At 56.5% G+C, this 56,916-nt stretch carries 56 protein-coding genes (1 of these 56 only partly in view); 33 read left to right on the top strand and 23 right to left on the bottom strand.

The features are described 5' to 3' along the window. From HGT1_RS12495 to HGT1_RS12485, 3 genes are all read left to right on the top strand, one after another. Positions 1-821, top strand: the 3' portion of a protein-coding gene (locus tag HGT1_RS12495) for a class I SAM-dependent RNA methyltransferase (protein WP_176250287.1). The gene continues 418 nt to the left of window position 1, outside the view; 821 of the gene's 1,239 nt are visible here — the last part of the coding sequence; the start codon falls outside the window, past its left edge; the stop codon is at positions 819-821. A gap of 11 nt (positions 822-832) precedes the next feature. After that, positions 833-1,606, top strand: a complete 774-nt coding sequence (locus tag HGT1_RS12490) for an ion transporter (protein ID WP_176250286.1) — start codon at positions 833-835, stop codon at positions 1,604-1,606. Between the two features lie 85 nt (positions 1,607-1,691). Further along, on the top strand, positions 1,692-2,192 hold the full coding sequence (locus HGT1_RS12485) for a murein L,D-transpeptidase family protein (RefSeq protein ID WP_176250285.1): 501 nt from the start codon (positions 1,692-1,694) through the stop codon (positions 2,190-2,192). 39 nt (positions 2,193-2,231) lie between these two features. Here the strand turns inward: HGT1_RS12485 and HGT1_RS12480 are convergent, their stop codons facing one another. After that, positions 2,232-2,741 (bottom strand): CAP domain-containing protein, encoded by a 510-nt coding sequence (locus HGT1_RS12480; protein ID WP_176250284.1) that lies wholly within the window; start codon positions 2,739-2,741, stop codon positions 2,232-2,234. 170 nt (positions 2,742-2,911) lie between these two features. Here HGT1_RS12480 and HGT1_RS12475 point away from each other — a divergent pair, with 170 nt between their 5' ends. Further along, on the top strand, positions 2,912-3,517 hold the full coding sequence (locus tag HGT1_RS12475; protein WP_176250283.1) for a L,D-transpeptidase: 606 nt from the start codon (positions 2,912-2,914) through the stop codon (positions 3,515-3,517). 140 nt (positions 3,518-3,657) lie between these two features. Further along, on the top strand, positions 3,658-3,837 hold the full coding sequence (locus tag HGT1_RS12470) for a hypothetical protein (RefSeq protein WP_176250282.1): 180 nt from the start codon (positions 3,658-3,660) through the stop codon (positions 3,835-3,837). Between the two features lie 135 nt (positions 3,838-3,972). Here HGT1_RS12470 and hemH read toward each other — a convergent pair whose 3' ends face one another. Continuing rightward, positions 3,973-5,019: a ferrochelatase gene (gene hemH / locus HGT1_RS12465; protein ID WP_176250281.1), complete on the bottom strand. Its 1,047-nt coding sequence runs from the start codon at positions 5,017-5,019 to the stop codon at positions 3,973-3,975. A gap of 53 nt (positions 5,020-5,072) precedes the next feature. Beyond that, positions 5,073-5,891 (bottom strand): SAM-dependent methyltransferase, encoded by an 819-nt coding sequence (locus tag HGT1_RS12460; protein WP_176250280.1) that lies wholly within the window; start codon positions 5,889-5,891, stop codon positions 5,073-5,075. Between the two features lie 18 nt (positions 5,892-5,909). Here HGT1_RS12460 and HGT1_RS12455 point away from each other — a divergent pair, with 18 nt between their 5' ends. From HGT1_RS12455 to HGT1_RS12440, 4 genes are read left to right on the top strand one after another with little or no spacing between them, the layout of a single operon-like run. Then, positions 5,910-6,638 carry a ComF family protein gene (locus HGT1_RS12455; protein WP_176250279.1) on the top strand — a complete coding sequence of 243 codons (729 nt, stop codon included), beginning with the start codon at positions 5,910-5,912 and terminating at the stop codon, positions 6,636-6,638. Between the two features lie 37 nt (positions 6,639-6,675). After that, complete coding sequence (gene grxC / locus HGT1_RS12450) at positions 6,676-6,933, top strand: glutaredoxin 3 (RefSeq protein WP_176250278.1); 258 nt, start codon at positions 6,676-6,678, stop codon at positions 6,931-6,933. Beyond that, complete coding sequence (locus tag HGT1_RS12445; RefSeq protein WP_176250277.1) at positions 6,933-7,763, top strand: carbon-nitrogen hydrolase family protein; 831 nt, start codon at positions 6,933-6,935, stop codon at positions 7,761-7,763. Before grxC ends, HGT1_RS12445 begins: the two co-directional genes overlap by 1 nt. Positions 7,764-7,770: 7 nt before the next feature. Beyond that, on the top strand, positions 7,771-8,208 hold the full coding sequence (locus HGT1_RS12440; RefSeq protein WP_176250276.1) for a MarR family winged helix-turn-helix transcriptional regulator: 438 nt from the start codon (positions 7,771-7,773) through the stop codon (positions 8,206-8,208). Between the two features lie 9 nt (positions 8,209-8,217). Here the strand turns inward: HGT1_RS12440 and ubiG are convergent, their stop codons facing one another. Beyond that, a complete protein-coding gene (ubiG, locus tag HGT1_RS12435; RefSeq protein WP_176250275.1) occupies positions 8,218-8,964 on the bottom strand; it encodes a bifunctional 2-polyprenyl-6-hydroxyphenol methylase/3-demethylubiquinol 3-O-methyltransferase UbiG in 747 nt (248 codons plus the stop codon). A 48-nt stretch (positions 8,965-9,012) separates the two neighbouring features. Here ubiG and pip point away from each other — a divergent pair, with 48 nt between their 5' ends. The 6 genes from pip to infB all read left to right on the top strand — a co-directional run bounded on the left by pip (position 9,013) and on the right by infB (position 16,319). Continuing rightward, the gene (pip, locus tag HGT1_RS12430; protein WP_176250274.1) at positions 9,013-9,984 is read left to right on the top strand and encodes a prolyl aminopeptidase; all 972 of its coding nucleotides are present in this window, start codon (positions 9,013-9,015) and stop codon (positions 9,982-9,984) included. Then, positions 9,981-10,835, top strand: coding sequence for an ABC transporter substrate-binding protein (locus HGT1_RS12425; protein WP_176250273.1), 855 nt, complete (start codon positions 9,981-9,983; stop codon positions 10,833-10,835). The genes pip and HGT1_RS12425 overlap by 4 nt, the downstream gene beginning before the upstream one ends. Before the next feature lie 149 nt (positions 10,836-10,984). Further along, the gene (gene rimP / locus HGT1_RS12420) at positions 10,985-11,563 is read left to right on the top strand and encodes a ribosome maturation factor RimP (RefSeq protein WP_176250272.1); all 579 of its coding nucleotides are present in this window, start codon (positions 10,985-10,987) and stop codon (positions 11,561-11,563) included. Further along, positions 11,564-13,180 carry a transcription termination factor NusA gene (gene nusA, locus HGT1_RS12415; protein ID WP_176250271.1) on the top strand — a complete coding sequence of 539 codons (1,617 nt, stop codon included), beginning with the start codon at positions 11,564-11,566 and terminating at the stop codon, positions 13,178-13,180. A gap of 22 nt (positions 13,181-13,202) precedes the next feature. Further along, entirely contained in the window at positions 13,203-13,823 is a 621-nt protein-coding gene (locus HGT1_RS12410) for an RNA-binding protein (RefSeq protein ID WP_176250270.1), read from the top strand. Between the two features lie 9 nt (positions 13,824-13,832). After that, a complete protein-coding gene (gene infB, locus HGT1_RS12405) occupies positions 13,833-16,319 on the top strand; it encodes a translation initiation factor IF-2 (protein WP_176250269.1) in 2,487 nt (828 codons plus the stop codon). A gap of 268 nt (positions 16,320-16,587) precedes the next feature. On the opposite strand, the gene HGT1_RS18340 is transcribed toward infB, so the two are convergent. The 4 genes from HGT1_RS18340 to HGT1_RS12390 form a co-directional block, all read right to left on the bottom strand. Continuing rightward, the gene (locus HGT1_RS18340; RefSeq protein WP_255200191.1) at positions 16,588-16,722 is read right to left on the bottom strand and encodes a hypothetical protein; all 135 of its coding nucleotides are present in this window, start codon (positions 16,720-16,722) and stop codon (positions 16,588-16,590) included. Positions 16,723-16,844: 122 nt separating this feature from the next. Further along, positions 16,845-17,243, bottom strand: coding sequence for a (deoxy)nucleoside triphosphate pyrophosphohydrolase (locus HGT1_RS12400; RefSeq protein ID WP_176250268.1), 399 nt, complete (start codon positions 17,241-17,243; stop codon positions 16,845-16,847). Beyond that, entirely contained in the window at positions 17,240-18,466 is a 1,227-nt protein-coding gene (gene argJ, locus HGT1_RS12395) for a bifunctional glutamate N-acetyltransferase/amino-acid acetyltransferase ArgJ (protein WP_176250267.1), read from the bottom strand. Before argJ ends, HGT1_RS12400 begins: the two co-directional genes overlap by 4 nt. Positions 18,467-18,472: 6 nt before the next feature. Next, entirely contained in the window at positions 18,473-19,321 is an 849-nt protein-coding gene (locus tag HGT1_RS12390) for a peptidylprolyl isomerase (protein ID WP_176250266.1), read from the bottom strand. A 175-nt stretch (positions 19,322-19,496) separates the two neighbouring features. Here HGT1_RS12390 and secA point away from each other — a divergent pair, with 175 nt between their 5' ends. Together secA and HGT1_RS12380 are read left to right on the top strand one after the other, a co-directional pair. Then, entirely contained in the window at positions 19,497-22,175 is a 2,679-nt protein-coding gene (gene secA, locus HGT1_RS12385) for a preprotein translocase subunit SecA (RefSeq protein ID WP_176250265.1), read from the top strand. Between the two features lie 115 nt (positions 22,176-22,290). Next, complete coding sequence (locus tag HGT1_RS12380; protein ID WP_176250264.1) at positions 22,291-22,560, top strand: hypothetical protein; 270 nt, start codon at positions 22,291-22,293, stop codon at positions 22,558-22,560. Positions 22,561-22,609: 49 nt separating this feature from the next. Here HGT1_RS12380 and HGT1_RS12375 read toward each other — a convergent pair whose 3' ends face one another. Then, complete coding sequence (locus HGT1_RS12375; protein ID WP_176250263.1) at positions 22,610-23,281, bottom strand: sugar transferase; 672 nt, start codon at positions 23,279-23,281, stop codon at positions 22,610-22,612. Positions 23,282-23,377: 96 nt separating this feature from the next. Next, positions 23,378-24,103 carry a metallophosphoesterase gene (locus HGT1_RS12370; RefSeq protein ID WP_176250262.1) on the bottom strand — a complete coding sequence of 242 codons (726 nt, stop codon included), beginning with the start codon at positions 24,101-24,103 and terminating at the stop codon, positions 23,378-23,380. Between the two features lie 140 nt (positions 24,104-24,243). On the opposite strand from HGT1_RS12370, the gene HGT1_RS12365 reads away from it, so the two are divergent. The 7 genes from HGT1_RS12365 (at position 24,244) to HGT1_RS12335 (ending at position 32,184) form a co-directional block, all read left to right on the top strand. Further along, positions 24,244-26,364, top strand: a complete 2,121-nt coding sequence (locus HGT1_RS12365) for a YjbH domain-containing protein (protein ID WP_176250261.1) — start codon at positions 24,244-24,246, stop codon at positions 26,362-26,364. After that, entirely contained in the window at positions 26,361-27,020 is a 660-nt protein-coding gene (locus tag HGT1_RS12360; RefSeq protein WP_176250260.1) for a YjbF family lipoprotein, read from the top strand. Before HGT1_RS12365 ends, HGT1_RS12360 begins: the two co-directional genes overlap by 4 nt. Positions 27,021-27,082: 62 nt before the next feature. Continuing rightward, entirely contained in the window at positions 27,083-28,438 is a 1,356-nt protein-coding gene (locus HGT1_RS12355) for a polysaccharide biosynthesis/export family protein (protein WP_255200190.1), read from the top strand. Positions 28,439-28,623: 185 nt separating this feature from the next. Beyond that, complete coding sequence (locus tag HGT1_RS12350; protein ID WP_176250259.1) at positions 28,624-29,574, top strand: glycosyltransferase family 2 protein; 951 nt, start codon at positions 28,624-28,626, stop codon at positions 29,572-29,574. Further along, positions 29,574-29,978: a GtrA family protein gene (locus HGT1_RS12345; RefSeq protein WP_176250258.1), complete on the top strand. Its 405-nt coding sequence runs from the start codon at positions 29,574-29,576 to the stop codon at positions 29,976-29,978. Before HGT1_RS12350 ends, HGT1_RS12345 begins: the two co-directional genes overlap by 1 nt. Further along, a complete protein-coding gene (locus HGT1_RS12340) occupies positions 29,975-30,748 on the top strand; it encodes a class I SAM-dependent methyltransferase (protein WP_176250257.1) in 774 nt (257 codons plus the stop codon). Before HGT1_RS12345 ends, HGT1_RS12340 begins: the two co-directional genes overlap by 4 nt. An 8-nt stretch (positions 30,749-30,756) precedes the next feature. Further along, positions 30,757-32,184 carry a hypothetical protein gene (locus HGT1_RS12335; protein WP_255200189.1) on the top strand — a complete coding sequence of 476 codons (1,428 nt, stop codon included), beginning with the start codon at positions 30,757-30,759 and terminating at the stop codon, positions 32,182-32,184. Here the strand turns inward: HGT1_RS12335 and HGT1_RS12330 are convergent. After that, positions 32,170-33,093 (bottom strand): carbohydrate kinase, encoded by a 924-nt coding sequence (locus HGT1_RS12330; protein WP_176250256.1) that lies wholly within the window; start codon positions 33,091-33,093, stop codon positions 32,170-32,172. The genes HGT1_RS12335 and HGT1_RS12330 overlap by 15 nt on opposite strands. 124 nt (positions 33,094-33,217) lie before the next feature. Between HGT1_RS12330 and HGT1_RS12325 the strand changes: the two genes are divergently transcribed. Further along, positions 33,218-34,810: a GMC family oxidoreductase gene (locus HGT1_RS12325; RefSeq protein WP_176250255.1), complete on the top strand. Its 1,593-nt coding sequence runs from the start codon at positions 33,218-33,220 to the stop codon at positions 34,808-34,810. A 59-nt stretch (positions 34,811-34,869) separates the two neighbouring features. Here the strand turns inward: HGT1_RS12325 and idi are convergent, their stop codons facing one another. The 3 genes from idi to HGT1_RS12310 form a co-directional block, all read right to left on the bottom strand. Beyond that, positions 34,870-35,388, bottom strand: coding sequence for an isopentenyl-diphosphate Delta-isomerase (idi, locus tag HGT1_RS12320; protein ID WP_176250254.1), 519 nt, complete (start codon positions 35,386-35,388; stop codon positions 34,870-34,872). A 188-nt stretch (positions 35,389-35,576) separates the two neighbouring features. Then, a complete protein-coding gene (locus HGT1_RS12315) occupies positions 35,577-36,722 on the bottom strand; it encodes a CaiB/BaiF CoA-transferase family protein (protein WP_176250253.1) in 1,146 nt (381 codons plus the stop codon). A 10-nt stretch (positions 36,723-36,732) separates the two neighbouring features. Then, positions 36,733-37,506, bottom strand: coding sequence for an enoyl-CoA hydratase-related protein (locus HGT1_RS12310; RefSeq protein WP_176250252.1), 774 nt, complete (start codon positions 37,504-37,506; stop codon positions 36,733-36,735). A gap of 141 nt (positions 37,507-37,647) precedes the next feature. On the opposite strand from HGT1_RS12310, the gene HGT1_RS12305 reads away from it, so the two are divergent. Both HGT1_RS12305 and HGT1_RS12300 read left to right on the top strand, forming a co-directional pair. After that, a complete protein-coding gene (locus HGT1_RS12305) occupies positions 37,648-39,042 on the top strand; it encodes a DUF2793 domain-containing protein (protein ID WP_176250251.1) in 1,395 nt (464 codons plus the stop codon). A 114-nt stretch (positions 39,043-39,156) separates the two neighbouring features. Continuing rightward, a complete protein-coding gene (locus HGT1_RS12300) occupies positions 39,157-41,649 on the top strand; it encodes a calcium-binding protein (protein ID WP_176250250.1) in 2,493 nt (830 codons plus the stop codon). Positions 41,650-41,680: 31 nt separating this feature from the next. Here the strand turns inward: HGT1_RS12300 and HGT1_RS12295 are convergent, their stop codons facing one another. Genes HGT1_RS12295 through HGT1_RS12280 form a run of 4 tightly spaced genes read right to left on the bottom strand, consistent with a single transcriptional unit; the run spans position 41,681 to position 45,465 of the window. Continuing rightward, positions 41,681-42,499: an ABC transporter permease gene (locus HGT1_RS12295; RefSeq protein WP_176250249.1), complete on the bottom strand. Its 819-nt coding sequence runs from the start codon at positions 42,497-42,499 to the stop codon at positions 41,681-41,683. Next, a complete protein-coding gene (locus tag HGT1_RS12290) occupies positions 42,499-43,413 on the bottom strand; it encodes a sulfotransferase (RefSeq protein ID WP_176250248.1) in 915 nt (304 codons plus the stop codon). The genes HGT1_RS12295 and HGT1_RS12290 overlap by 1 nt, the downstream gene beginning before the upstream one ends. A gap of 28 nt (positions 43,414-43,441) precedes the next feature. Continuing rightward, positions 43,442-44,098, bottom strand: coding sequence for an ABC transporter ATP-binding protein (locus tag HGT1_RS12285; RefSeq protein WP_176250247.1), 657 nt, complete (start codon positions 44,096-44,098; stop codon positions 43,442-43,444). Between the two features lie 8 nt (positions 44,099-44,106). Then, entirely contained in the window at positions 44,107-45,465 is a 1,359-nt protein-coding gene (locus HGT1_RS12280) for a capsule biosynthesis protein (protein WP_176250246.1), read from the bottom strand. Between the two features lie 117 nt (positions 45,466-45,582). Between HGT1_RS12280 and HGT1_RS12275 the strand changes: the two genes are divergently transcribed. Continuing rightward, positions 45,583-46,470 carry a glycosyltransferase gene (locus HGT1_RS12275; RefSeq protein WP_255200202.1) on the top strand — a complete coding sequence of 296 codons (888 nt, stop codon included), beginning with the start codon at positions 45,583-45,585 and terminating at the stop codon, positions 46,468-46,470. Between the two features lie 5 nt (positions 46,471-46,475). On the opposite strand, the gene HGT1_RS12270 is transcribed toward HGT1_RS12275, so the two are convergent. From HGT1_RS12270 to HGT1_RS18335, 4 genes are read right to left on the bottom strand one after another with little or no spacing between them, the layout of a single operon-like run. Then, positions 46,476-47,240 carry a sulfotransferase family 2 domain-containing protein gene (locus HGT1_RS12270; protein WP_176250244.1) on the bottom strand — a complete coding sequence of 255 codons (765 nt, stop codon included), beginning with the start codon at positions 47,238-47,240 and terminating at the stop codon, positions 46,476-46,478. Next, positions 47,237-47,962 (bottom strand): CatB-related O-acetyltransferase, encoded by a 726-nt coding sequence (locus HGT1_RS12265; protein ID WP_303396417.1) that lies wholly within the window; start codon positions 47,960-47,962, stop codon positions 47,237-47,239. The genes HGT1_RS12270 and HGT1_RS12265 overlap by 4 nt, the downstream gene beginning before the upstream one ends. Before the next feature lie 8 nt (positions 47,963-47,970). Next, entirely contained in the window at positions 47,971-50,478 is a 2,508-nt protein-coding gene (locus HGT1_RS12260) for a glycosyltransferase (protein WP_176250242.1), read from the bottom strand. Positions 50,479-50,536: 58 nt separating this feature from the next. Further along, entirely contained in the window at positions 50,537-50,887 is a 351-nt protein-coding gene (locus HGT1_RS18335) for a hypothetical protein (protein WP_255200188.1), read from the bottom strand. 81 nt (positions 50,888-50,968) lie between these two features. Between HGT1_RS18335 and HGT1_RS18330 the strand changes: the two genes are divergently transcribed. Continuing rightward, positions 50,969-51,250 (top strand): hypothetical protein, encoded by a 282-nt coding sequence (locus HGT1_RS18330; protein ID WP_255200187.1) that lies wholly within the window; start codon positions 50,969-50,971, stop codon positions 51,248-51,250. 323 nt (positions 51,251-51,573) lie between these two features. Here HGT1_RS18330 and HGT1_RS12250 read toward each other — a convergent pair whose 3' ends face one another. Further along, positions 51,574-52,029 carry a MarR family winged helix-turn-helix transcriptional regulator gene (locus HGT1_RS12250; protein ID WP_176250240.1) on the bottom strand — a complete coding sequence of 152 codons (456 nt, stop codon included), beginning with the start codon at positions 52,027-52,029 and terminating at the stop codon, positions 51,574-51,576. An 81-nt stretch (positions 52,030-52,110) separates the two neighbouring features. Here HGT1_RS12250 and HGT1_RS12245 point away from each other — a divergent pair, with 81 nt between their 5' ends. The 4 genes from HGT1_RS12245 to HGT1_RS12230 are packed head-to-tail and all read left to right on the top strand — an operon-like array spanning position 52,111 to position 55,949. Then, on the top strand, positions 52,111-52,629 hold the full coding sequence (locus HGT1_RS12245) for a TRAP transporter small permease subunit (protein ID WP_176250239.1): 519 nt from the start codon (positions 52,111-52,113) through the stop codon (positions 52,627-52,629). Continuing rightward, positions 52,629-53,936: a TRAP transporter large permease subunit gene (locus tag HGT1_RS12240; protein WP_255200186.1), complete on the top strand. Its 1,308-nt coding sequence runs from the start codon at positions 52,629-52,631 to the stop codon at positions 53,934-53,936. The genes HGT1_RS12245 and HGT1_RS12240 overlap by 1 nt, the downstream gene beginning before the upstream one ends. 32 nt (positions 53,937-53,968) lie before the next feature. After that, positions 53,969-54,988, top strand: a complete 1,020-nt coding sequence (locus HGT1_RS12235; RefSeq protein WP_255200185.1) for a TRAP transporter substrate-binding protein — start codon at positions 53,969-53,971, stop codon at positions 54,986-54,988. Positions 54,989-55,043: 55 nt separating this feature from the next. Further along, a complete protein-coding gene (locus HGT1_RS12230) occupies positions 55,044-55,949 on the top strand; it encodes an alpha/beta fold hydrolase (RefSeq protein WP_176250238.1) in 906 nt (301 codons plus the stop codon). The last annotated feature ends 967 nt before the right edge of the window (positions 55,950-56,916 follow it).

Here is a 56,916-nt window from a genome sequence, read left to right as displayed (position 1 = left end):
GTTGCCAGTTGCTGGACCCTGCGGTGATGGCCGCGATCCCGATCGCGGAACAACTGGCCGTTGTTGGCACCAGCCGCAAGGCTGCCTTGGCCGTCACCGTGACGACCTCGCGGGCGGGGCTGGATATTTCGGTTCAGAACGGCAAGCCGCTGGATGGGCCGTTGCGTCAGGAGCTAGCGCATCTGTGTGATAAGCTGGGCCTTGCCCGTCTGACGTGGGATGGCGACGTGATCGCCATGCGGACGCCGCCGGTTCAACGCTTTGGCGTGGCCAAGGTAACCCCGCCCCCCGGTTCGTTTTTGCAAGCGACCCCGCAAGGCGAGGCATCTTTGGTGACTGCCGTGCGTGACGCGGTCGGGTCTGCCCGTCATGTGATCGACCTGTTCGCCGGTTGTGGCACGTTCAGCCTGCCGCTGGCCGAAAACGCCGAAGTACACGCCGTTGAAGGGGACGCTGGCATGACAGCGGCGCTGGATCACGGTTGGCGCATGGCGAAGGGGCTAAAGCCCGTTACGTTTGAGACACGCGATCTGTTCCGCCGTCCGTTGTTACCGGATGAACTGGCCAAAACCGATGCGGTCGTCCTGGACCCGCCCCGCGCCGGAGCCGAAGCGCAGGTGGCCGAGATCGTCAAAGCAATGCCGCCTGTCGTGGCCTATGTGTCATGCAACCCTGTGACTTTTTCGCGGGATGCTGCCGTTTTGATCGCTGCGGGATATACGCTTAATTGGGTTCAGGTTGTTGACCAATTCCGCTGGTCTTCCCATGTGGAGCTTGCGGCGCAGTTCACTGCCCCCGAGGTCAAACGCAAACACAGATAGGCAGCACATCCATGGGCGAACGTCTTAATGCCTGGGTCGAATCCCCGGCAGTCGGCAATTTCATTATTGGTGTGATTGTTTTCAATGCGGCATTGCTTGGGATGGAAACCTCGCGAAGCCTGATGGAATCTTTTGGCCCGACGATCCTGTTTCTTGATTCCGTCTGCCTTGCGATTTTCATCATTGAAATCACGCTCAAGATCATCGGGCGGGGCACCGGTTTTTTCAAAAACGGCTGGAATCTGTTCGACTTTGCAGTTGTGGCGATTGCTTTGGTGCCGGCGGTGCAAGGGCTGTCGGTTCTGCGGGCGCTTCGGATTTTGCGTGTCTTGCGGGTGATTTCGGTCGCCCCGCGTTTGCGCCGCGTCGTCGAAGGGTTCATCACCGCATTGCCGGGCATGGGGTCGGTGTTCTTACTGATGACGATCATTTTCTACATCGGGTCTGTGATCGCGACCAAGCTGTTTGGCAGTGCGTTCCCTGAATGGTTCGGGTCGCTGCCTGCCAGCGCATATTCGCTGTTCCAGATCATGACATTGGAAAGCTGGTCCATGGGAATCGTCCGCCCCGTAATGGAGGTTTACCCCTATGCGTGGGTGTTTTTCGTGCCGTTCATTCTGATGACAACCTTTGCCGTGGTGAACCTGTTGGTCGGTTTGATCGTCAATTCGATGCAAGACGCGCATCAGGCAGACGAGGTGCAGCGCACGGATGTTTACCGCGAAGAAGTCATGCGCAAGCTCGATTTGATCGAACGACAGTTGGCTGGAAAACAGCAACAGTAACGGCTTTTTGACCTCGAAAATTTTTGCTACATGCTAGGCGAAGCTGATAAAGGTCGAAAAGGCCGTGGCGAAACGAGGCATGTAAATGAAACGCAGAAATTTGATCTTGGGGGGCACCGCATTGGTGGCCCTTGGTGCGTGTGGCGGTGACAGCAAATTCAAGCGGTATAGTGGCCCCGAGGTCACCTATGTGATCGTCAACAAGGCGGACCGCCGGATGTACTTGATGCACAAGGACAAGGTGCTTGAGTCCTATGACTTCAAGTTGGGCTTTGCGCCTGTCGGGCATAAGCTGCACGAGGGCGATGGTAAAACACCCGAGGGTTTGTATCTGATTGACCGTCGCAATCCGAACAGCAAGTTCCACTTGTCGCTTGGAATATCGTACCCCAACGAAGAAGACCGCGCGCGCGCTGCAGCGTTGAATAAAAAGCCCGGTGGCGATATCTTTATTCACGGGCAGAAAAGGCCCGGTGAAAAGAACCGTCACGATTGGACGTGGGGCTGCATTTCAGTCACTAACAAAGAGATCGAGGATATTTATGCGATGGTGGGAGATGGCACGCCTATCGCGTTGAACCCCTAGCGTATCCTTCGGGGAATTGGCGAAAAGTAACCCGCCGGGTTACTTGCCAATGACCAAGGTCCACCAGATTTTGCCATTGCTTTCCTGGTGCCACGAAAAGCCCATGTTCACGGCATCGGATGCCATGATGATGCGGCGGGTATCGGGCTGTTCCATCCAGGCAGCGAGGGTTTCCATCTCGGTTTCGTAGGTTTCCGAGATAACTTCGCCAACCAACGCGCCTGTGTATCCAACGCGCTGGATGCGATCCACTGGGGATGATCCGTCAGAGCCAAAGTGCCAAGGGCGGTTCTGGTTCGCCATATCGAGGGAATGTGTCGCGGCGGCAGCGTTCAGTTTGGCATCAAGCTGAAGCTGGGACAGGCCGGATGCGTTGCGCAATGCGTTGACCGAATCAAGCATACGGAACTGGAGTTTTCCGGAATCGCTGCGGCCGATGCGGTATACTTTTGGCAGCGCTTTGCCATCGGTGCCCATTGTGGTTGGTGCAGGCGTACAGGCGGCCAACGCCACGGACAGGGCAATCAGGATGGAAAATAGACGGATCATGGCGCAGCTCCACTCAATTTGGTTTTTGATCCCTTACCCTGACCAGCGTTGCAGATCAAACGCACATCAGCGTGAGTGCGCCTGTTAACGTCGGTTTGATTTGATACTGCGACTTTCGGGTCATATATGAGTAACAATATCGGGCTTTTCTCATTTCCAGGAGACATCCAATGTCTGACCACAAATTCAATCTGTCGTCGCGCCGTGCATTTTTGGCCGGCAGTGCTGCAATGTTGGCCAGCCCCGCGCTGGCGCAAAGCAGCGTAAACGGTACCGAAACCACAGAAACCGAGAGAGACGTCACTGAGACCGTGCGTCGCAACATCTCGAGCTTTCGGACTTTGGATTGGCGGCCGTATTTTAGCAATACCAACAAAGGTGCTGTGCTGGTCGATATTGACAGCCGCGCCGTTCACTTCTGGTCCGACGACCAGTCGGTCTATAAGCTCTACCCTTCCAGCGTTCCGCTGACAGCCGAGCTGACCCGCCGTGGCCGTACGAGTGTCATTCAAAAGGTGGTTGGTCCGACATGGCGCCCGACACCATCCATGCTGGAGCGCAACCCTGAGTGGCCGGCCGTGATCGAAGCGGGCCCTGATAACCCCTTGGGTACGCACGCTTTGTACCTCGGCTGGACATATTATCGTATCCACGGCACCCACGATACGCGCAAAATTGGCCGTCGGTCGTCAAACGGCTGCATCGGGCTTTATAACGAGCACATCGCCGAGCTTTTCGAACTGACGAACGTCGGTACCCAAGTGTTGCTTATTTGACGATATTTCGGTGATTGTGGGGCTGAAACGCTGAATCCGGGTTTGCAATTACCCGGATATGCTGTTTAGAAAGTTTCACGAGGTAAGTCTTGGGCGCGTGCTATCACCTTGTGAGGCACGCCTTTTCTGGAGGTTATGATATGAAGAAACTCGTTCTCGCCGCTGCACTGACAGCTGCTGCATCGAATGCATTTGCTGGCTCGCTGGCAGATCCAATCATCGAAGCACCCGTAATCGTTGAAGAGTCCACCTCTTCTTCTTCGGGCATTTTGATTCCTTTGCTGCTGCTCGTTGTTGTTGCTGCTGCTGTTGCTGACTAATTCAGTCACGTGACACGAATAAAAGGCGGTGTTCTGCACCGCCTTTTTTTATGTCTTTTTTCCAAAGAAAAGACCCAAAGCTATGCCCGCCTGAATGCGTAAGCGGGCAAAAGCTTGAGGATCAGGCAAACTGGCCTAGTCGATCCACCCCTGCAGGTTTTCTTCGATCACGTTAGACAGCGCTTTGATGTGCATGTCGTCGTCGTTCAGGCAGGGGATATAGTGAAATTCCTCACCGCCCGCATGTTCAAAGCTTTCCTTGATCTCTTCGTTGATCTCTTCGAGCGTTTCGATGCAATCCGCTGAAAACGCAGGCGCGCAGACGGCGATCTTTTTATTGCCTGCTTCGGCCTGACGCGCGACTTCTTCCACGGTATAGGGCTGCAACCACTCTTCGGGGCCGAATTTCGACTGGAAGGTGGTCATGATCTGGGTGTCGTCCCAGCCCAACCGTTCCTTAAGCAAGCGCGTCGTTTTCTGGCACTGGCAGTGATAGGGGTCGCCCTCCATCAGATAGCGCTGCGGCACACCGTGGTACGAACACAGCAGTTTGTCCGGCTTGGTTTCCATCTTCGCATAGGCGTTTTCGATCGAGGTCGCCAAGGCGTCGATATAATCGGGACGATCGAAATAGGGCTGAACCGTGCGGGCCGCCGGTTGCCATTTTTCCTTGGCCAAGGCCGCAAAAAACGCATCATTTGCGGTGGCCGACGTGGCCCCGGCGTAATGCGGGTACAGCGGGAAAAACAGGATCTTTTGACAGCCTGCCTCGACCAGTGCCTCGACCTTGGATTTGGTCGACGGGTTGCCATAACGCATACAGAAATCGACCATCACTGCGTCACCATACCGCGCCTGCATCGTCTCTTTGATCTTGGCAGTTTGGGCTTTTGTGATCGTCATCAATGGGCTTTCGCCGTCTTTCTCGTTCCAGATCGACTTGTACGCAGCGCCGCTGGTAAAGGGGCGTTTGGTCAAAATGATCAGCTGCAGCAGCGGCTGCCACAGCCACGGGCTGTAGTCGATAACGCGACGATCCGACAGAAATTCACCCAGATAACGGCGCATTGACCAGTAATCATAGTTATCCGGCGTGCCTAGGTTGGCCAGTAGAATGCCCACCTTGGGTGTCGGGATCATGGGGTGATCCGGTTGGGCATGGACTGGGCAAGACTTGGTCATCAGGATATCCTTTTTACGTGAATAGCGGTGAGATAGACGGTTTGTCTGTTACGTCAATCGTTCAGCGGGGTTTCATTGGTGGCAAGCGCATCTGCCAGCCGCTGTTGCGCTGATCCGGGGCGCAAGGGTTTTGGCTGGCTATCCGCAGGGGCCCACCCCGCCAAAAAGACCATTTCAAAGGTCGCTGAAATGCGCCCTGTTTCAGTGCCAAAGTTGTCTTGGTAGAGCTGTGCTGCTGATTGGAACACCGCGCGGCGCGTGGGGCGGCGCAGGCGTGACTGCATTGCGTTGGTTTCACCCATCGCCCGCAAGTCGCGCATCAGGTGCCAGATGTCGGTGTATTCGGTCTTGAGCGTCACAGAATCAGCGACAGGCAGGGCAAGGTCGGCCCGCTGCAACAAGCCGCCGATGTCGCGCAGTTCGGCCATCGGGGCCACGCGGGGCGACAGGCCGCCGGTGATCTGTGCCTCGGCCTGGGCCAGACAGGCGCGCAGTTCGTTCAGGGTTTGCCCGCCGAAACTGACCGACAGAAACAACCCGTCAGGTTCAAGCGCGCGACGGGATTGGATGATCTGGCCCACAGGGTCATTGGCCCAATGCAGGCTCATCGCATGAACCACCAGATCATGCGCCTTTTGATCCAGCGCCAACGTGTCGGTATCCGGCACAACCGGCGCTTGGGGATAAAGATCGCCCCAGACCTGCGGAAATCCGGTGACAATGGCCGGTTTGGTAAACGTCCTGTTAACCAAGCTTAGCCGATCATCGACCTCGTCCAAGGCTGCGCGATGCAAGAACAGCCCGTCATCGCTGGCGCGGCTTCGGCTGCGGGACAGGGCGGTGATGTCCGTGAGGATATTTTGTGCGTTCATGCAAGGAATAATACGGTGATGCTGGCCCAGATACAAACCACTGTTGGTCTAATTTATCCGCCCGCCTGCCTGAGTTGTGGCGGGGCGGTTGACCGGCACGCAGGCCTGTGCGGCCCGTGTTGGCGCGATACGGCGTTTATTGGCGGCGTGGTCTGTGACAGCTGCGGCATTCCACTGCCCGGTGGCAGCGAAGGCGAGGTTTCGCACTGCGACGGGTGCCTTGCCCATCCGCCGCCATGGGTGCAGGGCAGGTCGGCGTTTTTATATGCCGATACGGGTCGCAAGATGGTGCTGGCGCTGAAACATGGCGACCGGCAGGAAATCGCAAAACCCGCTGCTCTTTGGATGGCCCGCGCGTTTCGCGGACAATTGCCAGCCGAAACGCTTGTCGCGCCGGTTCCGTTGCATTGGCAGCGTTTGGTCAAACGGCGGTATAACCAGTCGGCGTTGCTGGGGCGGGCATTGGCGCGGGAAACGGGGCTGGCGTGGTGCCCTGATCTGCTAAGACGCGTCCGTAAAACCGCATCGCTGGATGGCAAAAGCCGGATCGAAAGGTTTGAAATCCTACAGGACGCGATTTGCGCCCATCCAAAGCGGCAGCACCTTATGCTGGGCCGACCGGTCTTGATCGTTGACGATGTGATGACCTCCGGTGCGACTCTATTTGCAGCGGCGCGCGCCTGTATTGATGCTGGTGCAGGTCCGATACGCGTTGTTACACTGGCAAGAGTGGCCAAAGACACCTAAGTCTGTGTTCAACTGATTTGCTGAAAAGGACACAGCCATGAAACCCGTTGAGATTTACACCTCGCCGCTTTGCGGATTTTGCCACGCGGCCAAGCGGTTGCTGAATGAAAAAGGCGTGAGCTTTGCCGAGGTTGATGTTCTGGCGCACCCCGAGCGGAAGGCCGAAATGATCAAACGCGCCAATGGTGGTCGCACGGTGCCGCAGATTTTCATTGGCGATATCCATGTGGGCGGTTGTGATGACCTGTATGCGCTGGAACGCGCGGGCAAGCTGGATGCCTTGTTGGCAGCGTGATGAAAGCAGCCCTGGTTCAACTTAACGTCACGGATGATCCGGCCCGCAATCTGGCGGGTACGTTTGAAATGGTGCGGGATGCCGCGGACCAGGGCGCGCAATTTGTGCTGACGCCCGAAGTTACGAATTGTGTGTCGACCAGCCGTGACCACCAGCGCACGGTGCTGACACACGAGGCGGAAGATATCACCCTTGCTGCCCTGCGCGATGTGGCGCGGGACAAGGGGATCTGGCTGCTGATCGGTTCGCTGGGGCTAAAGACGGACGATGCGGACGGGCGATTTGCCAACAGATCGTTCATGGTCGACCCCAATGGCCAGATCGTCGCCCGCTATGACAAGATCCACATGTTCGACGTCGATATCGATGCCACCGAAAGCTACCGCGAATCAGCCGGCTACCGTCCGGGTGACAAGGCGGTCGTGGCTGATACCGGTTTTGGCAAAGTGGGGATGAGCATTTGTTATGATATGCGGTTTCCGTTGCTTTATCAGGCATTGGCGCATGCGGGTGCTGATATTCTGACGATGCCTGCCGCGTTTTCGCCGGTTACCGGTGCGGCACATTGGCATACGTTGCTGCGGGCGCGGGCAATTGAAACAGGATGTTTTGTTTTGGCCCCCGCGCAAACGGGCGAACATCTTAGCGAAACCAACAAAACGCGGTTCACATACGGCCATTCGCTGGCGGTTGCGCCTTGGGGCGAGGTGATCCTGGATGCGGGAGAGGCCCCCGGCGTATATCCGTTCGAGATGGACATGAACCGCCTTGCAGATGCGCGCCGCCGCGTTCCAAGCCTTGCCAACCGCCGTGAATTTCAGGCACCTTGACCAAGTTATGATGGAAAACCGAAACTCACTCGCGATTACGTTGATCAGCGAATTGCTGTCTGCTGATCAAAAGATGCGCAACCGTTTGACGCGGGTGCTGCCCAAAGGCATGGAAATTTCGCATTTTTCGGTGCTGAATAATCTGGCCTGGCACGAGGGTGAAAAGACACCCGCGCAGCTGGCCGAGACGTTCAATGTTACACGTGGTGCCATGACCAACACCCTGAACAAGCTGCTTTGGGCGGGCTATGTTCACATCCGCCCCGATTGGGATGACGCACGCCGCAAGATGGTGGCAATCAGCCCCGCCGGTCGAAATGCCCGCGATGACGCGATACGTTCGATTACGCCACTGATTAACAATGTTGCCGATGAATTGGGCGAAGATCAGGTGCGTGCGACCCTCGAAACCCTGCGCGCGTTGCGCAGGCATTCCGAGGACTAGCGCAAGACCTTACGCAGGCTTGGTGCTTGCGGTTACATAGTTCACGCTCAGGTCGCGATCAGACAGGCTCCAGGACCACAGGATCGGATTAAACACAAAACCCTTGCGATCAACCGGCGTAAGCCCCGCGTTGCGCAGCAGGTCAAACAATTCATCCGGTGTGATGAATTTTGACCATTCATGGGTGCCCTTTGGCAGCCAGCGCATGATGTGTTCAGCGCCAATAATCGCCATCATAAATGACTTTGGATTGCGGTTTAGGGTCGAACAGATGTGCAAACCACCGGGTTTCAGCAACTGGCGGCAGGCGGTCAGATAATCAATGGGGGAGGCAACATGTTCAACCACTTCCATGTTCACAACGACATCGAATTGCTCGCCTGCTTCGGCCAGTGCTTCGGCTGTGGTGTGGCGATAGTCGATGGTCAGGCCGGATTGTTCGGCATGAAGCTGCGCGACGGGAATGTTACCCGCAGCGGCATCTGCACCGACGACATCGGCCCCCAGACGCGCCATCGGTTCGGACAGCAACCCGCCACCGCAGCCTATATCAAGGATGCGCAGCCCCTTGAACGGCAGGGGGGCTTTCAGGTCACGGTCAAATTCGCCTGCAATCTGGTTAGTGATATACTCCAACCGGCAGGGGTTCAGCATATGGAGCGGCTTGAATTTGCCATTCTCGTCCCACCATTCGGCGGCCATGGCCTGAAACTTTTCAATCTCGGCGGGGTCAACGGTGCTTAGTGGCGCTTGCATTCTGATCTCTCTGTGCTCTTTTAGGTCCAAAGACTATATAGGCCTGTAATGGACAAAATCCCGGACCAAAAGCACGCAGTTCAATATCTTTATCCGCCCGTTGATCCATTTGATCAGCGGATGATGGACGTGGGCGATGGTCATACCGTGTATTTCGAACAATGCGGAAACCCCAACGGGATACCTGTTGTCGTTTTGCATGGCGGGCCCGGAGGCGGGTGCAGCCCGTCGATGCGGCGCTATTTCGACCCTGAAAAATACCATGTGATTCTGTTTGACCAGCGCGGCTGTGGGCGGTCAAAGCCCTTTGCCTCGGTGACCAATAACACCACTTGGGATCTGGTAGCCGATATTGAACGTATCCGGGCAGCGTTGGGCATCGACAAATGGATCGCCTTTGGCGGCAGCTGGGGTGCTACGCTTGCGTTGATTTATGCCCAGACCCATCCCGATCGCGTGCGTAACATCGTTTTGCGCGGTGTGTTTATGATGACCCAAGCCGAACTGGACTGGTTTTACGGTGGCGGTGCGGGAAAATTCTGGCCGGATTTATGGGTGCGTTTTGTGAACCTGATCCCCGAAGACGAACGCGATGATCTGATTGCGGCCTATCACCGGCGGCTTTTCTGCGGCGATATGCAGACCGAGATCAAATACGGCAAGGCATGGGCCGCATGGGAAAATGCGCTGGCGTCGATCCATTCGTCGGGCGGCGGTCACGAGGGGCCGGGGGAATATTCACGCACCTTCTCGCGGCTCGAGAATCACTATTTCACGCATGCGGGCTTTCTGGAATTTGACGGCCAAATCCTTGCGCATGTGCCGCGCATTGCCCATATTCCCGGCGTTATCGTCCAAGGCCGCTATGATATGATTTGCCCCCCCACAAGCGCCTATAATCTGGCCCAAGCCTGGCCGAATGTGGAGCTGAAGATGGTGCGCAATGCGGGTCATGCCTTGTCTGAGCCCGGAATCAGTGCAGAATTGGTGCGCACGATGGACAGGATTGCCGCCCAATGACCAAAACCCGTTCCTTGATGGATCGCCGTGCGTTGTTTGCCACGGGTGCTGCCGCCGCGTTGCTGGCGGCGACTGGTGTGTCTGCTGCTGCGATGCCACAGCAAGGCGGGCGTTTGCGGATGGCGCTTTCGGGCGCATCACGCAGCGACAGTTGGGCCAAGGGCGATGGTCTGTTCATGAAGGTCGCGCGCCAGGGGCTGATTTTCGACACCCTGACCGAAGTTGCCGCCGATGGCACCTTGCGCGGTGAATTGGCGACCGGATGGCAAGGGTCTGATGATGGCCGGGTCTGGATGTTTGATCTGCGTCAGGATGTGGCGTTTCATGACGGTCAGCCAATGACGGCGCGCGATGTTGCCGGGTCTTTGCAACTGAACGGGCGGGTCGAGGTTTTGAACGACCATCAGATTTGTATTGCCCTTGATGCCCCTGCGATGGACCTGCCTTTTACGCTGGCGGGGCCTGATCATTTTATCCGGCCCCTGCATGCCGCTGATCAAGGGATCGGTACAGGGTTGTACCGTCTGAAAAAATTCACCCCCGGTCAGCAGGTTTTGGCCGAACGCGTGGCGGATCACTACAAGGGGAACACTGCCGGATGGTTCGATGCGGTCGAACTGGTCTCGGTTCCATCTGATGCCGTTCGGGCGCAGGCGTTGGCAGAATACCTGGTAGATGCCGCCGATCTTGATGATGCCGGATTGGTGCAAGGGTTTGATGACATTGCCCAACTCCCGTTTTCCCGCGCCATGACACATGCTGTTTCGCGCAGCGTGGCAATGCCTGTTAGAATCGGCCAGCATCGCCCCCTGGACAACCTACGCGCGGCTGAACGCTGGTGGTTCGCCTAACGGGGCTTGCAGTTTCGGGCATCACGGCGTATATCCCCTTTCAACAGCGGCGCATTCGGGTCCACACCAGATGCTCCACCGATCTTGAACACGGGCCGCGCGCCCGTTTTTTTATGCCTGCTGAAAATTGCAGGATGATAAGAGAGACTATGAACAACGATCTGATTGCTAAAGCCGCCATCGACCGCCGCATGGCCGAGATCATCACACCGGTGATCGAGGATCTGGGGTTTGAACTGGTGCGCGTTCGCCTGATGTCGGGAAAACAGACCACGTTGCAGATTATGGCCGACCGCCCCGATGGCGGGATCGAAGTTGATGAACTGGCATTGGTAAGTCAGGCCGTCAGTGCCGTGCTGGACGTCGAAGACCCGATCGTCGAGGAATATACGCTGGAGGTTTCCAGCCCCGGTATCGACCGGCCCCTGACACGTCTCAAGGATTTCGACATGTTCGAAGGCTATGAGGCCAAGATTGAAACCGGTGATCTGATTGATGGCCGCCGCCGCTTTAAGGGTGCGCTGGCCGGGGTGGACGGCGACGAAGTGCTGATCAATGTCGAAGAAGGCACGATCGGCCTGAAGTTCGACTGGCTTACGGATGCCAAACTGGTCCTGACCGACGATCTGATCAAAGAAATGCTGCGCCAGCGCAAAGCGTCGGGTGCAATTGACGAAACCAAATTCGATGACATCGAGACCGAAGGGTCCACCGAGGGAGACGACTAAATGGCCATTACATCAGCCAACCAGCTTGAACTGCTGCAAACCGCCGAGGCTGTTGCCCGCGAAAAGATGATCGACCCCAATCTGGTGGTCGAAGCGATGGAAGAATCGCTCGCCCGTGCGGCGAAGTCCCGCTACGGCGCTGAAATGGACATTCGCGTGGCCATCGACCGCAAGACAGGTCGCGCGACGTTCACCCGTGTGCGTACCGTTGTGGCCGATGACGAGCTGGAAAACTATCAGGCTGAATTTACCGTCGAGCAGGCCAAGCAATATATGGCCAACCCCGAAATCGGTCAGGAATTCAGCGAAGAAGTTCCGCCCGTCGAAATGGGCCGGATCGCAGCACAATCCGCCAAGCAGGTGATCTTGCAAAAGGTCCGCGAAGCAGAACGTGACCGTCAGTACGAAGAATTCAAAGACCGCGCCGGCACGATCATCAACGGTCTGGTCAAGCGCGAGGAATACGGCAACGTCATCGTCGATGTGGGCGCTGGCGAAGCGATCCTGCGCCGCAACGAGAAAATCGGCCGCGAATCCTATCGCCCGAACGACCGTATCCGCGTTTACATCAAGGACGTGCGCCGCGAGCAGCGCGGCCCGCAGATTTTCCTGAGCCGTACGGCGCCGGAATTCATGGCCGAGCTGTTCAAGATGGAAGTGCCCGAAATCTATGATGGCATCATCGAAATCAAGGCCGTTGCTCGTGACCCCGGTTCGCGCGCCAAGATCGCTGTGATCTCTCATGACAGCTCCATCGATCCTGTTGGTGCCTGCGTTGGTATGCGCGGTTCGCGTGTTCAGGCCGTGGTAAACGAGCTTCAGGGTGAAAAGATCGACATCATCCCGTGGAACGAAGACCAGCCCACATTCCTGGTGAACGCGCTTCAGCCTGCTGAAGTATCCAAAGTTGTTCTGGACGAGGAAGCTGGCAAGATCGAAGTCGTCGTTCCAGAAGAGCAGTTGAGCCTTGCGATTGGCCGTCGTGGTCAAAACGTGCGCCTTGCATCGCAGCTGACCGGTTTGACCATCGACATCATGACAGAAGAGCAGGAAAGCGCGCGCCGTCAGGCCGAGTTTGAACTGCGTACCAAACTGTTCATGGACAACCTTGATCTGGACGAATTCTTTGCCCAGTTGCTGGTCTCCGAAGGGTTCACCAGTCTGGAAGAAGTCGCCTATGTCGAAGTTGACGAATTGCTGGTGATCGACGGCGTTGACGAAGCAACTGCTGGCGAATTGCAGGCACGTGCCCGTGATGTGCTGGAAGCGCAGAACAACGCGGCCCTGGACGCAGCGCGTGCATTGGGCGTGGATGACACGCTTATTGAATTCGAAGGTCTGACACCCCAAATGATTGAGGCGTTGGCCAAAGACGACGTAAAAACGCTGGAAGACTTTGCAACATGCGCAGATTGGGAGCTGGCCGGTGGCTGGACGACAGTCGATGGCGTGCGGACCAAAGACGATGGCACGCTGGAACCGTTTGACATGTCGCTGGAAGAAGCGCAGCACCTGATCATGACGGCCCGCGTCTTGCTGGGTTGGGTTGATCCGGCCGAACTGGAAACAACCGAAGTCGAAGAAGACGACGTAGAAGACGAGGAGGCCGAGGCCTGATCGTAGGGCCTTGGGGAACGATATGGTGCGCGGTGGCGTTTCGAAAGACCGGGAAGACGGTCCAGAGCGGAAATGCATCGCCACGGGCGAAGTGCAGCCGAAAAATGGTCTGATCCGCTTCGTTGTTGGCCCTGACTTGCAGGTTTTCCCGGATATTCTGGGAAAACTGCCGGGTCGGGGTATGTATGTGGCGGCCGATCGGGATGCGCTGCTGCTGGCTGTGAAAAAAGGGCTGTTTGCCCGCGCAGCTAAACAACCTGTTAAGGTTGATGAAGGATTGGTAGACGAGGTTGAAAAGCAACTCGTCCGCCGTGTGGTTGATCTGATTTCGCTTCAGCGCAAGGCCGGTAAGGCCGTGGCGGGATACGAAAAGGTCAAAGGTTGGCTGCAAATGGAAGAAGCCGAAGTCCTGATCCAAGCAGTGGATGGATCGGGTCGCGGCAAATCGAAACTAAGTACGCCGCACTTCGGTCACTACATTGGCTGGCTGACGGCAGACGAATTGGGTTTGGCATTCGGACGCCAAACTGTGATACATGGGGCGCTCGCCTCTGGTGGACTCACCTCTCGTGTTGTAGAGGAAGCCCAACGGCTAAGAGGCGTACGCATAAACGAGGGTGGCAACGGTCACCCGAAAGGATAGACGAGCTAGATGAGCGATAGTGACGGCAAAAAGACATTGGGCCTGCGTGGCGCGCCAGCGCGCCCGGGTAACGTAAAGCAAAGCTTTAGCCACGGGCGTACCAAAAACGTCGTGGTCGAGACCAAACGCAAGCGCGTTGTGGTGCCTAAACCTGCGGGTGCCAAAACCGGCACCGGTGCCAATCCGTCACTTGGGGATCCCAAGAAGCGGCCGGCAGGTATCACCGATTCCGAAATGGAACGCCGCCTGAAGGCAGTTCAAGCTGCCCGTGCGCGCGAGTCCGAAGAAGCGGAAGCACGTGCGACTGAAGAAAAAGAACGCGCAGCAGACCGTGAGCGCCGTCGTGCCGAGATCGATGCCAAAGAGGCGGAAGAGCGCGAGCGCGAGGAAAGCCTGAAGGCGAAAGCCGAAGAGGATGCACGTCGCAAGGAAGAAGCCGAAGCAGCAGCTGTTGCAGCGGCCGCACCTGCGTCAGTGGCGCAGCCGGCATCGGCTAAATTGCCGAACACCAAGGGCGGTGCACCAGCACCTGTCGTGCGCAAGAAAGAAGGCGACCGCGAGGAAACCAACAAGCGCAACAAGGGCAACGACGACCGTCGCTCTGGCAAGCTGACAGTGAACCAGGCGTTGACCGGTGGCGAAGGCGGCCGTCAGCGTTCTATGGCGCAGATGAAGCGCAAGCAGGAACGTCAGCGTCAAAAGGCGATGGGCGGCACGGTCGAGCGCGAAAAGGTCGTGCGCAACGTGAACCTGCCTCCGGCGATTGTGGTTTCCGAATTGGCGAACCGTATGGCTGAACGCGTTGGTGCTGTTGTAAAAGCGCTGATGAACAACGGCTTGATGGTTACGCAGAACGAAACGATTGATGCGGATACTGCGGAACTCATCATCGAAGAATTCGGCCACAAAGTGGTTCGTGTTTCTGATGCTGACGTCGAAGATGTCATCAAAGAGGAAATGGACGATCCGAAAGATCTGGTCACACGTCCTCCGGTTATCACGATCATGGGCCACGTTGACCACGGTAAGACATCGTTGCTGGATGCGATCCGCAAAGCCAAGGTTCAGTCCGGCGAAGCAGGCGGTATCACGCAGCACATTGGTGCCTATCAGGTGACAACCGACAAGGGTCAGGTGCTTAGCTTCCTCGATACACCCGGCCACGCTGCGTTTACGTCGATGCGGTCGCGCGGTGCTCAGGTGACTGACATTGTTGTGTTGGTTGTTGCGGCGGATGACGCTGTGATGCCGCAGACGATCGAAGCGATTAACCACGCAAAAGCGGCCAAAGTGCCGATGATCGTGGCAATCAACAAGATCGATAAATACGAGGCGAACCCGGACAAAGTGCGCACCGATCTGCTGCAACATTCGGTCATCGTCGAAAAGATGTCCGGTGACGTTCAGGACGTCGAGGTTTCGGCCACTACCGGTCAGGGCCTTGATGAGCTGCTTGAGGCGATTGCGCTGCAGGCCGAACTGCTGGAACTGAAAGCCAACCCGAACCGCGCCGCAGTTGGTGCCGTGATCGAGGCGCAGCTTGACGTTGGCCGTGGCCCTGTTGCGACTGTTCTGATCCAGAACGGTACGCTGCGCCAAGGTGATATCTTTGTTGTGGGTGAGCAGTACGGTAAGGTTCGTGCACTGATCAACGATCAGGGCGAGCGCGTCAAAGAAGCGGGTCCATCCGTCCCGGTCGAGGTTCTTGGCCTGAATGGTACACCTGCTGCGGGCGACGTTTTGAACGTAACTGAAACCGAAGCCCAGGCACGCGAGATCGCTGAATATCGCGCAAACGCTGCCAAGGACAAACGTGCCGCTGCCGGTGCTGCAACGACGCTGGAACAGTTGATGGCGAACGCCAAAGCTGATGAAACAGTGTCCGAGTTGCCGCTGCTGATCAAAGCCGATGTTCAAGGTTCTGCCGAAGCGATCCTTCAGGCGATGGAGAAAATCGGCAACGATGAAGTTCGTGTACGGGTTCTGCATTCGGGTGTTGGTGCGATTACCGACACGGATGTTGGCCTGGCCGAAGCATCAAACGCACCGATCATTGGTTTCAACGTACGTGCCAACGCATCGGCCCGTGCAACAGCGAACCAAAAAGGTGTCGAGATCCGGTATTATTCGGTCATCTACGACATGGTTGACGATGTAAAAGCTGCCGCAAGTGGTTTGCTCAGCAACGAAATCCGCGAACACTTTATCGGCTATGCGTCGATCAAAGAGGTGTTCAAGGTGACCGGTGTTGGCAAGGTTGCTGGTTGTTTGGTCACCGAAGGCAAGGCAAGCCGCGCCGCTGGTGTACGTTTGCTGCGCGACGATGTTGTGATCCACGAGGGCACATTGAAGACGCTCAAGCGCTTCAAAGACGAAGTGTCCGAAGTACCGTCGGGTCAGGAATGTGGTATGGCGTTCGAGAATTACGAAGACATCCGCCCGGGCGATGTCATCGAAATCTTTACCCGCGAAGAAGTTGTTCGCACGCTCGACTAATCAACCTCGAGATCAGGAATTAGCAAAAGCCCGGCTGAAAAGTCGGGCTTTTGTCGTTTCACGCTGCTGTATTTCGGATGATTTTAGGGAGATCGCTGGTGCCTCGTAAAGTGATAGGTCAACTTTGACGCCAAGGCGTACACTGCGGAATGCGATCGAACCGCAGTCTGTAATAGGGATAATCTGCCGGCCTGAACCCAGAACCCGCCATTACGCAGCGGATTGGCACCGCAAGTCGTTGGTCGGCTGAAAACTCTAGCGGAGGCAGTTAGCTTTTGCGGGTGATTGGCTTGCCGGTAAAAATGTCATTGTCGACTTTGACCGACACACGCCCATCAGGCATATCGCGTACGAAGATGCCCTGAACAGACACGGTCGTGCCAATTGTAATTGTACGTAGCATTTACTTTCCCCCCAGAAACTTGGCTATGTTTCACTTATAAGTAGTATCTTGATTGTGTCTAGCAATAATCGCAACAATCTACTCAAATTTGGCTTCAATCTGGAACAATCAGTCCCTTCAAGCTAGAGCCAGTCCCTGAGAATTGGAATCAACGGCACATCTGCTGCCGGCATCGGGTAATCCTTGAGGGCGTTTGCACGAACCCATTTCAAGGTTTGCCCTTCGCGTGCGCGCGGTGTCCCTTGCCATTTGCGGCAGGCAAACAGCGGCATCAAAAGGTGAAAATCATCATAGGCGTGACTGGCAAAGGTTAACGGGGCCAGGCACGACGCCCAGGTGTCGATCCCCAACTCTTCTTGCAATTCACGGATCAGCGCCGCCTCGGGCGTTTCGCCGGTCTCAACCTTTCCACCGGGGAACTCCCACAAACCAGCCATAGATTTGCCGGGCGGGCGCTGTGCCAAAAGCACGCGCCCGTCCACGTCGATCAGGGCTACAGCCGAGACCAACACCATCTTCACGAACGGTAATCCGCGTTGATATCAATATAGCCGTGGGTCAAGTCGCAGGTCCAAACGGTTGCTTTGCCGTCACCCAAGCCCAAATCGACGCCAATCACGATGTTCTGGCCTTTCATGTGGGCTGCTGCTGCTTCCTCCGAGTAATCGGGGCTGCGCCAGCCGTCTTTGGCGACCTCGATATCGCCAAAGCGGATCGACAGGCGGTCACGGTCTGCCGCGGCACCGGATTTGCCGACCGCCATAACAACGCGACCCCAGTTCGGATCCTGACCCGCAATCGCGGTTTTGATCAGCGGAGAGTTCGCAATTGCCATGCCGTGGATCTTGGCATCTGCATCAGTTGCGGCACCGGTTACTGCGATTTCAACAAATTTTGTTGCGCCTTCACCATCTTGCACAACCTGATGCGCGAGGTTCAGCATCAGCCCGTGCAGGGCCTCCGAGAAGTCGGCACTGTCGCTGGCATCGACGCGCGAAGCGCCGGTTGCCGCCAAAATCAGGCTGTCTGATGTGGATGTGTCGCTGTCGACGGTGATGCAGTTAAAGGTGCTGTCCGTGTGTTTCGACAGCATTGCTTGCAGCGCGGGTTGGTTCACGACTGCATCGGTAAAGATATAGACCAGCATCGTGGCCATATCCGGCGCAATCATCCCCGAACCCTTGGCAATCCCAGCGATAGAGACTGTTTTCGACCCGATCTGGACCTTTGCAGCGGCACCTTTTGGAAAGGTATCGGTGGTCATAATCGCCTTGGCGGCGTCAGAAATGCCACCCGCATCAAGCTTGCCCTTGAGGTCGGACAATACCGCGGTCACGCGGTCATAGGGCAACGGTTCACCGATCACGCCAGTGGACGAGGTGAACACCCGCGACTGGGGAATGTCACAGACCTTGGCGACCGCTGCTGTGATTGCTTCGACCGCAGTCACACCGCCTTTTCCGGTAAAGGCATTCGCGTTGCCGGAATTCACCAGAATGGCAGCACCTGTATCAGAGGTGCCACCGATCTTGGCCTGACAATCCAGAACCGGCGCTGCCCGCGTTGCGGATTTGGTAAATGCACCGGCAATGGTGGACCCCGGTGCCAATTCGGCCAGCATCACATCGGTGCGGCCCTGATACCGGACCCCAGCTGCGATTGTGGCAAACCGAACCCCGTCAATGACGGGAAGGTCGGGAAATTTCTCGGGTGCGAGGGGGGAAACGGCAGTTATCTTGCCCATGTTTGCTTACTCCAGCAAGCCGAGGTTGGTCAGCACCGTTGGGTCAACCCCTTCGGAGGCGGAGCGGTCAACATCAGCTTCTTCAGTCATCTGCTCGATCGCTTTTTGAACGCGGACCTGACGGATTTGCGTTTCAAGCTCTGCTTGTACTTCTTCCAGCGGGGGCGCATCTTTCAGGCGCTTTTCTGAAAGCTTGATTACATGCCAGCCAAACTGCGTCTTAACCGGTGCGGATACTGCGCCGACTTCAAGCTCAACAACTGCTTCTTCGAATGCGGGGACCATCATGCCAGGGCCAAACCAGCCCAAGTCGCCACCACCGGGGCCGGAAGGGCCGGTCGATTTTTCTTTCGCGACTTCGGCAAAATCAGCACCACCTTCGATTTCTTCGATGATGGCGAGCGCTTCTTCCTCGGTTTCGACAAGGATATGCGCGGCATTGTATTCTTCCGAAGGCTCGGCCGATCCATATGTCTCGGCATAGGCGGCGTTCAGCTCGTCTTGGGGGATCGGGGCCGCCATGTTTTTCTCAATGACTTCGCCTGCAACCAATTGGCGTTGCTCGTTCTCGATCGCCAAGGTGACGCGCGAAGGCAGGGCACCTTCAAAGCTTTGTGCAAGCGCTGTTTGCTGCACCAGCTGATCCAGAATGCCTGTGAACAGAACCTCGGGTGGCAGCTGTTGATACTGCTCGGGCAGGGTGGCCCGTGCGATGATCATGTGACCAATCGTGATATCAGTTCCGTTCACAGTTGCCACAACGGTATCGGCCTTAACCTCGTCTTGCGCGGCGACAGGCAGGGCAAGCGAAGCGGCAACCACGAAGGGTGCCAAGAAAGTGAGGGTTTTTTGCATGTATCTGTCCTAGGTTTGGCCGCCACGGGGGGCTGCACATTGACACGGTTTGGTACGGCCCTTACATCGCCCTATGGGCGCGGCTTTGGCGCACGTTCAACCCTTTATCTAGGGGTTGTCCGGCGGCTGGGCAAGCAGATCAGCGCTACACATCATAACTTCGGCAGGAGATTACATGCTGGGCATCGGAACACTCGCCAAAAAAGTCTTTGGGACACCCAACGACCGTAAAATCAAGGCGACCCGCCCGCTGGTTGAACAAATCAACGCGCTGGAAGATCAATTTCTTGCTCTGACCGATGAGGGTCTCAAGGAAAAAACCGAAGAGCTGCGCAAGCGGGCACTGGATGGCGAAAGTCTGGATGATCTGCTGCCCGAAGCCTTTGCCAACTGCCGCGAGGGCGCGCGCCGCACCTTGGGTTTGCGGGCGTTCGATACGCAGCTGATGTCGGCGATTTTTCTGCATCAGGGCAATATCTCTGAACAGAAGACCGGAGAAGGTAAGACACTGACCGCGACGCTGGCCGCATATCTGAATGCGCTGACGGGCAAGGGTGTGCACATCGTCACCGTGAACGAATATCTGGTGCAGCGCGATGCTGACTGGATGGGCAAAGTGTTTGCATCGCTGGGTCTGACGACCGGTGCTGCCGTGTCGAACATGACCGAAGAAGACAAGCGCGCCGCGTATAATTGCGATGTCACCTATGCCACGAACAACGAGCTGGGTTTCGACTATCTGCGCGACAACATGAAATCCGAGCTAAGCCAGATTTACCAGCGTCACCACAATTTTGCGATCGTGGACGAGGTCGACAGCATTCTGATCGACGAAGCACGGACGCCCCTGATTATTTCCGGCCCGTCGCAGGACCGCTCCGAGATGTATAAAATCGTCGATGATGTGATCCCGCTGCTTCAGGATGATCACTATGAGTTGGACGAAAAAACCCGCAACGTGACCTTTACAGACGAGGGCAACGAATTCCTTGAGGCAGAACTGCACGCGCGTGGTCTGCTTGAGGAGGGGCTGACCATGTATGACCCTGAAAGCACATCCATCGTGCACCACGTGAACCAAGGTCTGCGGGCGCACAAGCTGTTCCAGCGCGACAAGGATTACATCGTGCGTGACGGCGAAGTGATGCTGATCGACGAGTTTACGGGCCGGATGATGGCAGGGCGCCGCATGTCGGACGGCCTGCACCAGGCGATCGAAGCCAAAGAACATGTCGACATCAAGCCAGAGAACGTGACGCTGGCCTCGGTGACATTCCAGAACTACTTCCGTTTGTATGACAAGCTGGCTGGTATGACCGGTACAGCCGAAACCGAAGCAGAAGAGTTTTCTGAAATCTACGGCCTTGGCGTTATTGTTGTTCCGACAAACGTGCCTGTTGCACGTGTTGACGAGGACGATCAGGTTTTCCGTTCAGCGCTTGAGAAATATAAGGCGATGATCGAAGAGGTGAAGATTGCCCACGCCAAAGGCCAGCCTTGCCTTGTTGGTACGACATCGATCGAAAAATCCGAGATGCTTAGCCAGATGCTGACGCAAGCCGGAATTGAGCACAACGTTCTGAACGCCCGCCAACACGAGCAGGAAGCGCAGATTGTTGCCGACGCCGGTAAATTGGGTGCGGTGACCATCGCGACCAACATGGCCGGTCGCGGGACCGACATCCAGTTGGGCGGTAACGTCGAGCTGAAAGTTCTGGAAGCGCTTGATGCGGACCCTGATGCAGACCCGGTCGCAATCCGCACCAAGATCGAAGCAGAACATGCCGATGAAAAGAAAAAGGTGATCGAGGCAGGCGGTCTGTATGTTCTGGCATCAGAGCGTCACGAAAGCCGTCGCATTGATAACCAGTTGCGTGGCCGGTCAGGCCGTCAGGGTGACCCGGGTCGTTCGTCCTTTTATCTGTCACTCGAAGACGATCTGATGCGTATTTTCGGGTCGGAACGGCTTGAAAAAGTGCTGACAACCTTGGGCTTGAAAGAGGGCGAAGCGATCATTCACCCATGGGTCAACAAGTCGCTAGAGCGCGCGCAAGCCAAGGTCGAAGGTCGCAACTTTGACATCCGCAAGCAGCTGTTGAAATTCGATGATGTGATGAACGAACAGCGCAAGGTGGTGTTTGGCCAGCGCCGTGACATCATGGAAGCCGCTGACCTGTCAGAGATTGTTTCGGACATGCGCGAGCAGGTCATTGATGACCTGATTGACCAGTATATGCCGCCGAAAACATATGCAGATCAATGGGATACAAAAGGTTTTCAGCAAGCCGTTCTTGAACAGCTGAACATTGATGTGCCGGTTGTTGCGTGGTGCGAGGAAGAAGGCGTGGACGACGAAGTCATCCGCGAGCGCCTGACAGAAGCATGTGAAGCGCAGATGGCAGCCAAGGCCGAGCAGTTCGGCCCCGAGAACATGCGCAACATTGAAAAGCAGGTTCTTTTGCAGGCAATCGACGCAAAATGGCGTGATCACCTGCTGACGCTAGAACACCTGCGGTCTGTTGTGGGGTTCCGTGGCTACGCGCAGCGCGATCCGTTGAACGAATACAAGAATGAATCCTTTCAATTGTTTGAATCGATGCTCGACAGTTTACGTACTGATGTGACCCAAAAGCTGGGTCAAATCCGGCCAATGACCGAAGCCGAACAGCGCGAGATGGTTGCGCAGATGCAGGCAAGTCAGCCACAGGCTGCCGCGCCAGCGGTTGAAAACGATGCCGCCGCAAACGGGTTTAAAGAAGATGATCCGGCGACATGGGGCAATCCGTCGCGCAATGATGAATGCCCCTGCGGTTCCGGTAAAAAGTTCAAGCACTGCCATGGCCGTGTCGTCTAACCCATAGACTGAACCAAACGAATAACGCGCGTCCTGTTCCACAGGGCGCGCGTTTCGTTAAGGAAAGCTACATTTTCGTAAAGGATGGTCTGGCAACCTCATTACGGAGACGGGTATGCCTACATTTGATAATTTCCATGACTATAGCGCCGGGTTGACCGGGCCAATTTGCGGCGGGTTTACAATCGCGCCCGATGACGCAACTGATGTCGCGCAAGTCACCCGCGCAATCATGGTGTCGGTGGCGGGGAATGTTTCTGTTGTGCTGAAAAGCGGCGATACAGTGACCTTGCCAAACCTGATGGCCGGCGTTGTTTATCCCTTTCGGGTTGCCCGGGTGCTGGATACGGGAACGACCGCAACAGGGATCACGGGGTTGGTATAAGGCTCGCCGCATTGAACCGCAGTGGCAGGTAGCCCGTTTATATGGCCGGTTACCGGCCCGTGGGGCGGAAAAGCACGGGCAGTGTCCAAAGCAATATCCGCAAATCCCCGGAAAATGTCACATTGCGCGCATATATGCGATCAAGTTTGACGCGGCGAATGTAACAGGGCGTCCGGCGTGCCTTGACCTGCCAAAGACCGGTAATGCCGGGTCTGATCGCCAAATAGTCGTTCGTACCATCGCCAAACAGTGACATCTCGGACCGGGTGACGGGACGGGGGCCAACCAATGACATATCGCCCCTGATCACGTTCCAAATTTGGGGAAGCTCGTCCAGGCTGGTTTGACGCAAGTATTTACCAACGGGCAATATGCGCGGATCGTTAGAAAGTTTACGGCTGAGAGCCCATTCAGACTGTTTTGCGGGGTTTTCTCTAAATACCTCTAGCAATGCATGATCGGCATTTTCGACCATTGTCCGAATTTTCCAGCACCGGAAGGTAACACCGTTTCGCCCGACCCGCGGGTGCGCGAAAAATCCGGTTGATGCACCTGACCTTGCGATAAGCCACAAAAGCAGAACAATCCCCCCGACCGCCGGTAACAAAAGCAGGCAAACCGTTACGTCAAAAATACGTTTGCCGCCCTGGGCATAAAAGCCCTGAGCGGGTTGTTGATACCCCAACCTGATATGTTTTGATGGATGGTCGAGAAACGCCATAATGTGCCCGCGCGGCCCTTTTGCCAATCAATAAGTGATCGGCGGATCATGCAGAGCGGATGCTAAATTCGCGTTAAATCCGGCAGAATGTTATGGTCAAATATATTCAAACGAGACATCTCCGGACGTGATCGTTGCGGCTGTCAGGTTTCCGGTTGCGTAGGCACCGGTGTCAATTGAAACGATACCGGATTTGAGCTCGGGCGTATCGGTGATGGTGTGGCCGTGCACGACCCACATTCCGTCCTTGCGCGGCACAGTGCCGAAATCCTTGTGACCCCAAAGCAGTGTGCGGTTGCTTTGGGCGTCGATGGGCAATGCAGGATCGGCCGCTGCATGTACAAAAGCGACGTTTCCCGATGTCCAGCATTTGGGCAGGTTCGACACCCAATCCAACAAATCACGCCCCATCGCATCGACAAGCGCATCGCGCGCACGCTCAAGCTCGCCTCCGGTTGAGGTTTCAGAGATTCCGGAGACGCCAAAACTATCAAGCGTTTGCAACCCGCCATAGCGCAACCACCGGCCACCATGGGCCTGCGGCTGGGCAATGAAGTCGAGCATCATTTCCTCGTGGTTGCCCATCAGGCAAATCAGGCCAGGTACGGCGAACAGAACTTTCAAAACATCTGCGCTGTGATCGCCCCGGTCAATCATATCCCCCAAAAAGACAATCTGCGCGCCAAGACGATTTTCAGGAAACCGCTGGAGTAGATCAAAGCGGCCGTGAATATCACCAATGGCAAGGAAGGGTTCATCGGGGCAGATCGGATCAATATGTGTGGTCGGTTCCTCGGAACGTTTTAACCATTTTCCCAACATTTAATCAGCCCGTTAATCTGTGTTGCAAAACTGGCGCATTACTGCGCTAAAAGCCGGAATTGTCGCCCCAACGAAGTGAAATCCCCAGCAAAACTCTGTATTGCTCGCCTACTGAGCATAAATAATTAGAAGGACCGCAGATGCAAGAGCGGGCTACAAGAATAGTCTATGCCGCAGGTTTGCTTCTGGTCGGTATCACGGGTGCGTCGAGTCTTTCTGGTCAGTCTTTAACGACTTACGGCACGCCGGGTCTTATAGAAATGCCAACTGCCGAAGTGATGAATGATGGCGAATTAGCCGTCACCGCAAGCGCATTTGGCCCTAATTTCCGGTACACGGCTGCTTTTCAGGTATTGCCACGTGTTTACGGAAGTTTCCGTTATTCAAAGATCAGCAATATTGGCCCGTCAACGGCGAGATTGGGCGGGGATACGTTTGACCGCAGTTTTGATATCCATTTTCAAATGCTTGATGAGACGAAATACCGCCCGGCTGTTGCCGTGGGTCTGCGTGACTTTCTTGGGACCGGTATTTTAAGCAGCGAATATGTCGTTGCGACCAAAAGCTTTGGTTCGAATATCGAGGTTACTGGCGGTATGGGCTGGGGTCGCCTGGCCGGGCGCGGGTCGTTTTCCAACCCTCTGAGCATTTTTTCAGACAAATTTGACACCCGAAATAAGGGGTCAAATACTGGTGGCCAGCTGGAAACCGGTAACTGGTTTCGCGGCGAGGCTGCGCTGTTTGGCGGTGTGAAATGGAAGATCAACGACAAGGCGACCTTTTTTGCCGAATATTCACCTGATCTGTACACACGGGAATCTGTAAATACCGGGATCGACATCGCATCGCCGCTGAACTTTGGGCTGGAATACCGGTTCAAGAACGGCGTGAATCTCAAGGGGTTTGTGGTTGGCGGCAAGGAGGTCGGGGCGCAACTGAGCTATGTCATCAATCCGGCCAAGCGCAGAGTTCCAGGGGGCTTAGAAAACGCGCCACGTTCTGTTGGGCAGCGCAACCGGCTGGCGATTGCGGATTGGAACAACTCTGAAAAGGGTGGTGGCAAGGACGCAGTGCAACGTGTTCTTAAATCACGCCTGGCCGCTGATGGCCTTGCTCTTCAAGGCTTTACGATGAGCGGCACACAAGCGACCGTGCGTGTCGAGAATGACCGTTGGGACGTTGAGGCGCAAGCCGCTGGCCGTGCTGCGCGGGTGATGGCAGAAACATTGCCGCCTGAGATCGAAGAGCTTACAGTCGTTTTCCAAAGCAACGGTATGCCGATCAGCCGGATCGTAACGCAGCGGTCCGACCTCGAAGAGCTCCAGTTCGATTATGACGGATCCTGGCGTACGCTGGCGCGGGCAGATATCGAAGACGCGCATGACGAAAGCCGTCTGGGCGAGCTTGAAGATGCCTTTCCGGTTTTTGAAACGTCGTTCGGCCCGTATATTGCAACGTCATTCTTTGACCCTGACAGCCCGCTTCGCGCTGATTTGGGCGTGCAGCTCAAGCTGGCATATCGCCCGACAGCGGGCCTGACCTTTGCCGGTCAGTTCCGCTATCCGCTGGTCGGCAATATTGCGGATTCAGATCGGGTTTCGAATTCATTGATCGAACCCGTGCGCACCAACGCGGTGCGCTACGCCCAGCAATCCGATCTTGAAATCAACAATCTGACAGCGGAATACATGTTCCGTCCGGGCAAGGATCTGTTTGGCCGGGTTTCCGCAGGCTATCTGGAAAGCATGTTTGGCGGCGTATCGGCGGAACTTCTTTGGTATCCGACATCCAGCCGTTTGGCCTTGGGTGCTGAAATCAACTATGTGAAACAGCGCGATTTCGACATGCTATTCGGCTTTCAAAGCTATGATGTCGTGACGGGCCATGCGTCCGCCTATTATGATTTCGGCAATGGTTTCTTCGGCCAGCTGGACGTGGGTCGTTACCTTGCCGGTGACTATGGCGCGACGGTTTCAATCGACCGGGAGTTCAACAACGGCTTCAAGATTGGCGGCTATTTCACGTTGACAGACGTGCCATTCGACACCTTCGGCGAAGGGTCGTTTGATAAGGGTCTGCGCGTTGAAATTCCGCTATCGTGGCTCACAGGGAAGCCATCGCGTACGACCGTTTCCCAGAAAATCCAGCCGATTACACGTGACGGTGGCGCGCGTTTGATTGTTGAAAACCGCTTGTACGGTGTCGTGAGGGATTATCGCGGCAAGGAACTGAGCGACGGTTGGGCGAGGTATCTGCGATGATCACACGTGTTCTTGCGAGCTTCCTTGCGCTTGCTTTGTTGGGTGCCTGTTCCAGCGCCGATCGCCTGGTTGATCGCGGTATTGCAATTGCGACGAATGATCCCGGACAGAAACCGTTACCGAAAGGGCAGTTCCCGCCCCGCTTTGCGGCATTGGTGGCTGATACATCTGTGCCGCTTATGGTTGTCACGGTCGAAAGCCGTGGCCAGTCGGGCCGATTGCTGCTGGAAAACACAGTGAATGGCATAGAGACTTGGCTGAGCGCCGACATGAGCGCCTTGATGATCCAGAATGGTATGCTTCAGGGCACGCGGGGCGTCGGGTCTGAACTGTTTGCCGCTGACATTTCCGAACCGATCGGCCTGATCCTGTCTGGTAGCACGGGATATACGGACCGTTTTCACAGCAATCTGACCGGCGATGACAAAATCAGCACGCGTACCTATCGCTGCTTGGTCGAAAACAAAGGGCCGGCTGTCATCAATCTGGAAACAGGAAGCATACCCACGAGGGTGATGACCGAAGACTGCAAAAGTCTGGACCAGTCGTTTACAAACACCTATTGGGTTAGCTCGAATACAGGCGCAATTGTACAAGCGCGCCAGTGGGCCGGAAGCGAACTTGGGTATATCAAAACCCAAGATGGTATCCGCTAAATTAAAGTGAAGTCGGAAGCGTTCTGCTGCTGACACCGAATACTGGATGGGAGTGACGTATTGTGAGATACTTATTGGTGGCCGTATTGGGCCTAAGTCTTGCAGGTTGTGGATCCGTTTACCGCACCCCCAAAGTTGTTGAGGGTGTCGCAGGCGGCGCGAATGTTCGGGTTCTGGATCTAAATCCGGAAACAGTCATTCAGGCCAACCGCTCTCCTTACTCTCCGCAAACGCTTCCTGCGTTCTTTTCGCAGACAGCCGGGTCGGGTTCCGGCCCGCGCGGCACTGGTGCGCTTCCTGTTCCGCCGCTTGAAAGTGAATCGCGTCCGGCGGCGCTTGAGATGCGGCTGCCACCGGCTGCGGATCCTGGCCCTTATGAAATTGGTGTGGGTGACGTTGTCTTGCTTGCGACGCCACGCGCCACATCGTCGGTCGAGCAACTTTCGGGTTTGCTTGCTGCGCAGAATTCCCGTCAGGGTTATACCGTTCAAGATGACGGATCGATCAACATCCCCGATGTCGGTCGTGTTCGGATTGCCGGCCTGACGATCGAAGACGCCGAAGCGGCATTGTTCCAGCGGCTTGTCGAAAACCAGATTGATCCGACGTTCAGCCTGGAAATTTCCGAATTCAATTCGCGCAAAATCTCGATCGGGGGGGCTGTTGCCACGCCGACTGTGGTTCCTGTGACGCTCACACCGCTGTATCTGGAAGAGGCGCTGGCCGCTGCCGGTGGCATCACGGTTGAGGATCAGGACTATGCGTCGATCCGCTTGTACCGCGATGGCACGTTGTACCAGATTCCGCTAACCCAGCTATATTCGCGCGCAAGTCTGACAAAGACACGCCTGTTGCCGGGTGATGCGGTGTTTGTGGATACCGAATACGAACTGTCTCAGGCTCAGGATTATTTCACCCAGCAGATCACACTGGTGCAGGCACGCCAATCTGCACGTTCCTCCGCCTTGGCAGAATTGCAGGCCGAGGTCGGCTTGCGCCGTGCGAACCTTGACGAGGCACGCAGCAACTACAAGGCACGCGTCGATCTGGGTGCCGATAAGCGCCAGTATGTCTATCTTGCTGGCGAGGTTGGCAAGCAATCGCGTTTCGCCCTTCCATACGAGCGGACAGCAAGCCTTGCGGATGCGTTGTATGATGCAAATGGTGTTGCGTCTTTGACGGGTGATGTTTCGCAAATCTATGTGTTGCGGTCCTCGTCTGATCCGCGCGAGTTCGGGGCGATTACAGCGTGGCATCTTGATGCACGTAACGCTGCGCATTTTGCATTGGCCCCACGGTTTGAACTGCGCCCGGATGACATCATCTTTGTCGCGCAGCAGCCCGTCACCAAATGGAGCCGTGCTGTTTCGCAGATCCTGCCGCAGATCTTGAGTGTTGGAAACGCCGTTACCAACTGATCTGTATCGAGTTATACCAGAAGGCCGGGTTCACGCCCGGCCTTTTGCGTTGCGACCCCTGCCCAATTCAGACTGTTTACGCATAAAGAACAGTCTGATCCTCAAATTCACCCAATCCTTGCCCAATTTCGGCCACATCACCGGATTATTCCTTAAAAGGTCAATAATCTGGGCGGAGTGCCGGAATGTATCTTTCAGTTGTTATCCCGTGCATGAACGAGGAAGAGTCGATCCCCGGTCTGGTGGAGCGTCTTGCGCAGGCCATCAAGCCCTGGAAAGATCAGGCTGAGATCATCCTGGTCGATGACGGATCAACCGATGCCACCTGGAAAGCTATTGAAGCTGCGAAACTGATCTGCCCCCAGCTGGTCGGTGTCAGGCTGTCTGCGAACCGGGGTCATCAGATTGCGCTGACTGCGGGCCTCGAGGCGTCGCAGGGCGACCGCATCTTTATGCTGGATGCCGATCTGCAAGACCCGCCAGAGCTGCTGACCGATATGATGTTCATGATGGATCGCGGTTTTGATGTTGTATACGGCCGCCGCAGCGAACGTCGTGGCGAAACGATGTTCAAGAAAGCCACGGCGCATCTATTCTACCGTTTCCTGAATGCCATGTCCGATGTGCCGATCCCGCAGGATACCGGCGACTTCCGCCTTGTGAACCGTCGTTCGCTGGACGCGGTTCTGGCGATGCCGGAAAAAGCGCGGTTTATCCGTGGCATGTTTGCCTGGGCCGGGTTCAAGCAGGTTGGCATCGAATACATCCGCTCACCCCGCGAATTGGGCGAAACCAAGTACCCGTTCCGCGCCATGCTGCGCTTTGCGATAGACGCGATGACAGCGTTTTCGACCAAGCCGCTCAAGCTGGCGACGCGCCTGTCGTTTATCAGCTTGTTCATGGCGGCCCTGATGGCGGTCTACGTGATTTACTCGCTTGTTGTGTACCAAACCGCGCCCGGTTGGGCATCTGTGGTGCTGGCCGTCAGCTTCTTCTCGGGCGCACAATTGCTGACCTTGGGAATTCTGGGCGAATATATCGGCCGCCTTTATGTCGAAGCCAAGAACCGCCCGATGTATTTCGTCAGCGAAGACACCCGCGACGTCGCACCTGTTAGCCGCCGTTTGCGTGCCTGATGCAGATTCTGCAACATAAACTGATCCGGTTCGGGATCGTCGGGGGCGGCACGGCATTAGCCTATGTGTTGCTGTACCTGACGTTTCTGGCGGCTGATCTGCCGCAGGTTTTGGCCAATGGTTTGGCGTTTTTGCTGGCCGTGATGCTGCAATATGTCGGGCAGGCCGCGTTTACCTTTGGCCGCCAGTTGAACGACTTTGGCCAGATTTTGCGTTTTGTTGTGATGGTTGGTCTCGGCTTTGCCAGTTCTGCGCTGATTACGGCGGTTCTGCCTGCCATGACGGGCACGCCAGATTGGACCGCTGCGGCGATCGTGACGGTCTATCTGCCCGTACAGAATTACATCTTCATGACCCTGTGGGTCTTTGCTTCTCCTTTTTCTAAAACGGAAATTACATCATGAGCCATATATATAACGATACGTTTTTCGACTATATCAACCAAAGTGCGCGCGCCTCGGCCAAGCCGATGATTGCCTTGCTGTTCCCCAAGCTTGCGCCGCAAAGCGTGATCGATCTGGGCAGTGGTCGTGGCGTCTGGCTGGATGAATGGCAAAAAGCCGGTGCGTCCGATGTTCTGGCCGTCGATGGTGATTATGTGAACCGCGATCAACTTGCAGTCGCGCCCGAGGATTTCTTGGCCGCTGATCTGACACAGCCTGTTGAAACAGGCCGTCGTTTCGATCTGGCACAAAGCCTTGAGGTCGGTGAACATCTGCCCACCAGGGCATCCGAAACGCTTGTCGACAGTCTGACAAATGCGTCGGATCGCGTGTTGTTTTCGGCTGCGGTCACGGGGCAAGGCGGAGAGTTTCATGTGAATGAACAGCCGCTGTCCTTTTGGCAGGATTTGTTCGCTGCCCGTGGGTATGTCGCGTTTGATTGCGTCCGTCCCGATCTGAAAAACAACACGGATATCGCCCCTTGGTACCGGTTTAACGCGATCCTGTACGTGAATGCCGCTGGTCGCGAGGGGCTGCCACAGGATATTCTGGATACCGAAATCGCTGCTGGTCAGCCCGTCAGGAATGCGGGTAATTTGGGATGGCGTTTGCGTTTGGCGACAGTCAGATTGCTGCCGCGCCCTGCGGTCACCTTTATCGCTCAGGCACGGGCCTTGATTTTGGCCATTCTTGCCCGCCGCGCAAAGACAGTTGGCACCGTATCGGCATGACTGCGGCGATGACGACGAACATCGGAGCTGCGCAAGACAGCAAAACTTTGCAGCTTTTTCCCACATTTCTGGTGGCGCTGATTGCTGTAACGATCATGTCGGCCATGAATCTGGCTGATCCGATGATCAGGCATGACGATTATCCCGCACTTTTCGCTGATGCGCCGTTGTTTTGGAACAAGACGCTGCACGAAGGGCGCTGGCTGAACTATATCTGGCACCTTCGCGAGGTGGTGACGCCGGCGTGGTTGAACTTTGCCGTCTATCAATCTTGCTGGGCTTTGTTTGTTGCGTCGCTTGCTGTGGTGGCAAGTGGTCGCAAGGGCACCAATTGGTTCACCTTGCTCATGGTTTTGATGCTGATGGTATCACCATCCGCGATGCTGATTTCGGTCTGGTTTAACACGTTGATCCCCGGCCTTGCCGTCGTCGCCTTGTTCGGGCTGCTTGCCTGCAAGGTTTCAAGCGGGACGTTGCGCGCGCTTTTGCCCGGGTTCGTGATCGTCAGCTTTATGGCTTACACGACCTATCCCCTGCTTTTGCTGGCGGTCTGTATCGCCAAGACCGAGGATCATTCCCTGCGTGATCTTGCGGGATTGCTGTTCTTGTTCTGCGCCAGTTTTGTTGCAGCGGTTCTAACCGTTTATGCGATCAATTGGCAGGTGCACGGGGTCTTCGGTGTGCCCATGGCAGACTGGCGCGAGGCCACATCGGCGAGCGGGTTTGCCGGTATCGTTCAAAACATCCCCAAACTTGAGGAATCGTTCAAGGTTATCTTTAACCGCAACGGTTTTGCCTTCCTGCCGTTGATGTTGTTTTTCCCTGCCCTTTCGATCACGTCTTTTGTCGTTCTGTTCAAACGTGCCCCCTTGGAAGGATTGTACATCCTGAGCGGGCTGGCTGTTGGCATGGCGCTTGTGATTGTGCAGGTTCTCAAGATCGGGGTGATCGTCCCGCCCCGGGCTTTTGTCTTTATGTGGGTGTTCGCCGTATTGGCGATTGTCCGTGCGGTTCAGTTGATGAGCGTTAAAAAAGGGTTGCCAGCGCGTCTGGGTCAGAATGCGATTTTGCTGATCATCTGCGTTTATTTCATTCAGATTTTTCTGTTCTACGGTCAATTCCGCGCCTGGCATGCGGACACAAAGGCAATCGCGCAGGAAATCGCGCCGCTCAAGGGTGAGGTATTTGTTTACGGCAATCCGATGTTCATCGCGTCGGGACAAAAGGCCAGCATTCAGTCGAACGAGGCGCTGACCCTCCGGTTAAAGCACCTGACTGGCCGTGATGTGATCGCCTGCGATAAAACGCCCGATCTTTGCCCGGCGCAGCCCGATCTTGGCGATACCGGTCTAACCGAAATCCATGTGCGGACCACAGATGCAGGTATATTTGTGATCTTTACCCCGCTCAAAAATTTCAAATCAAACGGGGTTTGAAAGCTCGGCCAGCAGGGGCGGGTTTGCACCTGCGCGCGACACGGTGATTGCGGCGACTTCGGCACCCAGACGCAAAGCCGCCAGCGCATCGTCGGCAGATAGTTCTGCAATGCCCTGTTTCGTTAGGCAGCCCAGTTGCGACAGCTTGGCCAGCACCCCTGCGTTAAAGGTGTCACCGGCACCGACCGTATCGACGACCGTGACCTTGCGGGCTGCGGCCTCGACGGTTTCGCCGCTTGCAAGATAGGCCTTTGCGCCAGCGCTGCCTTTGGTCACAATCACGACTTTTGGCCCCTGCGCCATAATTTGGGCAGCCTTTTCATCAAGGGGTGCAGCGCCGTCGATCATCCAGTGCAGGTCATCATCGGATACCTTGAGAATATCGCAAGCAGCGATCATGGTGGCCAACCGCACCCGATAGGCGGTGGGGTCGGTTATGAATTGCGGGCGAATGTTGGGGTCAATCATGATGACGCGGTTCGCTGATTGATCAACAGCAAGCGCTGCATAGAAATCGGCGGCGGGCATGCCAATCAGGCTGATGCCCCCGAAATACAGCGTGCTGACCGTGCCGGGGATTGCCGGAAGGTTCGCTGCATCAAGCGAGCGGCCCGCGGTGTTTTCATCATAGAATGTGTAGGTGGCATTGCCGCCGGACAGTTGCACAAAGGCCAGCGTTGTTGGCCGGTTTGCGAAGATGACCTGCGACGTGTCGACGTTGCTTTCTTGCAAGGCGTCGCGCAATTGGGTGCCGAACATGTCGGTCGACAGGCCAGAGACAAAGCCGACGGGCTGTTCAAGCCGCCCCAACGCGCGGGCGGTGTTGAACACGGCACCGCCAACATGGGGCGTGAATGCGCCGTTATCTTCGATCATGTCGATCAATGCTTCTCCGCAACACAGTATCATGGTGTCCCCCAGCCCTTGCACTTTGGAATTTGATAAGGGTGTGAGCGCTAACGGTCCAGAGAAAACTTAGACCATTGCCCATGGTCAGCCAGACGGTAAGATGCGGTAATTCGGGGAGTATCCAGTGGAATTTGACTATATCATCGTGGGGGGCGGCACTGCAGGCTGTGTTCTGGCCAACCGGCTTTCTGCCAACCCCAAGACCCGCGTGCTGCTGCTTGAGGCGGGAAAAGACGATAATTATCACTGGGTACATGTGCCGATCGGGTATTTGTACTGTATCGGCAACCCTCGCACCGACTGGATGATGAAAACGGCGGCAGAGCCGGGTTTGAACGGGCGGTCTTTGTCTTATCCACGGGGCAAATTGCTGGGCGGCTGTAGTTCTGTGAATGGCATGATTTATATGCGCGGGCAGGCTGCGGATTACGACGGCTGGCGGCAGATGGGCAATGTGGGCTGGGGCTGGGATGATGTCCTGCCCTATTTCCTGAAAAGCGAAGACCACCATGATGAGGCCAAGCCATTGCACAGCTCTGGTGGTGAATGGAAAGTATCGCGGCAACGGTTGCGGTGGGACGTTCTGGAAGCGGTTCAGGAAGGCGCGAAAGAGTTCGGCATAGAGCCTACGTTAGACTTTAATTCAGGCACAAACGAGGGATCAGGCTTTTTCGAGGTGAACCAGAAGAATGGCGTGCGCTGGAACACATCCAAGGCATTCCTGCGCCCTGTGATGCAGCGGAAAAACCTAAAGGTCATGACGCAGTCCCATACACGGCGGGTGATTTTGGATGGCAAGCGCGCAACGGGGGTGGAGTTCGAGCATAATGGCGGGGTCGTAAAGGCCACTGCGGCGGCAGAGGTTATTTTGGCAGCCGGCGCGATCAATTCGCCCAAGCTGTTGGAGCTTTCGGGCATTGGGCAGGCTGACCGCTTGTCAGATTTGGGAATAACGCCGCTGCACGAGCTGCAAGGGGTCGGTGAAAACCTGCAAGACCACCTGCAAATCAGAACCGTATTCAAAGTTACCGGTGCAAAAACCCTGAACGAGGTGGTCAATAGCCTTTGGGGGAAGGCCAAGATCGGGATGCAATACGCGCTTACCCAAAGCGGGCCGTTGTCGATGGCCCCCAGCCAGTTCGGGATGTTCACCAAAAGCGACCCGAGCCTTGAGACGCCTGATCTGGAATATCACGTCCAACCCTTGTCGACGGACAAGCTGGGCGATCCTTTGCATCCGTTTCCGGCGATCACGGTGTCGGTGTGCAACCTGCGCCCGGATTCGGTTGGCGCGACGCATATCGACAGCACCGATATCAACCGGCAGCCTGATATTCGCCTGAATTACCTAAGCACAGAACGGGACCGGATGGTCGCCGTTCAATCCATCAAGCAAGCGCGGCAATTGATGACTGCGCAGGCGCTGGAAAAATACCAACCGGAAGAAATGTTGCCCGGCACACATATCGCGACAGATGATGAATTGCTGCGTGAAGCCGGAAATATCGCCACGACGATCTTTCACCCTGTTGGCACATGCAAGATGGGCAGCGATGACCGCGCCGTTGTTGATACGGAATTGCGGGTGCATGGGATTGAGGGGTTGAGGGTGGTTGATGCGTCGATCATGCCGAAAATCGTATCGGGCAACACCGCGTCGCCTGTTATCATGATCGCGGAACGTGCAGCTGATATGATATTGTCGAAATCGCGCTAGGCGTTTTGGGCTGATTAGAGACGGCTATAGGCTCTGATACGGGGTTTTGGCGACTATTATCAGCGGGCAAAAATGCTGTCTTTGTGCTGGGCCAGATAAATGCGAAGCCATGGGGTGAATTTTTCCGGCTCATCGCGGGTCTGCTGGGCGAGGTCGTCCAGATCGACCCAGGCGGTGTCCATGACCTCGCCCGGGTTTGGATGAATGCTGGTAAAGGCGATTGCTTCGGCTGTGTAGATATCGACCAGTTCATGTTCGATCAGACCGTTGCCGACATCAGCGCGGTATTCGATCTGGTCGCGATGTATCAGGCGCAGGCCGCTGATCCCCAGTTCTTCGTCCAGACGGCGATTGGCGCAGGCCAAAGCGGGTTCGTCCCAAAAAGGGTGCGTGCAACAGGCATTCGCCCAAAGCCCCGGTGTATGATATTTTGACAATGCGCGGCGCTGGATCAACGTTTCGTTTTCACGCATGACAAAGACCGAAATCGCTTTGTGACGCAGCCCGCGTTGGTGCACCTCCAGCTTTTCAACGGGGGTCAGCGCCCCGCCAACCCATGCCGGGATCATCATGCTCATGTCGTTTTCCGAGTGATTTGGCGGATTCGAATTGCCAATGTCCTGATCCTAGTTTCGATACGCGGCGGTCGCCGCGGCCTCGTGGGCCTGTTTTAAATATAGTTCCTGATTTCCGCTTTTGTATATCTAACACAGCAGGGTGGTGAATATACAATTTCGCGGCGGATCAATGCCTGTCGCTTAAGCCGTCACGAGACCCCGCCAAGCGACAGCGTGGTTTCGATCTGTTCATCCGTGTAGCCCAATCCCGCGAGGAGTTCGCGCGTGTGGGTCTGCCCGTTGGACATTTCAGGCGGGGTTGTTTCGATCGAGGAATAGCGCGGTGCAGGGGTCGGTTGGCGAACACCGCCAGCTGTTACAAAGGTATCCCGGCTGCGGTTATGGGGGTGATCCGGCGCTTCGGTCAGGGACAGGATCGGGGCATAGCAGGCATCAGAGCCAACCATGATACCATCCCATTCGTCACGGGTTTTCGCGGCGATCACCTTGGCCAGTTTGTCGCGCATGTCGTCCCATTTTTGCGGATCATTTTGCGCAACCATATCAGGATCACCGGCAAGGCCGGTCAGTTCCAGCATCTTCGCATAAAACTGCGGTTCAATCGGACCAAGAGAGATGAATTTGCCGTCGCGGGTTTCGTAGACGTCATAGAAATGCGCACCGGTGTCCAACATGTTGACCCCGCGTTCATCCTTCCACCAGCGTTGGCCATGAAAGCTGTAGATCATCGACATCAGCAAGGCAGACCCGTCGGTCATGGCAGCGTCGATTACCGTGCCGGTGCCACCCCGTTGGACGTTCAAAAGCGCAGATACCATGCCAAAGGCCAGCATCATCGCACCACCGCCGAAATCGCCCATCATATTGATCGGCGGCGTGGGCTTTTCCCCTTTGCGGCCAAAGGCATGAAGGGCACCAGACAGTGCGATGTAGTTGATGTCGTGACCGGCCATCTGGGCATAGGGGCCGGTCTGGCCCCAGCCTGTCATGCGGCCGTATACCAATTTCGGGTTCAGGTTCAGCATGTCGTCGGGGCCAAGGCCAAGCCGTTCCATGACACCGGGGCGGAACCCTTCGATCAGGCCGTCTGCGGTCGCGATCAGATCGCGCAGAACCGCCTTGCCGCTGTCGGTTTTCATATCAATCGCGATACGTTTGCGGGACCGCAGCAAGATGTCGGTGCTGGCGTCGCTTTCGGGGCCGCCCTGAGTGCCACCGGGGCGTTCAATACGGATCACTTCGGCCCCGTGATCGGCAAGCATCATGCAGGCAAAAGGGCCGGGGCCAAGACCCGCAAATTCGATGACGCGCAAACCGTCGAGTGGACCGGGCATGGGGGTTCTCCTATTCGAAATTAGCTTTGCGTTTCTGCAAGAAGGCGGTGACGCCCTCGGTAAAGTGTGGATGTTTTCCGGCTGAGGCCTGGGCATCGCGTTCTTCATCCAGTTGCGTCTCAAAGCTGCCATCGCCCGCTTGCCACAAAAGCTTGCGCATCAGGCCAAGCGCGTGGGTCGGCCCCTTGGCCAAGCGCGTTGCGTAGTCTCGGGCGGTGGCCATGACGGCGTCATCCTCGACAACTTTGGTGATCATGCCCCAGTCGAACGCCTGTTGCGCAGGGAGCTTTTCACCCAGAAGGGCCAGTTCGGCGGCACGCACACGCCCGACATTGCGCACCAGCATCCACGTGGCACCCCCATCGGGCACCAAGCCGATATGGCAAAATGCCTCGAGGAAATAGCTGTTCTTGCCAGCGACGATGATGTCACCCGCCATTGCGATTGACGCGCCGATGCCCGCGGCGGGGCCGTTTATGGCTGTGATCAGGGGCACATCCAGATTGCGGATCGTCATCATCATAGGGTTATAGGCCAGACCCAGCGATGATCCTGCGTCGATATCGCCGGGTTTCGCGGTTGGGCTGGCATGCAAATTCGCACCGGAGCAGAACGCGCGGGAGGAGCCGGTAAGGATAATCACCCGGCTGGTTTTGGCCGCGTTTTCCAATGCAGCGCTCAGCGATACCGCCAGATTTGGGGTCAAGGCGTTCAGGGTGGTTGGGTCGTCCAGCGCGATCGTCGTTACGCCGTCCGAGGTGTCGATTTTTAGGCCGTTTGTCATATATATCTCCCGATTTTGGGCAGCAAAGCATTGATCGCGGGGATAGGCAAACGGGTGTTTGCCGTTCGGCGGCCCAACGGGTCGTTAACGGGTTTCACGCAGCTTGGCCAAGAACCGATGCCCAAGCCATGGAGCCCAGTAATGTCAGATACTTCACCGATCCTGTCGATGCCCTATATCCAGCCCGCGCAAGCGCAAAAGCACGTGACCCACAACGAGGCCCTGCGGCTTTTGGATGTGGTTGTGCAGTTGGCGGTTGTGTCTGTGGATCACTCCGTTCCGCCCGCCACAGCGGTCGAGGGGGACCGCTATGTCGTGGCATCGAATGGTCAGGCGGAATGGGCGGGGCAAAGCGGAAATATCGCGGCTTTTATTGACACGAGCTGGCAGTTTTTTACGCCCCTTGCAGGGTGGACGGCGCAGGTGCTGGATACCAAAACCACAGTCGTTTTTGATGGCGCGGCTTGGGTCGCTGCTGTTTTGGATAATTTGCCGGGCCTTGGCATCGGGGCAAGCTTTGACAGCTATAACAAGTTGGTTGTGTCATCGGATGCGGTGTTGCTGAACAATGCCGGCGGCGGGCATCAGCTCAAGATTAACAAGGCATCCCAAGGTGATACAGCAAGTCTGTTGTTCCAGACAGGATATGGCGGGCGTGCTGAAATGGGCATCGCAGGCAGTGATGATTTCGCCCTGAAGGTCAGCGCGGATGGCGCGAGTTGGGTTGAAGCGTTGCGTGTTGATGCGGTGACGGGGCGCATTACGACTGCGATTGCAGGATGGCGCGAAGTGTTAACTGCGCCGCGCAATTATTTCGTTGACCCGGCATCGGGGAGTGACGCAAATGACGGCTTGTCAGCCGGTGCGGGTGCGTTTGCCACGCTCCCCAAGGCATTTGCGGCGGCGCAGGCAATTGATACCGGTGGCCACGATATCACCGTTCAGCTTGCGCACGGCACCTATGGTTTGGTGCAACCGATTGTGGTCGGGCGCGCGTTGGTCGGCGGCGGGCAGTTGATCGTCCAGGGGGATGTGGCGGCACCGGGGATGGTCGTCGTTGATGCCGTGGAACAGGCGTTTGCCATTTCTGCTGGTCAGGTTTTGCTGCGCGGCATCAAGGTGCAAAACGCGAGTGCCGTGGCGGCTGCATTATCTGTGACAGGTCAAGCGCATCTGATGGTCGATGCTGTTGTTTTCGGTGATGCCGGTGGGCATCTTGAGGGGGTCGCCGCCCGCCTGTCATTGGAAGGCGCGTGTTCGATCGACGGGAACGCCGGCTTTCACCTGCGTCTGACTGACGGGGCGCAGTTTAACGGGAACGGGCATAGTGTGACCTTGGCGGGGACGCCGGAATTTCTTGATGCGTTTTGCATCTGTACACACGCCAGTGTCGCGCGTTTTGCCGGGCAAAGCTTTGTTGGGAGCGCCCTTGGCGCAGGCTATGATCTGGCCGCGAATGGCGTCATCGACAGCGGTGGCGTGACCCTTCCGGGTGACAGTGCCGGGGTGGTGCAGACGGGCGGGATTTATCTGTGATGTCCAATCGATCAAATTCGCGGTGAATGCCATTAAGTTGCCACAGAGCACATAGGAGCGGTTAACGAAGCTTGCGCATTATCATCCCCAATGGATGTCTGGGGATTGGAATAAATGGAGTTCGAACACAAGGTAACATTGTCGGGCAGGCCAGATTTTTTTCTGACTGGGGTGACCGACATGGTTGTGTCCGACACGCCTTCGGGGGCGATCCTATACACGACCTCGCGCTTTGGAGGCGGTGATTTATTGGCCTACCGCATTGGTGCTGACGGGGGGCTGACACAGCTTGATAGCCGGGCGATTGCAGGTTCGACCCAATCGGGGTCGGTCAATAAACTGACCCTTGTTGGCGACAGCTTGTATCTGACCGGCGTTCAAAATGCAGCGTTGACGAAGATCGACCTTGCGGCGGATGGCACATTTTCAAACTTGGCGGCTGTGACTGGCGCGCCCTTGCCGCAGCAGATGCTGGGGGCCGAAGTCGCCGAAATTGACGGCCTGCCCTATTTATACGGTATCGCCCGTGGGTCCGATACTGTCGGGGTGTGGCGGATCAATGACAACGCATCTGTCACAATGGTTCAGGACGCGGGTGCGGGGGTATCATCGCAGGCGGCCCTGACCGGGCTGTGTATTGCCGATATTGGCGGATCGCCTATCCTTTTGGTCGGCTCTGCCTCTGAAAATGCGCTGATCAGCATGACGCTGGACAGCGCTGGCCGCCCGATAGAGGTGTCCAGGGTATCGGCCAATGATGGTGTGGGTATTGCCAGCCCCAGTGCGGTTTCGATTGTCACTGTCGGGGATCAGTCCTTTGGCGTGATGGCATCATCGGCCAGCGGTTCCCTTACCGTTGTGCGGTTGGGTGCAGATGGATCGATGCAGTTGACAGACCACCTGCTGGATACGCTGGACACCAGATTTGATGATGTATCGCATTTGCGAACAGTGGTGCACAACGACCGCGCCTATCTGGCGGCGGCGGGCGGGGATGATGGTGTATCGGTTTTTGAACTCTCCCCCGATGGGCGGTTGTTACACCTGAGCACGATCGTCGACGGGATAGACACCACCCTTGATGCGGTGTCGGCGCTAGGTTTTTCTGTGCAGAATGATGCCTTGCACCTTGTTGTCGCGTCAGGGGCCGAGGCAGGGCTAAGCGCCTTTACCCTCGATATCTCTGGCCGTGCTGCGCCGGTTTCGGGCACATCCACGGCCGAAGTTATGTCCGGCACCACCGCGGATGATTTCCTGATGGGGAATGCGGGGAATGACACGATTTCTGGGGGGGAGGGGGCCGATTTCTTGGTAGATGGCACCGGATCCGACCTGCTGACCGGCGGCGCGGGTGCTGACAGGTTCATCATGACGGCGGATGGGTCGTCGGACACAATCGGTGATTTCGACATTGCGCAAGATCAGCTTGATCTTTCGGGCTGGCCCCTTGTGCGCAACATACCGCAATCGGCGTTCCAGTCGACCAGTACCGGTGCCATTCTGACCCTTGGCCAAGAAAGCCTGACCGTTCAATCCGCGGATGGAAAGCCGATTTCATACGCGGAAATGATGCCCCGGATTACGTTGGGAACATCGTATATTCCGCAAAATCTGGTGCTGCCTGACGAACCGGACAGCGAAACGGCCCCTGCTATCCCTGTGCCGCAGAACCTGAGCGGCACCCCTGCGGCCGACACGTTAAATGGCGATGACGCAGCCGATATTATTCAGGGCCTTGCGTCCAATGATACCCTTTCGGGAATGGGTGGCAATGACACGATCAACGGGGACGAGGGCGATGATGACATTCTTGGCAACGCCGGCAGTGATGTTCTTGAGGGCGGTCTGGGGGCCGATCAGATTTGGGGAGGCATCGGTTGGGATACCCTGCGCGGCCAAGATGGTGACGATTTCATTTGGGGCGGGGACGGGTTTGATGCCATCGGCGGTGGCAGTGGCAACGATGTGATAAACGGGAATAATGGCGCTGACCGGCTTTATGGCGATGACGGCAATGATCAGCTGACAGGCGGGCTGAATTCTGACAGTCTGTGGGGCGGCAACGATCAGGACACGCTGGCAGGAAGCGCGGGTTCGGATGAGCTGTATGGCGGGAATGGCAATGACCGCCTGTACGGAAATGCAGGGGCGGACAAGCTGGAAGGCCAAAGCGGCAATGACTGGCTTGCTGGCGGGATCAACAACGACACGTTAGACGGCGGTGACGGTGATGACCGTTTGCAGGGCGATAACGGCTCCGACTTTCTGACCGGCGGGTCTGGGAATGACCTGCTCAAGGGCAACGCCGGCCATGATACATTGGATGGTGGGGATGGTGATGACCTGTTGGCCGGGGGGATTGGTGCGGACAGGTTCATTTTCACCTCCGGCCATGATCAGATTTTCGACTTTCAGAATGAAATTGATACGCTGGTTCTTGATTCGATGTTGTGGGGCGGCGGAACGCGCACCGTGTCGCAACTGTCTCAATATGCCAGCCTGACTGCCGAAGGATATGTTTCGCTGGATTTTGGGAATGGCAACATCCTTGATCTGCTGGATGTGGAATCCCTTGATATACTGGAGAATGATCTGGATTTGGTCTGATGTCTTGTCTTCTGGGTATGCCTCTGCCCGCTCAAAGCTCCATGATGTCACGGTGATATCTGCGCAGGAACACCAGCCCCAAGAAGCCAAGCAGACCTGAAAGCGCAAACACATAGGTCTGGTTTGCATAGACGGCATCATAGCTGTTGTAATAACCGGCGCGCATGGTCCCGATAATATGCACAAGCGGGTTGTACCAAAGCCAGTCCTGATAAGGGTGGGGAACGGCCTCCAGTGTGAAAATGACGCCGGAGACCAGCAAAAGAGGGCGGGTTAGAATGCTGTACACGCGCTGCCAGATCGGGAACATCGACATCAGAAAACAGTTGAACGTCCCGACCCCCAGCCCAAAGGCGGCGGTCATCGTGAAAGCGCTGATGATCTTTCCCCACTCAAGACTTGTTCGGGTTTCAAAGGCAATAATGATGCCTGAAAACACGATAATCCCCACAAGGAGCTGCGTCAGAAGGTTGAGAATGAACCGGCCCGCGATTGCATCGACGAAAGTGACCCGCGGGTAGGAGAGCAGTTGTTTCGAATAGTTGATCGCCTGCGCTGTCTTGGTGCTAAGGTCATTGAACATCAAAAAAGGCAGCAGGCCAGTTGCATAAAACATCGCAAAATTTGTGCCCAGCAGGGGGCTGCGAAACCCGATTGAAAAAATCACCGACAGCAGCGCGATGCCAAGAACAGGTTCCGCCAAGGCCCAGAGGTACCCGCCGGGGGACCGACCGTAGCTTGTTGTCATTTCTCGCAAAATGAGCGCGCAGATCGTTCGTGCGGTCATAAAGCGCTGGGGGCTGCGGACCCTGCGCAATGGGCGCGCTACCGTGACGGGATCGACGATCATCAGGCGGTCCCGGTTGGGGGAAGCGTTGATTGAAACCCGCCATCCCATTGATCGGGTACCAGATCGCCAAAGCGTTCCTGAACGAAAGCATATTGCGGGGCAAAGGCATCAAAAAGCCCTGCGCGAACATCCTTGGGCATAACCGCCTTTGTGCCCGGATTAATATGCGTGTCTGGGTCTGCCGCGATCTTTCTGATCCCCAAAAACCCGCAAAGGCGATCCATCGAAGCAGGTTTGAACAGATCCTCGTAAAACAGGTACTTGATCCGGTCGGATGGGATCGCGGCCTCTAACTCATTAATAGTGCGCCGGTAATCCGCTCTTTCGATCTTGGTCAATCGCCCGGTTGAAATCAGATGTTGCGCGCGGGCAATGCAGGCATCCTGAAAACAGGGGGGCGGCGGATTGGTCGTTTTGATCGCCATTCTGATCTGTGACCACATCCGGTCAATCGGGTCGCGCAGGATAAAGATGAATTTGGCAGACCCGATCTGCCCCATTTGCGCGAAAACCTCGCGATCCAGAACCGCATAGGCTGGCGTGATATCACATACGACAGGTTGGCCGTCATACTGATCCAGCAAATAATCAAGATAGGCCGAGTGGTCGTCAGCCTGAGAAGTATAAATATCCAAAAGATCGGTGAGGTCGCGCAGCTGTTGCAGGTTGGCGCGGTTTCGGGGGCCCAACTGTGGGACCAATCGTTGCGCCAAGGTCTGGGCCGCGTGAATACGGATGTCGAACACCTGTCTCGCCTTGCCGGCAATCACATCGAAATAATGCAGTTCCTTGTTCCGCGAGAAATATACCTCATCGCTTTGTCGCAAAGCGTCGTAAAGCCAGGTCGTCCCTGCCTTTTGGGCACCAATGCAAAAAACCATCGTGGCCGTTGATGGAAAGGAATAATCAGGCATGAATGAAACCTTGTCCAAACGCGTGGGGTCAGGGTTTCATGTTGTACTCGTGCAGTTCTATCGCTTCGTTAATATCGTCAAAGTAAATCAACTGACCTTTCTCAAGAACCGCACCCGCGCTGCACATCTCGCGCAGTAACCCGATGGAATGGCTTACAAAAATCGCCCCGGCACGCGACATTCTATCGGCAAAGACGGCTTTGCTTTTGCGTTTGAACGCGGCGTCGCCAACGGCGGTAATTTCATCAATCAGATAGGTATCAAAGGTCAGCCCCATCGACACACCAAAGGCAAGGCGGGACCGCATCCCCGATGAATACGAGCGGATTGGCGCATGGAATTGGGGGCCAAGTTCGGCAAAATCCGCGACATAATCCATAAGGGCGTCACTGTTGGCACCGTATATGCGCGCAACAAATCTGGTGTTTTGCGCGCCAGTCATATCGGGGTGAAAGGACCCGGCAAAGCCAACCGGAAACGACACATTACCATCGCTCAACACTTCGCCGGATGTCGGGTCGGCCGTGCCCGCAATCATCCGCAACAATGTAGATTTTCCTGCCCCGTTGCGCCCTAACAGCCCCACGGAAACTTGGCCGGGAAAGGCTGCATTTATCCGATCGGCGACAAGTTTTCGGGTGCCGTTCACATGATAGGATTTTGTCAGATTGCGCAAAAGGATCATGGCGAAATCTAGCGCCGATCCCTTAAGGAATAGCCAATCATCACAAGAATTGCCCAGATCAGAAAGCTGAATAATGCAACCAGCGCCATGGTGAGCAGCCGGTCGGGGCGCATAGATTTTTCAGCCAGGGTCGGTTTGACATGCGCGGCAAGGTAACGGGTCTGGCGGCGCGATTCCGCGACTGCGGCGTCATAAGAGGCCAGCGCCGCAGTATAGGATTGTTCGGCAAAATCGCGGTCAACCGACAGGCTCTCGAACTCTCCTACCAGATCGGCGAAACCGCTGTCAGCCGTGCCGTTGCCACTGCCGATCCCCAGTTTCGCACGCTCTTGCTTCAGCCGTTCTTCGATCACGGCCTGACGCCGCTCTGCCTGCTTGGTGCGGGGGTCTTTTGCCGTGCTGGTCTGTCGGAGCATATCAATATCAATCAGCGTTTCGGCCAGTTGCGTTTCCAGCGAAGACAGCAGCCCCGTCTGGATTTGCAATGTCGCATCGGGCGATACCACCTGATTGAGATTGCGGAACCTCGTCACCTCGGATCGGGCAATTTTCAGCCGTTGAACGGCGGTCTCCAGCTCTTCGCGGGCATGGCGTGTTGCGTCTTCTCTCGCGATATCGGACAGCTGGTTGATCATCCGGCTGCTTTCTTCATAGATCAACCGCGCGATGTCTTGGGCGTCTTGTGGGGTAAACGCCTGCACTTCCAGATCAATCAGACCGGTGCTGCCATCGCTATAGACATCGACCATGCGCGCCCAATAGTCGGTCAGATCCTCGATCGTGCCCGGGGGGTGATAGCTGAAAACCGGGTCGATTTCCGGATCGGCCTTTGACCAAAGACTGCGCAGATCAAGCGCCTCGTCCACGGTGCGCACCAGATCCTGGCTTTGGATAAACTCGTACAGAATATCTTCATCGGAAGACCCGGATCCAGACAGCTCTGCAACGCCGCCCAACAGTTCAATCGCCGAACTGGTATCTTCGGTACGAACAGAAAACCCGGCAACCGACACAAAGCGGTCTGCTGCGCGTTCCCACAAATACCAAGCCGACACGAGGTTTGTGCCCAAGACGCAGATCACAAAACTCAGGAAAACCGCACGGTGGCGCGGTTTGATACGGGCATCCCGCACAGGGGGGGCAACCGGATGGTGCGTTTGCCGCAAGGCGGGCAGATTACCCTGCGCAAGGATCAAATCTGTTTGCTGCACTTTCGCGGCGATCTCGGCCTTTTTGGCACTGCGCTGTTTTTCAATTCGCGCCAGGGCGGTCTCTCTCTCCCTCATCTTTAGCGCCTTGCGGATGTCATGGGTCAATTTGCGCGTGCGGGCAGGCGTGCCATCGGGCAGCGGATCTGTGTGTGCCATATCCTAAACCCGATCACTGAATATTAAGCGGTCTGTGTTTTTTGTTGGCCTGTAAACGAGTGGTGTAAGGGGTGAATTGTTTTGAAATCGCCGCATGTTCATATCTTGCTTTGTACGATGAATGGCGCGCCGTTTATCGGGGCGCAGCTGAATTCCATTCTTGCCCAAACCCATCGGGAATGGAGCCTTTGGATCAGCGATGATGGTTCGACCGATCAGACCGTCGAATGCGTCAAAAGGTTTATCGCAGACCACCCCGATCGTAATATCCGTTTGATTTGCGGACCCGGTCAGGGATGCGCGCAAAATTTCATGACAATGTTGGGGCACTCTGAATTGGACGGTGCTTGGATCGCCTTTGCCGATCAGGATGATGTTTGGTTGCCCCATAAACTGGCGCGTGCGGTTGATATGATCTGGCGCGGGACAGGTGCTGAAATCTATTCGAGCCGCAGTATCTATACCGATGCCAGCCTGAACACAGTTGGCATATCTACCGATTTCCAGCGGCCGTTCGCATTCGGGAATGCCTTGGTGCAGAATGTTTTGCGCGGCAATACCCTTGTGATACCGCCCGACGTCACCGATTTTTTGCGCAGTGCCTTGCCTTTTGCGTTGAATGCGGGTGTCCCGTTTCATGATTGGTGGGTGTATCAAACTGCGACTGGGGCCGGTTTTGATATCATCCATGATGCGAGGCCCGGCCTTTTTTACCGTCAGCATGGCGGTAATCTTCTTGGGTGTAGTCAGGCACATGCGGGGCGCCGGGCGATGGCAGTGATCCAGCATGTATTTGCGGGTTGGGTCGACCGAAACCTGAATGTACTGACCGGTCTTTCGCCCGTTCTGACCCGCCGAAATCGCCGCGTTTTGTTCGATTTTGCGGATTGGCGGGCGCAGCCGGCGATCAACTGGCGGCCATCCCCGCAATCGCTTGGTGTCTACCGGCAAACTCTGGCTGGTGATTTGGCCCTGCGCATATTGGCGCGATTGGGAAAGCTGTGAACGGCTCATCCGTGCAAAACTCCTTGATGGCGCAGACGTCGCATCAACTCGATATCCTTGACGGCAAAACCCGTCAGCTTTTCACGATTGGCATCACTTTCGATTTTCTCAAGCAGTTGGGGCCAGCGTTTCGTGCCCTCTGCTTGCGGCCCCGCGTTGACCCGCTTTTCTGCGACTGAAATGCGCGCCCCCGTAAGGCGGGCAATATCCGCTTCAAGCAGGGTTAGCCGTTCGATGGGGTATATGCGGTCCAGCAGGTCTGCCTGCTTTTGGGCCATCTCAATCAGATCATTGGGGTGAAGTTTTGCGACGTCGCTTGCCCCGCGGATTTTCCGGGTCGCGAAATACGTGCAATAGAAGTTGTCGTAGTGATCAAGAATGAACTGCTGCCAATTGGCAGCACCGCCAAAGAAATAATCATCAACCGTCCGTTCCCTGATGTTCCTAAGGCCGGTGTGCGCGGGTTCGTTCAGCGTCGCCGGGGGCAGCGCCAACGACTTGTGATGCAGATAGAAGTAAAATGACGCGATACGTTCAAACGGATCCCGCAGTATCGTGAAAACGAACCGGTCTCCTTGCACTTGATCAAGATGTTCCCAATCCAGATGCCCGGAATATAGCGTGTATCCGGGAGGAAACTGCCCGTTTTGCTCCGCTTGAGTGTGCACGCGGACCGGCGATGTCTGGCCTGGCCCCACGATACGTGAAAGTTCCGAGTGCACCGTTTGCCCGGCGGTTTTAGGGATATGAAGGAATACGATTTTCCTCACGCTGGAATGCCATTTCGCAGGTCGACTGGGTCAGGCTGATAGGGGGCCGTTCCGGCAAGCATATGATGAATGCCCTTGCAAAATTCGGTCGGGTCTGACGGATCAAGGTGGTCCATTTGCCACGGCGCAAATCGCCACCATTGGCTGCGCAACATCGGAGTAATGAGCGAGGCGGGCAGTCGCATTTTTTTGATGCTGGCAGGGTTTCCCGCGACCACGGAAAATGCTGGAACGTCGCGTGTGACAACGGCGTGGGCACCAATAATCGCGCCATCGCCAATCGTCACGCCAGCGGCAATATATGCGCCATGGCCGATCCAAACATCATTGCCGATTGTCGTGATTTTGACCTTGGTTGGTGGCCCTTTGAAGGTAAATTTATAGTTGTGGTAATGTTCGGCCGCCGCAAAACCATCTGCAAGATCAAACAGTTCATCCCCCAAATAAAAGGCCGGGCTGGTGGATGCCCAATGCGTCGGATGGTTCTGCCGACCGATTTGCACACCTTCGCCAAATGAACAGTACCGTCCAATCCGTGCGGCAAAACAATATCCCGAAACCTGATAAGAAAAGGCACCAAGCTCGATCGAATGTTCGTACTGGGTCCACTTCAGGCTTGCGGGCGCTTCGATGATCGTATGCTGCGGCAAGTTCACAGCAGAACCGCCGCGGTTCAACACCTCTACACCGACAGCCTGTAGCTTTTTGATGGGGACAGACATGGGGCTCATTACGCAGCATTCCGGTGCGGGTGAAGGTATCTGTGGAAATGCTCGATCAGGTTTTTGTGCTGAAGGCCGCCTTGCGAAAATTCAATCGGAAACCCGTTCTTGGCCTGCCTGACTGCGGCCCCTTGCGCACCAAGGTCAAAGGCGTGGACAGGCAGACCCGTTGCCAACGCTTCATGGGTCGTAAAGGAAAATGTCTCCGGCCAGATTGACGGAATAAGCCAGTCGGTCACCCCGTATCGTGCACAAATATGCGTAAGGTTTTCAATCCGGTAGCTGCCATGAACGGGCACGGAAGGCGGAATGGGAAAACTGTTGTCAAAGTTGCCGATAATGACGAGGCCGATGTCGTTTTTCTCAAAATTCCGGGCGAGATCCTTGATGATCCCTGCGCCTTTCTGAAGGCCAATGTCCCCTAGAATCGCAACGACCCGCCGCGACCCGACTGGGCGTGCAGGGATGATCGGGACATCTTGCAACAGTCGGTGAGGGCGAATTGAAATTTTTTCCGAAATGCCCGGATATACGGATTTCACAATCTCTGCGCTGCTGGGCGAAAAGACGATGATGTCTTTTGCAGTTTCCAAAATCATGGACCAGGCGTTTTGCCAGTCTTTAAGTGTTTGCGATGGAAGGGAGCCCGCAGGTTTGACGCCATCAGTGTTCAAGGCTGGGGGCACGCCGTGATAGATGCCTGTATCATCCAGTAGCGTATAGGATGGAGATATGGGGAAGTAATCGTGAAAGAGAACTTCGATCGTGTGGCGACCGTTGTTGCTGAGCTTGAAAAGCGCACCGGGTAAATCGATGGGATCATGGTCACCGACGCCGCAGGAATAGACGATGCGACGGCGCGAGATCGGTGCCAGCATCTGCAACACGTAATCCAGGCTGTTGGTGTTGCCGGATATGGTTCCATCAGGGGTTACAAGTTCGATCTGCCACCGCTGTTTGCCCCCCACCCGCAGCACCACAGCAGACCGGTCAAGGGTGTGGTGTTTCGTGGCGATCCTTTTTGCAAGATAGGCATCTGCGCCGCCCCCCATACTGTGCGCGAGATATATGGAAACCGGATAGTTGTCTTGTGCCCCCACCCAAGCGAGCGCGAGCGCCAGTCTGGTGGACCGTAGCGGGTCAGATTGAACAAAGTGTTGAACGTCGCGGTCGAAATCCGGATATCTTTGGCGAATTTTCTTATTATTTTCAGCAATAAGGCGCTGCTTTTCCTCATTTCCGAAACTCTGACCGCCGCGGTGTTCAACGAACAGGTTATTCGCGCTTAGATGCAGGCCGCCCAAATCGCGGACCCGCTGGCACCAGTCGACTTCTTCGCCATAGCCACGCCCGAAAGCCGTATCGAAATTGGGGACTTTCCAAAGATACGCAAGATTCATCGCCATGCAGAATCCGACCCCTGTTGGCATCGCGATTTGTTCAGCCGTCGGGTTCAGGGATGCTGCCGTTTTGTCAATAAGATCCCCTTGCCCTGTGGTTAATTCTTGTGGATGGCAGATCAGCGGGGCCGAAAAAATCTCGGCGTCGTTGGACATGGGGGTCACCGTTGCGACGTTCTTGCGTGCAAAAAGGGGCCCAATCAACCGGGCCGCCCAGTTGACCGGAACAAACGCGTCAGAGTTCAGCAAGACCACAGGGTCATACCAAAGCAAGGCCTTTTCAAACCCTTTGTTAACACTTCGGATGAACCCAAGGTTCTCCTTGTTTTCTATAAGGATAACCTGATCGGAATGCCCGTTTTCCCAACTTCTGAGGAAGGGGCGGACGCGGATATCTGTCGAGGCATCTTCGATCAGGATGAGCCGCCATGGCAGTTCGGTGTGGTTTTTGACCCGTTCAAGGGCGTCTTGCAGTAGCTCAAACGCGTTGAAAACAGGCATAATGATCGTGATACGGCTGTCTGGTCGCAGCTGTGGCAGTTTGTCGGGAATGCGAAAAAGATCGGGATCCAATTCGCGCGATTGCGGCAGCGCGGTAAGCTGCAAACCCTGTTTGATGCGCCCGCGGTATTTGGGGTTGCTGGTCGCCAGCCATCCAATCCCAGGGGGGATTTGCGTAAAAATCGCAACAAGAAAGGCATAGAGAACCTGCAGGCGAACCAGGTGCAGATGGTCCAAGGGCAGTGTCATCGCGATCGTTGGCTGGTCTGGTCCAACGCTATGAAATTCCAGCCCAAAGCGCGCGATTTCAGTCAATTTCAAGGGCCCCAACGGCACGGTGATATCGAAACCAAGATGTGCATCAAAACCATAAGCCTGCGCGACATCATCGCGGCGCAAACCGGGCTGAACGCTGGCCTTGATGCCGTTCATATGCAGAACAATTTCATCGGCGCGTGACCAGCCAGCCAGCCGGATATGCCCCTTGTCCAAGGTTATGACGTCCAGCGCGCCAATAACCCGCCCATCGGAACCAGTAAGCGCCTGCGGTTTCCCCTGCGCTTTCAGGTGCGCAGCGGTGTATCGGGCAAAAAGAGCGGCGAGCTGTTTATACAAAATCAGTCTTTTCGATTCTAAGTTCTTTAGATTGGATGTCAGATCTGCACGCCTTTGCTTAAGGGGAGGTTAAATTGAAAAGATCGATTTTTTCGGGAGAACCGCCGGGCCGCTTGTCGATAGACCCACCATGAGAAGGCTGGATATAGTCGATAACGGATTGAATAATCAGGTGGATATTGATGCATCCGCCGAGCTGGGCAAAGGATTCCAGATACGGATTTTTGGCCGAAACAATCACCTTCTGATTGGTGCGAATACGATCCTTGGCACCGGAATGATCGAGATCAGAAACAGCGAAAGCTCGATCAAAATCGGCGAGGATTGTGTGCTGAACGGGAGTTTTCGATGCCGTGCCGGGCAGACCCATCTTAGGGTTGGCGATAAAACCACGATGATGATGGCGCATATTTCACTGCATGAGGCGGGCAAAATAACGCTTGGGGACAACTGCATGTTGTCGGGCGATATCACAATGGATGTGAGCGATATGCACTCGATTTTAGACGTTCAATCAGGTGAACGGCTAAATCCACCGCGTGATATCGTGATCGGTGACCATGTGTGGCTGGCGCATGGCGTGCGGATCATGAAGGGCGCGCAGATCGGGCAGGATTGCATTATCGGTAGCCGCGCTATGGTGTTTGGTGAAATTCCTGCGAATTCGCTTGCAGTCGGGTCGCCAGCGCGGGTGGTGCGGAGCGGCGTTACATGGGATCGCAGGCGGATACCGAAGTCAAACGGGGCCGAGATTGAGCGCGCCGTGATCTGATACCTGTTATCCATGATCCAGACCTAGATAGGCACCGACATTTCCAACAACGACGTCTTCAGCGACGATTTCAAGGCTGCGCTCGATGCGATCGAATTGGGGGCACCTTGCCGGAAACCCGCAGCATTTGCGTGAAGATGCGGCCGCAATCTGGGGGACGGTGAAGAAGTTTCTTGCAGAGTAAGAGGTAGAATATTGGGCTTTCGGGACAAACCTGTCATTCGGTTCACGACCCGCACCCAGCCCAGCTTCGCAGTTCCAGTACCCCCAACGACAGACAGGGGCGGCATGCTCCGGTTGTACCTGCTGAATTGAGCAGGTTTTTAACTGCGCCAATTCTCCACGTCACGCGCCACCTTGTCGAGAAGACATAGCAGATCAGTCTGTTCCTGCTTTGACAGGACGCCCAGCATCTTTTGTTCGGCTTGTGCGAACCGCGTCATGATCTTGTCATGCATAACGCGCCCTTCGGGCGTGATCCGCAATACCTGTCGCCGGGTGTCGTCCGTGTCGCGCGTGCGGGCCAGGTAGCCCTTCTTTTCCAGCGAGGCGACGCCGCGGCTGACTGTGTTCGACGGCTGTTCCGTCACCTCGCAAATGTCGCGGGCATGCACGTCGTCGCGAAAGCTCAGGCACATCAGCACGGTCAGTTCCGGGCGGATGATGCCAAAGTCCTTCTCCATCTGCCGCAGGATCGGTTCCCGCCAGAAGTTGGTCAGGAAGGCCAGCCGGTAGCCGATGCCAAAGGGCGTCGCGTCAAGAATGTCAATTAGCTTCATAATGCGATCATAGCCTAAAAAAAAGATTGCTCCAGATGGAAATATATTGTTCCATGTGGAACTAACTGGGAGGAGAGACACATGGGCAAGACGCTGGAGCGCCTGTCCCTGACCGCGCTTGGCGCATGCATGGTGGGCATGATGGGCGTCATCGTGGTGCAGGTGGCCTGCAGTGCGCTCGACGTGAATCCGGTGGTTGCGTTCGACCGCGCTTGGGCACTGGTGGGCACTGCGATCACGTTGAATTCGCTGCTGGATCTGCAATGGCACCTGCTGGTCATCACCGGGCTTTTGCCGGCCGGGCTGGTTTGGCTGACAGACAGTCATGTACGTGTCGATTTCCTGTACCAGACCCTTGGCTCGCGCACGCAGACGCAGATCAATCTGGCCGGAAACCTGCTTTTTGCCGCGCCCTTTCTGGCGCTGGCGCTGCCCGCCGCGTGGAACTTCACCGCGCGGGCCTGGCGCGCCGACGAAGGGTCAAGCAACGGCGGACTGGCCGACCTGTGGCTGATAAAGGCGATGTTGCCGCTCGGACTGGCGCTGCTGGCGGTGGCTGTGCTGGTGGAAACCTGGCGCTTGCTGCGGGGTGTGCGCTGATGGACATGGTGCTTCCGCTTGCCATGGCCGCCCTGACGCTTGCGGGGATCATGGCCGGATACCGCGTCGGCATGGTGCTGGCGGGATCGGCCGCGCTGTTCATCCTTGTGTCTGATCTGCCCACCGCGTTTTTCAACCTGCTGGTCAGCCGGATTTACGCCAACGTCCTGTCGAACTGGCTGCTGGTGGCGATCCCGATGTTCATTTTCATGGGGCTGATCCTGGAAATGTCCGGCGCGGCGGAACGGTCTCTGCGTGCGGCGCAGCGCGCCTTGGGCGGCAGCGCCGCGGGCATGGGCATTTCGGTGCTGGTGATCGGCGTATTGCTGGCGGCTTCTTCGGGAATCGTGGGCGCTTCGGTCGTGCTGCTGGCGATGCTGGCACTGCCAAGGTTGCAGGAGGCGGGGTTCGACAAGCCCACCTCGGCGGGGCTGATCGCGGCCTCCGGCACGCTGGCGATCCTGATCCCGCCCTCGATCATGCTGATCGTGTTGGGTGACCAGTTGCAGACCCCGGTGCCTCAGATGTTCGCCGGAGCCATGGGGCCGGGGCTGCTGCTGGTGACGGTTTACGGTGCCTTCGTGATCTGGAAAGCACGCGGGCTGCCCGCCCTGCCGCGCAGCGACCGCCCCTCGCCCTTGCGCTTGCTGTTCGATCTCGGGCCGTTGCTGGCGCTGGTGATCACGGTCCTCGGCTCCATCGTCGCGGGCCTGGCCACCCCGACCGAGGCCAGTGGGCTGGGTGCCTTCGGCGCGCTGCTGATCACCGTGATCTATCGCAAGTTCAGCACCAATATGCTGATGAATGCCGCGCGCCAGACTGTCGTCACCACGGCGCTGGTGCTGTTCGTGATGATCGGGGCGACATGCTTTTCTGCGGTGTTCAAGGGCATCGGCGGCGATGACATGGTATCGGCGGCGATCACCGCCTTTGGCACCGACCCCTATACGGTTCTGGCGGTGGTCATGGTGGCCATCTTCGTTCTTGGGTTTGTGCTGGACTGGTTGGAAATCACGCTGATCCTGCTGCCGATCTTTGCCCCCGTGGTGGCGGGCCTTGATTTCGGCAACGGGCTGGCCGGGCAGGACACAAAAATCTGGTTCGGCATCCTCGTGGCAGTCAACCTGCAGACCTCGTTTCTGACCCCGCCGTTCGGCTTTTCGCTGTTCTACCTGCGCGGGGCGGCAGGAAACGCGCTGACGACCCCGCAGATCTATCGCGGCGTGCTGCCCTTCATCGGTTTGCAAGTGCTGGTGCTGGTGCTGCTGATCCTATTTCCCCGGCTGATCACCGGGTTCACATCATGACCAAAATGACCATCATGAAAGGGAGGAACCTCATGAAAAAGACAATGCTGATGGCCGCGCTGGCGGCCCTGACGGCCACCGCTGCGGTGGCGGACAAATATACATTGCAAAGCGCCTTTCCCGGCCTGCCCGTACTGGACCCGACGGCGAAACGCTTTGTCCAGAATGTAGGAACCCTGACCGGCGGCGAGGTTGCCTTCGACTACCTTCTCGCGGGGGAACTGTCGCCTCCGGGCGAGATATTCGACAACGTCAGCGCGGGTGCGATCGACGCGGGCTGGTCCTTTGCGGCCTATGCGGCGGGCAAGGAACCGGCGGCGGCGCTGTTCGGCTCGGTGCCATTTGGCGGTGATCCGCTGTCCTATATCAGTTGGCTGAACCATGGTGGCGGGCTGGAGCTTTGGCGCGAAATTTACGCGCCCTACAACCTTGTCCCCATGGCCTGCGGGGTGATCCTGTCCGAGGCGGGCGGCTGGTACACGAGGGAAATCAACACCCCCGAGGACATCCAGGGCCTGAACATCCGCATCGGCGGCCTGGGGGGCACGATCCTGGGCAAGCTGGGTGCCAACGCCATGAGCCTGCCTGCGGGCGAAATCTCGACCTCGCTGGAAACCGGTCGGCTGGACGCGACCGAGCTCAGCTTTCCGCTGGTCGACAAGCTGATGGGCTTTGATGCCGTGGCCAAGAACTATTACTTCCCCGGCTGGCATCAGCCCGCCGGTTTCATCGAATTCTACATGAACAAGGACAAGTGGGAGGCGCTGACCGACGCGCAGCGCACCGCGATCGAAGTGTCCTGCGCCGATGCGGACCTTTACGCCATGGGCGTCGCCGCCGGTGCCCAAGGCGAGGCGCTGGAGGAGTTCCGCGCCAATGGCGTGAATGTGCAGCGGTTCCCTGACAGCGTTTTGGACGCGCTTCGCAAGGCTGCGGACGAGGTCTATGCCGAGGAATCCGCCAAGAACGCGATGTTCAAGCGGGTCATCGACAGCTACCGCGCCTATGCCGCCAGCTACAACGAGTATCAGGCCTTGTCGGACCTGAACTGACCCCAACGACCCCTGCGGCGCGCGCGTGCCGCAGGGACAGAACCGGAGGGTTTCAGTGTCCCAGACTCCACCTTATCTTTTGCGCGATTTCGGGTCTTATACCGCGGGCGGGCGTATCGCAGAGGTCACCACGGGGACGCCGCGTCAGGTGAATTTCACCCGCACCGCGTCGCTCGAGGTCGACCCGCGCGGCCATTTCGCCATCGAACACGCCTATGTGCAGTATTTCATCCCCCAAGCCCGCAATGATGCGCCGCCGGTGGTGCTGCTGCACGGCGGTGGCATGTCCGGCAGTTGCTGGGACAAGACCCCGGACGGTCGCCCCGGCTGGCTGCAGCTGTTGCTGGCGCAGGGCTACGAGGTGCATGTGGTCGACAACGCAGAACGTGGCCGCGCGGGCTTTGCCCCAGGTCATTGGCAAGGTGAGCCGTTGTTGCGCAGCATGGAGGAGGCCTGGACCCTGTTCCGCATCGGCCCGCGCGAGGGGTTCACGTCCCGCACGCCGTTTGAAGGGCAGCAATTTCCTGTGGCGCAGTTCGACAGCTTCGCCCGCTGGTTCGTGCCGCGTTGGTTGACCACCTCGGGCGTGCAGACCGATGCCCTGCTGGCTGTTCTGGACCGCACCGGCCCCGCCACCGTAATCTGCCACAGCCAAGGGGCCGAGATTGCGTTTGACGCGCATCGCCGCAACCCGTCCGGGTTTGCCGCGCTCATCGCGCTCGAGCCATCGGGCTATCCCGAAGATCCTACCGAATTGCACGGCACGCCGACCCGCATCCTTGCCGGAGACTATCTGGAGGCGGATCAAGCCTGGATCGCACGCCGCGCCGCCTGGCGCGCACTGGCGTCAGGTGACAGCGTTGCGTTTATCGAGGCACCAGATATCGGCACCGGCAACAGCCACATGCTGATGTGTGACAGGAATGCGCACGAAATCCTCGACCTCGCGCTGGCCCTCTGATCTGCACGGAAAAAGGCATGACGCAGACCTTGATCGCCCCGAGCCCCTGAAGCGCAACAAGAGTGGCGCAAGCGGCCGTTGAGGATGGCGACCTTCCACCCGACAGCTTCCGATTGGCCCTATCGTGATCAACCGGGCACCCGCGGCTCCTTTGCGAAGTGGAGGGAAGACCCCCTGATGGTTGGGCCCGAATATCTCTGGCCCAGACGTTTTCACGAGCGCCTTGACACCTCACCGCGCCAAAACGGTCGGGTTATCAGGGATCGGGTTGGTAGTGACGGCTTATGGTGCGCATTGAATGCGGCGGACAAAGGCCACCCAGATATACAAGAAAGGCGGGCAACCTGCGCGCCGTACATTTCTTGCAGCGGCGCGGCCCGCGAGGCCGGCCATTCGCTGCAACGGCCACATCCGGCTGAGGGTGAACCTACAGTGTGCGGTCTTTCCAGCAGGATGCGACTGCTGCGTAGAACCGTGGGATAGACATATGCCCGAGACCCCAGTGGCATAGCACATTTCCCCGAACCGGCCCTTTGTCTTTCCGAACTGGCAAGGTACTACAACCTGCCCATTTCCAATGTCGGCGTCACCTCTCCTTCACCCGGCAAATTGGTGCATTAGCCGAGCAGGAAGCGCCAAGCATGGTGTCGATACGTCGGCGCATACTGCCATCGCGCATGGTCCAACAAGGTGGTGCAAATTGCGAGACGCGCTTCCCGCCCCAATGTCGCGAATGTCCGTCAATACAACCAAGCAACGGCTTGGGGCCCGCTCTCTTCTAAGGCGGACCCACCAAAATAGGCTGGCGTATTACGTTTCCCGCGAACTAACGCTGATCCATATCTAAGACACCATAACCGACATTAGATCGGAAGAGCACCCGTCGAAACTACAGTCACCAGATCATCTCGTATGCCGTCTTATGCTTGAACTAAATAAGCAATTGATAATGTAAATGAGTGGTTGT

It is taken from the genome of Sulfitobacter sp. HGT1 (genome assembly GCF_013282155.1).
GTDB lineage: Bacteria > Pseudomonadota > Alphaproteobacteria > Rhodobacterales > Rhodobacteraceae > Sulfitobacter.
Note: the sequence above shows the minus strand (reverse complement) of the source record. Positions and strands in the feature narration are given on the sequence as shown.

Bases quoted from the DNA above. Each gene is read 5' to 3' on its own strand.
- ubiG (WP_176250275.1), bottom strand. From the start codon at position 8,964: ATGCAAGCGCCACTAAGCACCGTTGACCCCGCCGAGATTGAAAAGTTT.
- HGT1_RS12275 (WP_255200202.1), top strand. From the start codon at position 45,583: ATGAATGGCGCGCCGTTTATCGGGGCGCAGCTGAATTCCATTCTTGCC.
- HGT1_RS12390 (WP_176250266.1), bottom strand. From the start codon at position 19,321: ATGCAAAAAACCCTCACTTTCTTGGCACCCTTCGTGGTTGCCGCTTCG.
- HGT1_RS12445 (WP_176250277.1), top strand. From the start codon at position 6,933: ATGAAAGCAGCCCTGGTTCAACTTAACGTCACGGATGATCCGGCCCGC.
- HGT1_RS12265 (WP_303396417.1), bottom strand. From the start codon at position 47,962: ATGTCTGTCCCCATCAAAAAGCTACAGGCTGTCGGTGTAGAGGTGTTG.
- idi (WP_176250254.1), bottom strand. From the start codon at position 35,388: ATGAGCATGATGATCCCGGCATGGGTTGGCGGGGCGCTGACCCCCGTT.
- HGT1_RS12245 (WP_176250239.1), top strand. From the start codon at position 52,111: ATGGGCAAGACGCTGGAGCGCCTGTCCCTGACCGCGCTTGGCGCATGC.
- HGT1_RS12455 (WP_176250279.1), top strand. From the start codon at position 5,910: ATGCTGGCCCAGATACAAACCACTGTTGGTCTAATTTATCCGCCCGCC.
- HGT1_RS12315 (WP_176250253.1), bottom strand. From the start codon at position 36,722: ATGCCCGGTCCACTCGACGGTTTGCGCGTCATCGAATTTGCGGGTCTT.
- HGT1_RS12360 (WP_176250260.1), top strand. From the start codon at position 26,361: ATGATCACACGTGTTCTTGCGAGCTTCCTTGCGCTTGCTTTGTTGGGT.
- HGT1_RS12345 (WP_176250258.1), top strand. From the start codon at position 29,574: ATGCAGATTCTGCAACATAAACTGATCCGGTTCGGGATCGTCGGGGGC.
- HGT1_RS18340 (WP_255200191.1), bottom strand. From the start codon at position 16,722: ATGCTACGTACAATTACAATTGGCACGACCGTGTCTGTTCAGGGCATC.
- HGT1_RS12310 (WP_176250252.1), bottom strand. From the start codon at position 37,506: ATGACAAACGGCCTAAAAATCGACACCTCGGACGGCGTAACGACGATC.
- HGT1_RS12335 (WP_255200189.1), top strand. From the start codon at position 30,757: ATGACGACGAACATCGGAGCTGCGCAAGACAGCAAAACTTTGCAGCTT.
- HGT1_RS12280 (WP_176250246.1), bottom strand. From the start codon at position 45,465: ATGGCACACACAGATCCGCTGCCCGATGGCACGCCTGCCCGCACGCGC.
- secA (WP_176250265.1), top strand. From the start codon at position 19,497: ATGCTGGGCATCGGAACACTCGCCAAAAAAGTCTTTGGGACACCCAAC.
- hemH (WP_176250281.1), bottom strand. From the start codon at position 5,019: ATGACCAAGTCTTGCCCAGTCCATGCCCAACCGGATCACCCCATGATC.
- HGT1_RS12290 (WP_176250248.1), bottom strand. From the start codon at position 43,413: ATGCCTGATTATTCCTTTCCATCAACGGCCACGATGGTTTTTTGCATT.
- HGT1_RS12370 (WP_176250262.1), bottom strand. From the start codon at position 24,103: ATGTTGGGAAAATGGTTAAAACGTTCCGAGGAACCGACCACACATATT.
- HGT1_RS12235 (WP_255200185.1), top strand. From the start codon at position 53,969: ATGAAAAAGACAATGCTGATGGCCGCGCTGGCGGCCCTGACGGCCACC.
- pip (WP_176250274.1), top strand. From the start codon at position 9,013: ATGGACAAAATCCCGGACCAAAAGCACGCAGTTCAATATCTTTATCCG.
- HGT1_RS12375 (WP_176250263.1), bottom strand. From the start codon at position 23,281: ATGGCGTTTCTCGACCATCCATCAAAACATATCAGGTTGGGGTATCAA.
- HGT1_RS12440 (WP_176250276.1), top strand. From the start codon at position 7,771: ATGATGGAAAACCGAAACTCACTCGCGATTACGTTGATCAGCGAATTG.
- HGT1_RS18335 (WP_255200188.1), bottom strand. From the start codon at position 50,887: ATGCGCCATCATCATCGTGGTTTTATCGCCAACCCTAAGATGGGTCTG.
- nusA (WP_176250271.1), top strand. From the start codon at position 11,564: ATGGCCATTACATCAGCCAACCAGCTTGAACTGCTGCAAACCGCCGAG.
- HGT1_RS12250 (WP_176250240.1), bottom strand. From the start codon at position 52,029: ATGAAGCTAATTGACATTCTTGACGCGACGCCCTTTGGCATCGGCTAC.
- HGT1_RS12330 (WP_176250256.1), bottom strand. From the start codon at position 33,093: ATGATACTGTGTTGCGGAGAAGCATTGATCGACATGATCGAAGATAAC.
- HGT1_RS12300 (WP_176250250.1), top strand. From the start codon at position 39,157: ATGGAGTTCGAACACAAGGTAACATTGTCGGGCAGGCCAGATTTTTTT.
- HGT1_RS18330 (WP_255200187.1), top strand. From the start codon at position 50,969: ATGCACTCGATTTTAGACGTTCAATCAGGTGAACGGCTAAATCCACCG.
- HGT1_RS12480 (WP_176250284.1), bottom strand. From the start codon at position 2,741: ATGATCCGTCTATTTTCCATCCTGATTGCCCTGTCCGTGGCGTTGGCC.
- HGT1_RS12240 (WP_255200186.1), top strand. From the start codon at position 52,629: ATGGACATGGTGCTTCCGCTTGCCATGGCCGCCCTGACGCTTGCGGGG.
- HGT1_RS12475 (WP_176250283.1), top strand. From the start codon at position 2,912: ATGTCTGACCACAAATTCAATCTGTCGTCGCGCCGTGCATTTTTGGCC.
- HGT1_RS12410 (WP_176250270.1), top strand. From the start codon at position 13,203: ATGGTGCGCGGTGGCGTTTCGAAAGACCGGGAAGACGGTCCAGAGCGG.
- argJ (WP_176250267.1), bottom strand. From the start codon at position 18,466: ATGGGCAAGATAACTGCCGTTTCCCCCCTCGCACCCGAGAAATTTCCC.
- HGT1_RS12460 (WP_176250280.1), bottom strand. From the start codon at position 5,891: ATGAACGCACAAAATATCCTCACGGACATCACCGCCCTGTCCCGCAGC.
- grxC (WP_176250278.1), top strand. From the start codon at position 6,676: ATGAAACCCGTTGAGATTTACACCTCGCCGCTTTGCGGATTTTGCCAC.
- HGT1_RS12485 (WP_176250285.1), top strand. From the start codon at position 1,692: ATGAAACGCAGAAATTTGATCTTGGGGGGCACCGCATTGGTGGCCCTT.
- HGT1_RS12350 (WP_176250259.1), top strand. From the start codon at position 28,624: ATGTATCTTTCAGTTGTTATCCCGTGCATGAACGAGGAAGAGTCGATC.
- HGT1_RS12470 (WP_176250282.1), top strand. From the start codon at position 3,658: ATGAAGAAACTCGTTCTCGCCGCTGCACTGACAGCTGCTGCATCGAAT.
- HGT1_RS12425 (WP_176250273.1), top strand. From the start codon at position 9,981: ATGACCAAAACCCGTTCCTTGATGGATCGCCGTGCGTTGTTTGCCACG.
- HGT1_RS12340 (WP_176250257.1), top strand. From the start codon at position 29,975: ATGAGCCATATATATAACGATACGTTTTTCGACTATATCAACCAAAGT.
- HGT1_RS12490 (WP_176250286.1), top strand. From the start codon at position 833: ATGGGCGAACGTCTTAATGCCTGGGTCGAATCCCCGGCAGTCGGCAAT.
- HGT1_RS12365 (WP_176250261.1), top strand. From the start codon at position 24,244: ATGCAAGAGCGGGCTACAAGAATAGTCTATGCCGCAGGTTTGCTTCTG.
- rimP (WP_176250272.1), top strand. From the start codon at position 10,985: ATGAACAACGATCTGATTGCTAAAGCCGCCATCGACCGCCGCATGGCC.
- HGT1_RS12295 (WP_176250249.1), bottom strand. From the start codon at position 42,499: ATGATCGTCGATCCCGTCACGGTAGCGCGCCCATTGCGCAGGGTCCGC.
- HGT1_RS12380 (WP_176250264.1), top strand. From the start codon at position 22,291: ATGCCTACATTTGATAATTTCCATGACTATAGCGCCGGGTTGACCGGG.
- infB (WP_176250269.1), top strand. From the start codon at position 13,833: ATGAGCGATAGTGACGGCAAAAAGACATTGGGCCTGCGTGGCGCGCCA.
- HGT1_RS12305 (WP_176250251.1), top strand. From the start codon at position 37,648: ATGTCAGATACTTCACCGATCCTGTCGATGCCCTATATCCAGCCCGCG.
- HGT1_RS12285 (WP_176250247.1), bottom strand. From the start codon at position 44,098: ATGATCCTTTTGCGCAATCTGACAAAATCCTATCATGTGAACGGCACC.